This is a genomic window from Nitrospiraceae bacterium (genome assembly GCA_035623075.1).
Classification (GTDB): domain Bacteria; phylum Nitrospirota; class Nitrospiria; order Nitrospirales; family Nitrospiraceae; genus DASPUC01.
The window spans coordinates 1-56,530 of record DASPUC010000026.1; the positions used below are offsets into that span (position 1 = coordinate 1).

General features: G+C 55.0%; 62 protein-coding genes and 2 tRNA genes (1 of these 64 cut by a window edge). 23 read left to right on the forward strand and 41 right to left on the reverse strand.

What is annotated here, in order from left to right:
* From VEI50_08535 to VEI50_08570, 8 genes are all read left to right on the forward strand, one after another.
* The coding region (locus VEI50_08535) for an NfeD family protein (GenBank protein HXX75163.1) at positions 1–207 on the forward strand (207 nt) is incomplete at its 5' end.
* Positions 208–217: 10 nt separating this feature from the next.
* On the forward strand, positions 218–964 hold the full coding sequence (locus VEI50_08540) for a slipin family protein (GenBank protein HXX75164.1): 747 nt from the start codon (positions 218–220) through the stop codon (positions 962–964).
* Between the two features lie 307 nt (positions 965–1,271).
* Positions 1,272–2,528 carry a sigma-70 family RNA polymerase sigma factor gene (locus VEI50_08545; GenBank protein HXX75165.1) on the forward strand — a complete coding sequence of 419 codons (1,257 nt, stop codon included), beginning with the start codon at positions 1,272–1,274 and terminating at the stop codon, positions 2,526–2,528.
* 121 nt (positions 2,529–2,649) lie between these two features.
* The gene (locus tag VEI50_08550; protein HXX75166.1) at positions 2,650–3,720 is read left to right on the forward strand and encodes a trypsin-like peptidase domain-containing protein; all 1,071 of its coding nucleotides are present in this window, start codon (positions 2,650–2,652) and stop codon (positions 3,718–3,720) included.
* Complete coding sequence (gene lipB, locus VEI50_08555) at positions 3,717–4,493, forward strand: lipoyl(octanoyl) transferase LipB (GenBank protein HXX75167.1); 777 nt, start codon at positions 3,717–3,719, stop codon at positions 4,491–4,493. Before VEI50_08550 ends, lipB begins: the two co-directional genes overlap by 4 nt.
* Before the next feature lie 3 nt (positions 4,494–4,496).
* Complete coding sequence (locus VEI50_08560; GenBank protein ID HXX75168.1) at positions 4,497–5,753, forward strand: Glu/Leu/Phe/Val dehydrogenase; 1,257 nt, start codon at positions 4,497–4,499, stop codon at positions 5,751–5,753.
* A 140-nt stretch (positions 5,754–5,893) separates the two neighbouring features.
* Positions 5,894–6,202 (forward strand): hypothetical protein, encoded by a 309-nt coding sequence (locus VEI50_08565; GenBank protein HXX75169.1) that lies wholly within the window; start codon positions 5,894–5,896, stop codon positions 6,200–6,202.
* Positions 6,203–6,229: 27 nt separating this feature from the next.
* Complete coding sequence (locus VEI50_08570; GenBank protein ID HXX75170.1) at positions 6,230–6,523, forward strand: hypothetical protein; 294 nt, start codon at positions 6,230–6,232, stop codon at positions 6,521–6,523.
* Between the two features lie 52 nt (positions 6,524–6,575).
* On the opposite strand, the gene VEI50_08575 is transcribed toward VEI50_08570, so the two are convergent.
* Positions 6,576–6,944 (reverse strand): group 1 truncated hemoglobin, encoded by a 369-nt coding sequence (locus VEI50_08575; GenBank protein HXX75171.1) that lies wholly within the window; start codon positions 6,942–6,944, stop codon positions 6,576–6,578.
* A gap of 427 nt (positions 6,945–7,371) precedes the next feature.
* Here VEI50_08575 and VEI50_08580 point away from each other — a divergent pair, with 427 nt between their 5' ends.
* Positions 7,372–7,908, forward strand: a complete 537-nt coding sequence (locus VEI50_08580) for a hypothetical protein (protein HXX75172.1) — start codon at positions 7,372–7,374, stop codon at positions 7,906–7,908.
* Positions 7,909–8,066: 158 nt separating this feature from the next.
* Here the strand turns inward: VEI50_08580 and VEI50_08585 are convergent, their stop codons facing one another.
* From VEI50_08585 to VEI50_08600, 4 genes are read right to left on the reverse strand one after another with little or no spacing between them, the layout of a single operon-like run.
* The gene (locus VEI50_08585; protein HXX75173.1) at positions 8,067–8,972 is read right to left on the reverse strand and encodes a D-alanyl-D-alanine carboxypeptidase family protein; all 906 of its coding nucleotides are present in this window, start codon (positions 8,970–8,972) and stop codon (positions 8,067–8,069) included.
* Between the two features lie 22 nt (positions 8,973–8,994).
* Positions 8,995–9,183 carry a hypothetical protein gene (locus VEI50_08590; protein ID HXX75174.1) on the reverse strand — a complete coding sequence of 63 codons (189 nt, stop codon included), beginning with the start codon at positions 9,181–9,183 and terminating at the stop codon, positions 8,995–8,997.
* 24 nt (positions 9,184–9,207) lie between these two features.
* Entirely contained in the window at positions 9,208–9,480 is a 273-nt protein-coding gene (locus VEI50_08595; GenBank protein ID HXX75175.1) for a hypothetical protein, read from the reverse strand.
* Between the two features lie 53 nt (positions 9,481–9,533).
* Complete coding sequence (locus VEI50_08600) at positions 9,534–10,727, reverse strand: VCBS repeat-containing protein (GenBank protein HXX75176.1); 1,194 nt, start codon at positions 10,725–10,727, stop codon at positions 9,534–9,536.
* A 240-nt stretch (positions 10,728–10,967) separates the two neighbouring features.
* Here VEI50_08600 and VEI50_08605 point away from each other — a divergent pair, with 240 nt between their 5' ends.
* The gene (locus VEI50_08605; GenBank protein ID HXX75177.1) at positions 10,968–11,288 is read left to right on the forward strand and encodes a hypothetical protein; all 321 of its coding nucleotides are present in this window, start codon (positions 10,968–10,970) and stop codon (positions 11,286–11,288) included.
* Between the two features lie 170 nt (positions 11,289–11,458).
* On the opposite strand, the gene VEI50_08610 is transcribed toward VEI50_08605, so the two are convergent.
* The 24 genes from VEI50_08610 to VEI50_08725 all read right to left on the reverse strand — a co-directional run bounded on the left by VEI50_08610 (position 11,459) and on the right by VEI50_08725 (position 36,038).
* Positions 11,459–12,460: a PCP reductase family protein gene (locus VEI50_08610; protein ID HXX75178.1), complete on the reverse strand. Its 1,002-nt coding sequence runs from the start codon at positions 12,458–12,460 to the stop codon at positions 11,459–11,461.
* A gap of 17 nt (positions 12,461–12,477) precedes the next feature.
* Positions 12,478–12,756, reverse strand: a complete 279-nt coding sequence (locus tag VEI50_08615) for an HU family DNA-binding protein (GenBank protein HXX75179.1) — start codon at positions 12,754–12,756, stop codon at positions 12,478–12,480.
* A gap of 59 nt (positions 12,757–12,815) precedes the next feature.
* Positions 12,816–13,712 carry a signal peptide peptidase SppA gene (sppA, locus tag VEI50_08620; protein HXX75180.1) on the reverse strand — a complete coding sequence of 299 codons (897 nt, stop codon included), beginning with the start codon at positions 13,710–13,712 and terminating at the stop codon, positions 12,816–12,818.
* Between the two features lie 89 nt (positions 13,713–13,801).
* Positions 13,802–15,517, reverse strand: a complete 1,716-nt coding sequence (locus tag VEI50_08625) for a 30S ribosomal protein S1 (GenBank protein HXX75181.1) — start codon at positions 15,515–15,517, stop codon at positions 13,802–13,804.
* 54 nt (positions 15,518–15,571) lie between these two features.
* Positions 15,572–16,228, reverse strand: a complete 657-nt coding sequence (locus VEI50_08630) for a lysophospholipid acyltransferase family protein (GenBank protein HXX75182.1) — start codon at positions 16,226–16,228, stop codon at positions 15,572–15,574.
* A complete protein-coding gene (gene cmk, locus VEI50_08635; protein HXX75183.1) occupies positions 16,225–16,926 on the reverse strand; it encodes a (d)CMP kinase in 702 nt (233 codons plus the stop codon). The genes VEI50_08630 and cmk overlap by 4 nt, the downstream gene beginning before the upstream one ends.
* A gap of 25 nt (positions 16,927–16,951) precedes the next feature.
* Positions 16,952–18,274: a 3-phosphoshikimate 1-carboxyvinyltransferase gene (aroA, locus tag VEI50_08640; protein ID HXX75184.1), complete on the reverse strand. Its 1,323-nt coding sequence runs from the start codon at positions 18,272–18,274 to the stop codon at positions 16,952–16,954.
* A 6-nt stretch (positions 18,275–18,280) separates the two neighbouring features.
* Positions 18,281–19,174 carry a prephenate dehydrogenase/arogenate dehydrogenase family protein gene (locus VEI50_08645; protein HXX75185.1) on the reverse strand — a complete coding sequence of 298 codons (894 nt, stop codon included), beginning with the start codon at positions 19,172–19,174 and terminating at the stop codon, positions 18,281–18,283.
* A 53-nt stretch (positions 19,175–19,227) separates the two neighbouring features.
* Entirely contained in the window at positions 19,228–20,241 is a 1,014-nt protein-coding gene (gene aroF / locus VEI50_08650; GenBank protein ID HXX75186.1) for a 3-deoxy-7-phosphoheptulonate synthase, read from the reverse strand.
* Positions 20,242–20,263: 22 nt separating this feature from the next.
* Positions 20,264–21,343: a histidinol-phosphate transaminase gene (gene hisC, locus VEI50_08655; protein HXX75187.1), complete on the reverse strand. Its 1,080-nt coding sequence runs from the start codon at positions 21,341–21,343 to the stop codon at positions 20,264–20,266.
* A gap of 4 nt (positions 21,344–21,347) precedes the next feature.
* Entirely contained in the window at positions 21,348–22,424 is a 1,077-nt protein-coding gene (pheA, locus tag VEI50_08660; GenBank protein ID HXX75188.1) for a prephenate dehydratase, read from the reverse strand.
* Between the two features lie 199 nt (positions 22,425–22,623).
* A complete protein-coding gene (gene ruvB, locus VEI50_08665; GenBank protein HXX75189.1) occupies positions 22,624–23,637 on the reverse strand; it encodes a Holliday junction branch migration DNA helicase RuvB in 1,014 nt (337 codons plus the stop codon).
* Positions 23,638–23,640: 3 nt separating this feature from the next.
* A complete protein-coding gene (locus VEI50_08670; protein ID HXX75190.1) occupies positions 23,641–24,141 on the reverse strand; it encodes a hypothetical protein in 501 nt (166 codons plus the stop codon).
* A 3-nt stretch (positions 24,142–24,144) separates the two neighbouring features.
* Positions 24,145–24,756, reverse strand: coding sequence for a Holliday junction branch migration protein RuvA (ruvA, locus tag VEI50_08675; protein HXX75191.1), 612 nt, complete (start codon positions 24,754–24,756; stop codon positions 24,145–24,147).
* A gap of 53 nt (positions 24,757–24,809) precedes the next feature.
* Positions 24,810–25,568, reverse strand: a complete 759-nt coding sequence (locus VEI50_08680; GenBank protein ID HXX75192.1) for a YebC/PmpR family DNA-binding transcriptional regulator — start codon at positions 25,566–25,568, stop codon at positions 24,810–24,812.
* A 138-nt stretch (positions 25,569–25,706) separates the two neighbouring features.
* Positions 25,707–26,438: a hypothetical protein gene (locus tag VEI50_08685; GenBank protein HXX75193.1), complete on the reverse strand. Its 732-nt coding sequence runs from the start codon at positions 26,436–26,438 to the stop codon at positions 25,707–25,709.
* A gap of 117 nt (positions 26,439–26,555) precedes the next feature.
* Positions 26,556–27,311, reverse strand: coding sequence for a PCP reductase family protein (locus tag VEI50_08690; GenBank protein HXX75194.1), 756 nt, complete (start codon positions 27,309–27,311; stop codon positions 26,556–26,558).
* A 25-nt stretch (positions 27,312–27,336) separates the two neighbouring features.
* Entirely contained in the window at positions 27,337–28,257 is a 921-nt protein-coding gene (locus tag VEI50_08695) for an Mrp/NBP35 family ATP-binding protein (protein HXX75195.1), read from the reverse strand.
* 169 nt (positions 28,258–28,426) lie between these two features.
* Positions 28,427–30,271, reverse strand: coding sequence for a GTP-binding protein (locus tag VEI50_08700; GenBank protein ID HXX75196.1), 1,845 nt, complete (start codon positions 30,269–30,271; stop codon positions 28,427–28,429).
* Positions 30,272–30,323: 52 nt separating this feature from the next.
* Positions 30,324–31,121 carry a sulfate adenylyltransferase subunit CysD gene (gene cysD / locus VEI50_08705; protein HXX75197.1) on the reverse strand — a complete coding sequence of 266 codons (798 nt, stop codon included), beginning with the start codon at positions 31,119–31,121 and terminating at the stop codon, positions 30,324–30,326.
* A 21-nt stretch (positions 31,122–31,142) separates the two neighbouring features.
* Positions 31,143–32,198: an anthranilate phosphoribosyltransferase gene (gene trpD, locus VEI50_08710; GenBank protein HXX75198.1), complete on the reverse strand. Its 1,056-nt coding sequence runs from the start codon at positions 32,196–32,198 to the stop codon at positions 31,143–31,145.
* Positions 32,195–32,917, reverse strand: coding sequence for a phosphoadenylyl-sulfate reductase (locus VEI50_08715; protein ID HXX75199.1), 723 nt, complete (start codon positions 32,915–32,917; stop codon positions 32,195–32,197). The genes trpD and VEI50_08715 overlap by 4 nt, the downstream gene beginning before the upstream one ends.
* 168 nt (positions 32,918–33,085) lie before the next feature.
* A complete protein-coding gene (locus tag VEI50_08720) occupies positions 33,086–35,578 on the reverse strand; it encodes a sulfurtransferase TusA family protein (GenBank protein ID HXX75200.1) in 2,493 nt (830 codons plus the stop codon).
* Positions 35,579–35,588: 10 nt separating this feature from the next.
* Complete coding sequence (locus tag VEI50_08725; protein ID HXX75201.1) at positions 35,589–36,038, reverse strand: Rrf2 family transcriptional regulator; 450 nt, start codon at positions 36,036–36,038, stop codon at positions 35,589–35,591.
* A 434-nt stretch (positions 36,039–36,472) separates the two neighbouring features.
* Between VEI50_08725 and VEI50_08730 the strand changes: the two genes are divergently transcribed.
* The 7 genes from VEI50_08730 (at position 36,473) to rplT (ending at position 40,791) form a co-directional block, all read left to right on the forward strand.
* Entirely contained in the window at positions 36,473–37,063 is a 591-nt protein-coding gene (locus VEI50_08730) for a helix-turn-helix domain-containing protein (protein HXX75202.1), read from the forward strand.
* A 64-nt stretch (positions 37,064–37,127) separates the two neighbouring features.
* The gene (locus tag VEI50_08735; protein ID HXX75203.1) at positions 37,128–37,400 is read left to right on the forward strand and encodes an HU family DNA-binding protein; all 273 of its coding nucleotides are present in this window, start codon (positions 37,128–37,130) and stop codon (positions 37,398–37,400) included.
* 137 nt (positions 37,401–37,537) lie between these two features.
* A tRNA-Val gene (locus tag VEI50_08740) sits at positions 37,538–37,612 on the forward strand.
* A 78-nt stretch (positions 37,613–37,690) separates the two neighbouring features.
* Entirely contained in the window at positions 37,691–39,622 is a 1,932-nt protein-coding gene (gene thrS / locus VEI50_08745; GenBank protein ID HXX75204.1) for a threonine--tRNA ligase, read from the forward strand.
* Between the two features lie 28 nt (positions 39,623–39,650).
* On the forward strand, positions 39,651–40,142 hold the full coding sequence (infC, locus tag VEI50_08750; GenBank protein HXX75205.1) for a translation initiation factor IF-3: 492 nt from the start codon (positions 39,651–39,653) through the stop codon (positions 40,140–40,142).
* A gap of 41 nt (positions 40,143–40,183) precedes the next feature.
* Positions 40,184–40,375, forward strand: a complete 192-nt coding sequence (gene rpmI, locus VEI50_08755; protein ID HXX75206.1) for a 50S ribosomal protein L35 — start codon at positions 40,184–40,186, stop codon at positions 40,373–40,375.
* A 47-nt stretch (positions 40,376–40,422) separates the two neighbouring features.
* On the forward strand, positions 40,423–40,791 hold the full coding sequence (gene rplT, locus VEI50_08760; GenBank protein HXX75207.1) for a 50S ribosomal protein L20: 369 nt from the start codon (positions 40,423–40,425) through the stop codon (positions 40,789–40,791).
* 64 nt (positions 40,792–40,855) lie between these two features.
* Here rplT and pheT read toward each other — a convergent pair whose 3' ends face one another.
* From pheT to fmt, 5 genes are read right to left on the reverse strand one after another with little or no spacing between them, the layout of a single operon-like run.
* Positions 40,856–42,574: a phenylalanine--tRNA ligase subunit beta gene (pheT, locus tag VEI50_08765; GenBank protein HXX75208.1), complete on the reverse strand. Its 1,719-nt coding sequence runs from the start codon at positions 42,572–42,574 to the stop codon at positions 40,856–40,858.
* Positions 42,575–42,581: 7 nt separating this feature from the next.
* The gene (locus VEI50_08770) at positions 42,582–44,144 is read right to left on the reverse strand and encodes a phenylalanine--tRNA ligase subunit alpha (protein HXX75209.1); all 1,563 of its coding nucleotides are present in this window, start codon (positions 44,142–44,144) and stop codon (positions 42,582–42,584) included.
* 9 nt (positions 44,145–44,153) lie between these two features.
* Positions 44,154–44,858: a ribulose-phosphate 3-epimerase gene (gene rpe, locus VEI50_08775; protein ID HXX75210.1), complete on the reverse strand. Its 705-nt coding sequence runs from the start codon at positions 44,856–44,858 to the stop codon at positions 44,154–44,156.
* Entirely contained in the window at positions 44,855–46,264 is a 1,410-nt protein-coding gene (rsmB, locus tag VEI50_08780; protein HXX75211.1) for a 16S rRNA (cytosine(967)-C(5))-methyltransferase RsmB, read from the reverse strand. Before rsmB ends, rpe begins: the two co-directional genes overlap by 4 nt.
* A 35-nt stretch (positions 46,265–46,299) precedes the next feature.
* Entirely contained in the window at positions 46,300–47,244 is a 945-nt protein-coding gene (fmt, locus tag VEI50_08785; protein ID HXX75212.1) for a methionyl-tRNA formyltransferase, read from the reverse strand.
* A gap of 91 nt (positions 47,245–47,335) precedes the next feature.
* Between fmt and VEI50_08790 the strand changes: the two genes are divergently transcribed.
* A tRNA-Met gene (locus VEI50_08790) sits at positions 47,336–47,412 on the forward strand.
* Between the two features lie 20 nt (positions 47,413–47,432).
* Here VEI50_08790 and VEI50_08795 read toward each other — a convergent pair.
* Both VEI50_08795 and VEI50_08800 read right to left on the reverse strand, forming a co-directional pair.
* Entirely contained in the window at positions 47,433–48,530 is a 1,098-nt protein-coding gene (locus tag VEI50_08795; protein ID HXX75213.1) for a site-specific integrase, read from the reverse strand.
* Complete coding sequence (locus VEI50_08800) at positions 48,530–48,883, reverse strand: helix-turn-helix domain-containing protein (protein ID HXX75214.1); 354 nt, start codon at positions 48,881–48,883, stop codon at positions 48,530–48,532. The genes VEI50_08795 and VEI50_08800 overlap by 1 nt, the downstream gene beginning before the upstream one ends.
* A 92-nt stretch (positions 48,884–48,975) precedes the next feature.
* On the opposite strand from VEI50_08800, the gene VEI50_08805 reads away from it, so the two are divergent.
* From VEI50_08805 to VEI50_08825, 5 genes are all read left to right on the forward strand, one after another.
* Complete coding sequence (locus VEI50_08805; protein ID HXX75215.1) at positions 48,976–49,689, forward strand: hypothetical protein; 714 nt, start codon at positions 48,976–48,978, stop codon at positions 49,687–49,689.
* A gap of 165 nt (positions 49,690–49,854) precedes the next feature.
* Positions 49,855–50,286 carry a DeoR family transcriptional regulator gene (locus VEI50_08810; GenBank protein ID HXX75216.1) on the forward strand — a complete coding sequence of 144 codons (432 nt, stop codon included), beginning with the start codon at positions 49,855–49,857 and terminating at the stop codon, positions 50,284–50,286.
* Complete coding sequence (locus VEI50_08815) at positions 50,283–50,411, forward strand: hypothetical protein (GenBank protein ID HXX75217.1); 129 nt, start codon at positions 50,283–50,285, stop codon at positions 50,409–50,411. The genes VEI50_08810 and VEI50_08815 overlap by 4 nt, the downstream gene beginning before the upstream one ends.
* Before the next feature lie 390 nt (positions 50,412–50,801).
* Positions 50,802–51,206 (forward strand): avidin/streptavidin family protein, encoded by a 405-nt coding sequence (locus tag VEI50_08820; protein HXX75218.1) that lies wholly within the window; start codon positions 50,802–50,804, stop codon positions 51,204–51,206.
* 488 nt (positions 51,207–51,694) lie between these two features.
* Positions 51,695–52,756 (forward strand): acyltransferase family protein, encoded by a 1,062-nt coding sequence (locus tag VEI50_08825; GenBank protein HXX75219.1) that lies wholly within the window; start codon positions 51,695–51,697, stop codon positions 52,754–52,756.
* A gap of 465 nt (positions 52,757–53,221) precedes the next feature.
* Here the strand turns inward: VEI50_08825 and VEI50_08830 are convergent, their stop codons facing one another.
* The 5 genes from VEI50_08830 to VEI50_08850 form a co-directional block, all read right to left on the reverse strand.
* On the reverse strand, positions 53,222–53,449 hold the full coding sequence (locus VEI50_08830; protein HXX75220.1) for a hypothetical protein: 228 nt from the start codon (positions 53,447–53,449) through the stop codon (positions 53,222–53,224).
* A 189-nt stretch (positions 53,450–53,638) separates the two neighbouring features.
* Positions 53,639–54,262 (reverse strand): hypothetical protein, encoded by a 624-nt coding sequence (locus tag VEI50_08835; GenBank protein HXX75221.1) that lies wholly within the window; start codon positions 54,260–54,262, stop codon positions 53,639–53,641.
* Positions 54,263–54,383: 121 nt separating this feature from the next.
* Positions 54,384–55,028, reverse strand: a complete 645-nt coding sequence (locus VEI50_08840; protein ID HXX75222.1) for a hypothetical protein — start codon at positions 55,026–55,028, stop codon at positions 54,384–54,386.
* A gap of 268 nt (positions 55,029–55,296) precedes the next feature.
* Positions 55,297–55,938, reverse strand: coding sequence for a hypothetical protein (locus VEI50_08845; protein HXX75223.1), 642 nt, complete (start codon positions 55,936–55,938; stop codon positions 55,297–55,299).
* 463 nt (positions 55,939–56,401) lie between these two features.
* Positions 56,402–56,530: the 3' end of a hypothetical protein gene (locus VEI50_08850; GenBank protein HXX75224.1), read on the reverse strand. Its footprint extends 336 nt past the window's final position; 129 of the gene's 465 nt are visible here — the last part of the coding sequence; its start codon lies off the right edge, out of view; it ends in the stop codon at positions 56,402–56,404.

Sequence of the window (56,530 nt, forward strand, 5' to 3'; positions counted from 1 at the left end):
CGCCGCCCGGTGACGGGCATGGAGGGCATGATCGGCGCAATTGGAATCGCAACAACCGACCTGACGCCACATGGTCAGGTGACACTGCACGGAGAAATCTGGGACGCGGTCAGCCGAGAACCGATCAAGCGAGGAGAAGAAGCGGAGGTCAGATCCGTTCAAGGACTGACCCTCACTGTTGCACCACCACAGAGATCATCGCCGTGAGGAGATCACAATGCCACTGTTGATTCCGCTGTTCCTGTTCCTCCTACTGATCTACGTCAGCTTCAAGCGTGTCATGGAATACGAACGCTTGGTTGTATTCGTCCTCGGGAAATTTCACATAGTGAAAGGACCAGGGATCCGAATCGTCGTCCCGATCCTGCAGCAAATGGTCCGTGTGAATCTCCAAATCGTTACCATGGAGGTTCCCTCTCAGGACATCATCACACGCGACAACATTTCCGTCAAAGTGAGCGCGGTGATTTTTCTGCGCGTCGTAGATCCGCAACGCGCTGTTTTGGCCGTCCAAGACTATCTCTACTCCACTTCGCAAATCGCCCAGACAACGCTGCGGAGCATCCTCGGTCAGAGCCAGCTGGATGATTTGCTAGCCAAGCGCGAAGAGATTAACGCCGAGTTGCAACGCATCATCGACCAGCAAACCGAGCCCTGGGGCGTCAAAGTCAGCGCGGTAGAAGTCAAGAACGTCGACCTTCCGCAGGAAATGCAACGCGCCATTGCGCGGCAGGCTGAAGCGGAACGGGAGCGTCGTGCCAAGATCATCCATGCCGAGGGCGAGTTTCAGGCCGCTCAAAAACTGGCAGATGCGGCCGACGTCATCGGCCGGAATCCTGCGGCGCTGCAACTGCGCTACCTGCAAACGCTCGTGGAAATTGCTGCAGAAAAGAACTCCACAACGATCTTCCCCATTCCGATCGATACCATCGCTCCCTTCTTCAAATGGCTGGGCCAAAAGTAGCGTGCTGAATGGGCCATTCGCCCCGTAGCTAGATTTCCACACCTGCGGCAACGCTGCCCCATCAATACCTTGGCATTCCTCATTAAGCTTTTCTAATAGTCCTGAGTTTTCCGACTGATCGAGGGCTCCGGTTCTCATCATCCATCCAGCACAAGAATTGCTGCGTAGTAGAACGTAGAAACGACGAGTAGCCTTTGAATCTAATCAACCGCGAAGTGGCTCTTACGTTATAGCAGTCATGAAGTCATTTTCTGGGTTCCCCCAAAGCGGGGAGAGGGCGCGAGGCTGCGAGAGGAGGATTGTCACCATGGATGATGAGCTGATTTCCAACGGCGACACCGAAAATCAACATCAGGTTCCGAAAGATGTCGATGCGGATGATGCGGAGGCCAGTGACCTCCTCGATGTGATTGAACGCGATTCAGCCGAAGCGAAGAACGAGCAAGAACGCCTGTCCGCCAAGGCGAGCGACAGATCGTCGAATGGTCCGTTTCTTTTGGAATCATTGTACTTCCGATCATTCGGGGAACGGGCGCTTCTCACACGAGAGGAAGAAGTCGCGCTGGCGAAACAAATCGATTACGGTACCAGAACCATTCGTGCGACGTTACACCAGGCCTTGCGATTGCTTGGGAGAGTGAAACGATCCGACATGCTGCTCGATGCCCAGCGAACGCTCCAGGCAGTCCGTCGTTTGAGCGGGCTTTCCGCCACCGCGCTCGACCAGGCGGAACACAGCTTGCAACGTGTCATCACGTCAGGCCCTCAGCCGACCAAAGTTCCACGGATGCTCACCAAACAATTGACGGCATGCCTGGCTTCCCTGCGGTCATCGCGCGGGATTCTCGAGAAAGGCAAGGATGAATTGGTCCGGTGCAATCTCCGCCTCGTCGTTGATGTAGCCAAACGTTACACAGGTCGGGGACTGACATTGTTGGATCTGGTCCAAGAAGGAAATATCGGATTGATGAAGGCAGCCGAACGGTATCAGTACCGCAAAGGATTCAAATTCAGCACCTATGCGACCTGGTGGATTCGTCAAGGCATCACACGTGCACTGGCCGACCAATCTCGAACGATCCGAATCCCCGTCCACCAAACAGAAGCGTCACACCGCATTCTCCGCGTCACCAGACGGCTCGGACAACAGCTCGGTCGTCCGGCACGCCTGGAAGAGATCGCCCAAGTCCTACGGATGCGACCGGACCGGCTTCATGAAACTGTGCAGGCGTTTCAGGAACCGGTCGCGCTCGAACACCTGGTTGGAGGCGGTGACACGGAATTTGGAGAGTTGCTGCCTGACCTCCAGGCTGTATCGCCAGATGAATACGTTCATCGGACGGAACGGACTCACCAGCTCGACCGGATTCTCGAAACACTTACTCCGCGCGAACAAATGGTGATTCGTCTCCGCTTCGGAATTGGGCAGGATCAACCCAGGACGCTCGAACAAGTAGGACAGAGTCTTTCAGTGACGCGCGAACGAATCCGGCAGATCGAGGCGAAGGCGCTGAAGAAACTCAAGACGCCGGAAGTCAAAGAGATGTTTGCTGCAATCAGATAAGTCTGGTCTATCCGACCGCCGAGAGGGCGAGGACACTGAGTCCTCGCCCTTTTAATATTCTCGACTTTCCCCTCGCTAAAACTTATGAGAGAATGGGCTTGGCTCTATCGTCCAAGACCTGATGAAGAACGCAACCGCGAGGCAGGCATACCAGTCGAGTTCTTTTCTTTCGCTTCTTGCCCTTCTGTTCCTTTTCGCCGCATCACTAGACAGCCCCGTCGTTTGGGCCAATCCGGGTGTTCCGCTCCCACCGCAAGAGGGTAAGTCTCTCTCTGTTCCCGCGGTCGTGGAAAAAGTTCGTCCTTCCGTCGTGACAATCCTCACCCGGGGAGTACCTGCAACTCCCTCGCAAGGTCAATCCGGTTCGGGTTCTGGATTAATCATTGATGAGAACGGATATATTCTGACCAACAACCATCTCGTGGCAGGCGTCAAAAGTCTCGTGGTCGGCCTCTCGACGGGTCGTCTCACACCAGGACGTGTCGTGGCCCGTGACTTTCTGCTCGACCTTGCCCTCGTCAAAATCACTGCCCCGGACTTAGTCCCAGCCACGTTGAGCCCGGCTCCATCACTCAACATCGGGGAAGCCGTCGTGGCTATCGGCAATCCCCTCGCCATGAGAGGTGGGCCCACCGTCACCGTCGGTGTCGTCAGCGCTCTTGATCGTTCCGTCCTCACTCCAGACGGCGAATCCCTCTACGACCTGATTCAAACGGATGCAGCCATCAATCCTGGTAATAGTGGTGGCCCACTGGTTGATCTTTCAGGGCAAGTGATCGGGATCAATGTCATCATCGCCCCGTCTGCTCAGGCGATCAGCTACGCGATTTCGATGGAGGCCATCTACCCGCACATTCAGTCGATGATTGTGCGAGGCACTGTGCTCCGCCCGGAATTAGGGTTTACCCCTGTCACGCTCACTCCGAGCATCATGGCCAGTTTTGGTCTTGAAGGCGACCGGGGCGTCTTGGTCCTGAACGTTGACGGCACCAAACCTGCGGCGCTTGCGGGTCTACAACAGGGCGATATCATTACCGCGCTCGATCATCACCAGCTCTATAACGTGGGGGATTTCTGGAATGCACTGCGGCGCACGGGGGACCAGCCTACCATCCAGCTGACAATTCAGGGAAAGGCAGGTCAGTCAATCATCACAATCTCGAAGCCGACATTACCGAAGGCAACTTCGTGACTCAGACTCACCTGACCACCTCCATCGATGACCATCTCGAGAGAGTGATCACGCGCTCGCCTCACGATGCAACTCGGTCGGCGGCCATATGCGAGTTTACCGAGCCAGTTCCTTATGCTGATGCCTGGAAGCTTCAGAAGCAGCTGCATGAGGATCGGGTCGCTGATCGTCGGCCGGACACGCTGCTGCTTCTCGAACACTCGCCCGTATTTACCGCGGGTCGTACCTCCCAAGCTTCGCACTGGAGGTGTGGAGAGACAGACCTCCACGCCTCTGGTCCACAGATTCATCCGGTCGACCGTGGAGGCGCTCTGACTTACCATGGCCCAGGACAACTGGTTGGATATCCCATCCTCCGGCTTACTCACTATGCCTCAGGGCCACGACAATACGTGCGACTGCTCGAAGATGTGATCATCGACACGCTCCGATTCTGGAAGATTCACGGCTATCGCGTAGACAAGAAGCCAGGAGTGTGGGTGCAGCTCCCTGAACAAGAGGCCAAGATCGCGGCCATCGGAGTCCGGATTGAACGAGCCGTGACCCTCCACGGATTTGCCCTCAATGTCGACATGGACCTGTCTCCTTTTTCTCGAATCGTGCCCTGCGGGCTTGCAGGCTGTCGCGTGACCTCGATGGCGGAAGCAATCGGTTCGACGGTGCCGCTCGCTGCTGTACGGTCGGCGTTGCGACAGACCTTCTCACATGCGTTCAATTGTGAATGGACTTCGGGAATGAGTGGGCCGCTCGAAGAGATGGGACCAGCGAGGTGAAACATGAATGAACTCGACACGCCGACATTCCGACTTGCTGTGGCGCAATTCGACCGCGCGGCAGAAGCGATGAACCTCGATAAGAATCTGCGCGAGCGCCTGAAACTTCCCCAACGATCGTTGGTTGTCAGCCTCCCTGTTCGTATGGATGACGGACGTGTCGAGGTCTTTACCGGCTACCGTGTTCAGCACGACTCGTCGCGTGGCCCTTCAAAAGGCGGCATTCGTTACCATCCCGACGTGAATCTTGGAGAAGTTGCCGCCCTGGCCATGTGGATGACGTGGAAATGTGCGCTGGCTGATTTGCCGTACGGTGGGGCGAAAGGTGGCGTGAAAGTTTCGCCCAAACGGTTGTCTCGAGCAGAACTGCAACGGTTGACCCGCCGCTACGCCGCAGAGATTTTCCCTCTGATTGGACCGGAGAAAGATGTGCCGGCGCCTGATGTCGGCACCGACGCACAGGTGATGGCCTGGATCATGGACACCTATAGCCAGCAAGTCGGGTATGCAGTCCCTGGTGTTGTCACAGGCAAGCCGCTATCGATTGGGGGAAGCCTGGGGAGGGAAGAGGCGACTGGCCGCGGAGTGGTGTACATTACGCTTGAAGCTTTGCGTCACTTGAAGATTGATGTCCGGAATACCACGGTCGCGATTCAAGGATTCGGGAATGTCGGTTCGCACACGGCTCTGATCATGCGAGAGTGCGGGGCTCGTGTGATAGCGGTCAGTGACGTGACCGGAGGACTCTACAACCCGGCTGGGCTCAACATCCCGGAACTGCTCCGCCGATACAAGACAGCTGGGGAACCGCTCAAAGACACGAAACTGGGTGATGCGATTACCAATGAAGAATTGCTCCAACTCGATTGCACAGTCTTGGTGCCTGCTGCACTCTCCGAGCAAATCACCACACGTAATGCCGCACAGCTCCGCTGCCGCGTACTAGTGGAAGGAGCGAACGGTCCGACGACGCTGGAGGCTGATCAGATCCTTGCAGACAAGGGTGTTTTTATTCTTCCGGATGTTCTTGCCAACTCGGGTGGCGTGATCGTGTCCTACTTCGAGTGGGTCCAGGACGTTCAGCGTTTCTTCTGGAAGGCCAAAGACATTCAAGAGCGGCTTCAAGAGATACAGAGTTCAGCGTTTCACCGGACTCTCCAGTTTGCGACAACCCAAAAGACCTCGATGCGTATGGCTGCTTTGATGAGCGGTATCGACAAGGTCGCTCAGGCGCATCTGCAAAGAGGATTGTATCCGTGAAATCTGACTTCTCCTCACCCAGCGGGGCCCGCTCGGAAGACGAAAACTAACTGAATCTTGTGGGAGATTACGCCCTAGCCACGATTGCCGGCATCTGGTTCGCGGACGGATTACTCTTGCTCCTAGTTCCTCAATTCATTATGACACACCTTCGCCAGACCCTCGCGGAATCACCGACAATCTTGCGCTGGGAGTGGCTCGCCGTAATTGGTGGGGGAATCATCCTGACCGCGGGACATAATCTTCGTTACCAGCCGCTGTGGATAGTGACGGCGGGAGTCATGATCGTGAAAGGACTCTTTTTGGCGATAGGGCCTTCCGATTGGAGAGCCCGTGTCCTTGATTGGTGTCTCAGCCGTGATGATGTGGACTACCGTTTTGGGGGTCTTGGTCTCTGCACCCTTGCGACGTTGCTACTCCATGCGTTAGGGTGGATCAGCGGCTCATAGCAACGCCCCAGACTAGGAACAGATCAGATGACCCGAAACACGATCGTCTCGCTCTGGGAAGCCCACAAGCTAGAACGCTGGCCTCGCCTCAACAGCCACCAGGAAGGACCCTTGATGACTCTTGACACAGTGATCAGCGGATGTGTCGTGTACTATCTCGATAACCCCGAAGGACTTGATCCCCAACGCCGTACGATCGTTGGAGATTGCTTGGCAGACCTTGATACCCTTGCGGAAGAACTGGACGAAGCCTCTCAACAATACTTTCAACGTCTCCGACAATTAGGTTCTCTCCTGCTCGCCCCATCCGATCCCGGTTGATGCTCGATAAGGAGCGGAGTGGGCGAATTAGACCGTGCCCTGCTTCACAAGTTCAGGGAACTTCAACAATATCCTTCTTCATGGGCGCTAGAAGATCGAGCAATTCCTCCCTTTCATTTGCCGAAACTTTGAATCTATCCAGCGCTCTGGTCAGGTCTTCGACCAGCGCTCTAAAATCCGCGTTTGAAATCTTCATCCCGGCATGCGTGGTTCTCATGTCACGACCACTGTAGGTGCAGGGACCTCCCATCGCCATGCACACTTGATCGATCAGATGTCCTTTCAGCTTCGGAATGTCCGCAGTCGCAAACCGTGCGTTAATCCTTGTATCCGCCACCACATTCACAACGAATTGATCGATCACGGCGGATATGGCCGTCTTGCCTCCCAACCGATCATACAAAGATCTCCCAACTGGCATGGGCCCTGGTTCTGAGCAACAAATGAGAGCCAACAAGACTCCAGCTCCAACCAGCCTTGTCGATAGACGCAGGAATGACCTCACTCAAACATCTCCTCGATGAATAATAATCCGGATGAGTCCCCCCTTGCGAACCGATACCAAAGTCGTGCGACAAAGGAATTTGCTGCACGCTGTCGAACCGCGATGACACAGCTCATGACTATGACACAGTTCTCCTCATCTCGTCGGGGTCTGCGACGCGCCTGAGCGTCCCCTCTATGCACGTACATCACGCTGAGCGGGCCTGCTTCCCATTGCAGCCCCTATCACTTCCTTGCAAGTTGAATAGGCCTTCGTTAGAATGAGCGGCGTTGGATGGCCCGCCACAATCGCCAACACCCCTGAAGACTGATCCATCCATCGAAGCAGGAACCAGGAGGAATCAATGAGAATGATGATGGTGCGAGTGGTGATGTTGAGCAGCCTGATCGTAGCTGTTCTCGTCGGATGGGATGTGCCGGGCTATGGAGAAGCTTATGAGCTGAGTAAAAATGATGTGATGGACCCTAAAACAGTGAAGAGTTCTGAAATCGCCCTGTTTGGAGTAAAGCTGGGGGATCCCGAAGCCAAAGCCTTAGATATCCTCATCAACGAAAAGATTCCCGGCATCAAGGTCGAGCAAGAGGCTTTGTTTATCTTCTTACTCGATCAGCGAAAACCGACAGGCCCGATGGCCGGCGTCCGTATTCAAGATGGGAAAGTCGACCTGATCTTTATCAATAACCGCTTTGCCTATAAGACGCGTGGCATCTTCCGAAATGTGTTGAACAGCGAAAGCCCTGAGGACGTGCGGAAACTGCTAGGCCAGGAAGAATATGGGGACGAAAACGTAATGGGCGCCGTGTTGGCTTATGACAAACAGGGGTTTGTGGTCAACTATCTTGGGAAAGACGTGAACGTCGAATTCTCCATGCAGCGCTAAGATCGCTGTTTCTGGAGTCTGACCGACGCGGGCGCACAAAACTGGATTCCGACTCTCGGTTTAACGAATAACCCGACCGTACAGGTTTTTCCCCTCCGCGACTCTCTCCCGCAATTCCACTATTCCACGTTGATCGCGACAGAGGAACTGTCCGGGCATCAATGGATGAAGGAGTTCGCCTGAAGCCCGAAGTTGATAAGGTTCTTCGCTGTGTCCCAGCGACGGTTGGAGTTAAGGATGACCAGCAGGAGATCACTTCCATTCTGGGAAACTTTGGCAATGAGACATCGTCCTGCTTTGGAAGTAAAGCCGGTTTTGATCCCTTCAACCCCGGGAATGCGACCGAGGAGCCGGTTCGTGTTGTGAAGCACATAGGGCCGATAACCGTTGACCGGCACGATGATCGAACGTTCTTCGCGAACCAACTGGCGGAAGGTCGGCTGTTGAAGCGCGATTTGGCTCAATTGCGCTAAATCCTCCGCTGTAGAATAATGGTCGAGTCCGTCAAATCCGCATGCATTGCTGAAATGCGTATCTCCAAGGCCTAGGGCGGCGGCCTTGGCATTCATCAGCGCGACGAACTGGTCTTCATCACCACCAACATGCTCGACCGCGGCTAGACAGGCGTCGTTCGCCGACACGATCAGCATCGCTTTGAGGAGGTCCTCCAGACGGAACACTTGACCCGGCTTCAACCTCAAATGAGTCTTGTGTGCACGGGCCGCATTTTTACTGACCGTCACCTGATCGTCCAGCCGTCCTAGTTCAAGTATTACCAGGGCCGACATGATCTTGGTTAAGCTGGCGGGAGACAAACGCTTTCCCGCCTCGTGCTCATAAAGGATGCGCCCGCTATTCAATTCCTTGAGGAGAATGCTGTGAGCAGGAACTTTTCGCCATGGGAGAGGGCGCCCATCTGCGAACATGGGATGGGCCTGCGAAGCAGAAACCCGGTCCTTTTCTGCCAATGCCGTCGAGGGTGACAAGATTGTGACGCCCCACGACATAAGCAGGAGTAAGGCACCCAGAAAGAGTCGCAACAGGGCAGATATTGTCAGTGGCATCGCCGAGTCCCTAGCGTACAGTTTAGAGCGTGAACGATTCCCGCACCTTTGAACCTCGGAAACCGCTGTCGATGACCTTATGAAAGAAGCGAAGCAGATCAGCAAGATCAATCCAAAACCCACAATTCAAGCAGCGGGCATAAAGTCGGCGATTCATCAGCGTATAGTGACGCTCAACCATCATAAACCCTTTGCACTTAAGACAATCCATCCGTCCCCATTCGAGAATGACCAGTTATCGAATCCGATTCATGACCAATGCGACACAACCGGCCAGAAGTCCCCCGCCGAGGATTGTCGTTCCAAACGACAAGTACCCACCATGGGGATGTGTCCCATCAAAAAGGTCACGGACGCCACCCTGCACCATCAGCACAGAGAGAGTGAGCAGCGCTCCGATCGCAAACCACCACGTAAAGGATCTCACGAGCACCCACGCCGCAGGCCGTTGAGAGGCCTTGAACCCGCCCCTGACGGCCACTCTAGCCGAGGGTCTTAGGGCTGTCAAGCAGACGGCGGATTCGTTCCTCCATCGATCTGCGTGTGCCTGTCACCTGCTCGTCATCGAGCATCGGAAGCCGGAACACGCCCGGTTTTCAAGCCTCGATGGAGAAAAACGGAGACGGATCCGTTTCCATTGTCAGCTGTCACGAGACCAGGTTCTTCGGCTTCTTTCGTCGTCACCCGATAGACTGCCACAGCAAAAGGACCGGCCTTCGTTCGATAGTTTCTTGGGGGATATTCAAATGTCCCATCCCCTCGGCCAAATAGAATGGACAAATCGCTCGACTGCAGGTTCACGATCGCGACATCTGCGCGGCGATCGCCATTGAAGTCTCTGGCAAGCCCGAAGTTCGGCCCGGCATCGGCACCGGAATCGCGACCGGCTTGGAATGTGGCGTCACCTTTGCCTAAGAACGTCGTAAAGCTGTCCCGTTCACCATTGATGACCAGCATGTCTTGGACTCGATCATCGTTAAAGTCTCCGAAGCTCACCCCCAGCGGACGTTTCCCGCTCCGATAGTCCGTCGGACCTCGAAATGTTCCGTCTCCATTCCCGATCCAGATTGAGACTGCATTTGACATCGGTCCACCGTTGGTGACGGCGAGGTCCAGCTTCCCATCGCCGTTCAAATCGGCTAACGCCACCGATGTCGGCGTATCCCCATATTCGTATTGCGCTCCATGTTGAAATTCTCCTGCGCTTGTTCCCAAAAACACTTTCACCTTGTCGTTCCGGAGTGCCACGACGAGATCAGGGACTTGATCACCGTTGAGATCACCACTTGTAATGGCAACCGGCGTGCGATGCACTGGATACTGAGGACCTTCGTCCAATTTCCCATCAGCGCGCCCGAAAAGGACGGCGATTTCGTCGCTTCCGGAGCATGCGAGGACGACGTCCGGATACTGATCTCGATTGAATAAACTCACCGCCATTGAACGAGGCTCTCGGCACACGTGAAGCTGTATCTGATCACGAAAGGTCCCGTCCCCATTCCCTAACAAGATCGAGAGCGTATTGCTGCCGATATTCGTGGTGACGAGATCAGTGATGCCGTCTTGATTGAGATCTACAGGATTGACTGTTGTCGGATTTTTCCCAACTTTGTAACTGGCGAAGTAATAAAACAAATCCGGAGGAACATAGGGGTCTTGTTTCGAACATCCTCCCGTTAGCAGGTGGGAGAAAATCGACGCCACGATCAGCATCCTTGGAAGACGACTATCGCCTCTCTGCACTCTCGCCGTCATACTCAACTCCTCGCGCAAAAACCGAGTTGTTCACGGTTCCCCTCGTACGAGCGCGGCATCCCTTTCCAGTCACCGCCAAAAGAGTTTCGGCAGTATACAGACCACTCCTGGCCCTGGCAATCAACCGGCCGCCCAACCCGATTTCAGAACTACCCATTGCGAGTCTTTGAGCGCCTTCAGAGGCTTTGATACTTGCGAACCGTCTAGGGTAGAATGTCATTCTTTTGAAGGAGGATTGTCATGGGGAACATGGTCAAGGTACCGTTGACGATGTACGGAGTCGCTGAAGTCCTACACTGGTGCCACGATCGAAACAAAGGTCGTGTGCCTGGTGTGGACACCGCAGGTTTTGAGAAGATGAAGGCGCTCTTGGCCGAAAAACCGCAGGGAGCAGATTATTTTACGCTCGACCAATTTTGGAAGAAGAAAGTCACGCTCGAATTGACCGAGGAAGAAATTGCCACGATCGACCGGTGTCTCTACGATATTCCGAACTTCGACAACGAGCCACTTCCCCAGATCCGCCACAAATTCTGGCCACAGCAACCGGCTGCTCATTAATCTGAGGAAGGGGTTGAACCGTTTCAATCCCTTCCTTATCTTTCGGACATTCGACGATCCGACTCGGTCCTACAAAGGATCATGGTGCGTGAAACATATGCTTATTGTCGGAGTCGGTAGAGGCTCAAATCCGGAGGGTCAGTCTACCAGGAGGATAGGACGAGAAGATCTTAGAGCGTTCCTTCACCCTTAAGGTACCGACGAAACCGATTCATGAGTTCGGCCCCGAGGGTCCCGCCTTCCGGCTTTTTCGTATTCGGATCAGCGAAATGTCCACGAATCTCTTGGAGACGCTTCTCCGCCTGCTCATTGCCTTGAAGACGCTTGGTTTTTTCCATCGCCGTGTCAAACGCGTCAAACGTCAGCTCATTGTAGCCAAAGGAGCGGATGCGCTTGACAGCTTTCATCATCGCTTGATTTCGAAACGTGGTGAGATGGTCCGAGTCAATCTCTTTGAGACCGAGCTTGCGGGCTCGCCGTTCCGCCGCCTTTCGAATTCCGCTCCGCACAAAATCAGGCGATGTCTGCAACCGTTTCCACGCCTCATCCGTCCAGGCTACCCGTTCCTGCGGTGCCCCCCATAACGCCAGCAGCGTTGCTTCATCGATAAGCGTCATACCCTTTTCTCGGGCAAGATCCTCAGTGTCTCTCTTGAGCATGTCCGTCACAAACTCGATGGCGATCGGAGGAGACTGCTTAAGCTTGTCCTGAAGTCGAGCCAATGCTCCCTCCGTCCACTCGAGCGGCGGACCTTCCGCTTCTCGAAGATCGCCCAGCGCTTCGACCCGTTCGAACAGATCAACGTTTACTTCGAGATGCCCGCGTTCTCGTGCGATCTCCTCGGCTATCTGTTTAATCATGCCGCGCATGAACTCGGGAACCGTGGCGAGCCGCTCTTTTGCTGCCGCCGTCCACGGCAGATTTCCCTGCTCCATTTGGTCGGCTGCCGCCGCCATACCGGCTTCACCACCCATTCGACCCATCATTTGACTCTTGAATTGGTCGAGGGTCTCTTCGGTGATTTCGGTATAACCTAGTTCGCGTGCTTTTTTCTCGGCAAGACGACGAACCATTCCGCGCAGAAACGCTGGAGCGCGCTCCATACGTTTTAATGCCCCATCAGTCCACCGTACGTCGGTTGCGACTGCTTCGTTCGGTTCGGAAGAACTCATGATTCCGATGTCCTTCGCTATGAATTCAGCAACTCTTTCAATTCCTTGCCGGCTTTGAAGAAGGGAACCTTCTTGGCCGGGACCGCCACCGTGGCCCCGGTCTTGGGGTTCCGTCCTTCTTTCATCCGACGCGCCCGCAGACGAAAGCTGCCGAAGCCCCGGATCTCCGTCTTGTCGCCGTTCTTCAATGAATCTCGGACACAATCAAAAATCGTATTGACCACGACCTCCGCCTGACGTTTCGTCAACGTGGCGACTTGTTCCGAGACTCGCTCGATAATCTGCGCCTTGGTCATATCGAATTCCCTCCTCTCATCAATTTGGCCATCGATGATCAACTGCTCGAGACCAACATCTAGTACGCCATGAGATACTTCAGACTGACACCCGAGTGAAAATCCAACTGGGGGAACAACGTGGGTAACCGCGACTCCAACAACTCCCTGATAGAAAATCTTCGGCGAGGCTCCACGACTTTCGGTTCCCCTTCGATCCCAGAGAGGTCCGCGGCAAGCTGAATCGCGTCTTCGAGATTACCCAACTCATCGACCAGTTTCGCATCTTTGGCTTGTCGGCCGGTGAAAATCCTCCCGTCGGCAAGCGCTTTGACGTCGGCCACTTCGAGAGATCGGCCGGCGGCGACCGCTTCGATAAACTGTTTGTGGACATCGTCCATGACAGATTGCAGCAAAGCCTGTTCCTCGTCGCTCATTTTCCTGAGGGGTGAGCCGACATCTTTGTAGCGCCCGCTCTTTATTACTACTCCTTCAACTCCGATTTTCTTCAGGAGGCCTTCGATATTGGCCATCTCCATAATGACACCAATACTTCCGGTCAACGTCCCGGGGTTGGCCAGGATTCGATCGGTGGCGGCAGCAATATAATAACCGCCTGACGCGGCAACCGTCCCCATCGATGCGATAACAGCTTTATTGCTCTTATTCCGGACACGCTGCACAGCATCGTAGATTTCCTGCGACGGCACGACGCCGCCACCGGGACTGTCGATACGCAAGACGATCGCTTTGATCGAAGGGTTCTCTCCGAACCGTTTCAACTCTCCAACGGTCGTTTGGGAATCGAGGATGACCCCTTCGATGCGCACGAGTGCGATCCGGTCCTCGGTCGATAAATCCAAATCCGGGAAGAAGAGATTGATGAGCACGAGCAGAAGAATCCCGCCGCCGAGCACCCAACGCACGATACGCCAAGCGCTCCATTTGGTCTTTTTGCCCGAATGTTCTTCACTCATGTGTCACTCGCGAGCATGAGTCCGATACGTTGAGCCATCAGGCCACAACCCTCGCTCACAAATGTTCGAGCGAGGCTGCGTTGCCTTGACTATTTCTCGTCCTCAGCCTGCCCGCGTTTACGGCTCTGTTTCGCCGCACGTCCCAAGCTCTGATCCAACGCGCCTTGCGCAGCGTGGTACTCGTCGACCTGCTGGCGCTCCGAATCGAGTTGTAGGTCACGCAGACTGAGTGCGATCTTCCGTTCCTCGCGATCCACTTTGATAATTTTGGCTGCCACGTCGTCCTGCAATTTAAATTTCTCTTCGAGCTTGACGTGATGGTCAAGACCGATTTCACTGACATGAATCAGCCCTTCAACCCCACCCCCCAATTCGACGAAAATTCCGAAGTCCGCTACCTTGCTGACCTTACCATTGACCGCATCACCGACTCGGTAGCGGCTCGGAATCTCATCATCCCAGGGGTCACGCGTCAACTGCTTGAACCCTAGAGACAGCCGTTCCTTCTCCTTATCAAGGCGTAGCACAACGGCCTCGACTTTCTGCCCCTTCTTAAAGAGCTCGGATGGATGTTTGACGTGCTTGGTCCACGACATGTCGGAAATATGGATCAAGCCGTCGATCCCCTCCTCCAAACCAATGAATGCGCCGAAATCGGTGAGGCTCTTCACTTTGCCTTCAATCCTGGTTCCAACGGGATATTTCTCTTCCACCATATTCCAGGGATTGGGGGCGGTTTGCTTCATGCCCAGAGAGATCTTGCGGCTGGCAGGGTCCACGTTCAACACGGCTGCCTCGACCTGGTCACCAATTGATACCACGCGGGACGGATGGCGGACTTCGTGTGTCCAAGACATCTCGGACACATGCACCAGGCCCTCCACGCCCGGTTCGATTTCCACGAAAGCTCCGTAATCCGTCAGGCTGACTACGCGTCCTTTGATACGAGTGCCGATCGGATATTTGTTCGCTACGTTGGTCCATGGATCCGCGGTTTTCTGCTTGAGACCCAGCGAAATCCTGCCTGTCTCCCGATCATACTTGAGAACCGTCACCTCAACCCGGTCACCGACGGTAAACATTTCGGAGGGATGACCGACTCGTCCCCACGACATATCGGTGATGTGGAGCAGGCCGTCGATGCCGCCGAGATCGATGAAGGCCCCGTAGTCCGTGATGTTCTTGACGGTCCCGTGAATCAACTGCCCTTCTTTCAACGTCGACAAGGTTGTCTGCCGCTTCTTGTCGCGAGTCTCCTCCAAGAGAACCCGGCGCGACACCACCACATTGCCGCGGCGATGATTGATCTTGATGATCTTGAGCGGCACGACGCGACCGACGAGACCATCCAGATCGCGTACCGGATGTAAATCGATCTGCGAACCCGGGAGAAACGCTTTGACGCCGATGTCCACCATCATGCCGCCTTTGATTCGGGAAATAATCTTGCCTTCAATACTCTTTTCTTCCTTGTGCAGCTTCTCCAGTTCCTCCCAAATCTTCATTTTATCGGCTTTTTCTTTGGAGAGAACTAGATTACCCTCCGCGTCTTCGCATTCTTCGATATACACTTGAAGACGATCGCCGACCTTAATCTGTTGGAGCTCTTCGGCGGAAAATTGATCGCTCGGGATCATGCCTTCGGATTTATATCCGATGTCCACAACTACCTTGTCTTTGGTCAAGGCCACAACGCGGCCTTCCGTGATGGTGCCCTCCTCGAGGTTACGGAATGTTTCCTCATAGAGGGCCGCCAATGCGGCACGATCCAACTGTTGGTCACTCTGGTTCGAAACCGTACTCATGGGGTCTTCCTACTCTTCCGAACAAGTCGGGTGCTGATAGTAAAAAACCGGAACTCACTCAGCGCTGCGGGTTCCGGCTGTGTCGTGACGGGTCGGCGGCTCGACTCCTCCGAGCGCGGCGATTCGATCCATCACTGTCTGACTGACCTCCTGATAAAACTTTTTCCCCTCGCCATTTTCTCGCGCAGGAACAAATGCAATCGGATCTCCGTATGTCACTGTCACCGAACGGAACCGCGGCCACTTTGCTCGGACCGGCAATACCTCATGGGTTCCCTTCAAGTACGCGGGAATGACCGGGCACCCTGTTTGCGCCACAATCATCCCGATCCCTGCTTTAGCCGGTTGCAATTGCCCATCATCGGTGCGGGTGCCTTCTGGAAAGATGACGACGACCTTGCCTTCCCTGATTAAGCTGACAGCCTTCCCGAATGCATCCCGATCCAAGCGCCCAAGCCGCAACGGAATCCATCCGAGCCATTGCAACACTTGGTTCACTCCCCGGACAGGAAACAAATCACTTCGTCCCAAATACCACGCCCGCCGTCGCATCCCGCATCCTAAGAGCGGGATATCGAGATAACTGGCGTGATTTGCCGCGACGATGAAGCCGCCGGTCTTCGGCACTTGCCCGACAACTTGAAATCGAAAACATAACCGTGCAACCGTCCTGACCAGAATCCAGAGAACTCCATAGGTCACTGAACTCACAATTTGGCCGCGATCGCAGCCATCATACGATCGACCACCGCCTCCACCGTCAAGGTCGACGTATCAATGTGCAGCGCATCCTCAGCCGCCACGAGGGGCGCGATTGCCCGTGTCCGATCCCTGGTGTCACGCCCGATCAAGTCGGCATTGGTCTGTTCGAGGGCCCCGGTATGTCCAGCCGCGACCAATTCTCGATGCCGCCGATGTGTCCGGACATCGGCGTCGGCCTCGAGAAAAAACTTTACACCTGCTTGAGGGAATACCTTTGTCCCGATGTCACGGCCTTCGGCAACCACCGCGCCAGCACTCCCAATTTGACGCTGAACCGGCAGCAGCCAGGCCCGCACCGCTGGAATAGCCGAGACGATCGAAGCAGCAGCCGACACTGCTGGTGTGCGAAGTTCGTCCGTCACGTTCTTCCCGTTCACCAAGACCTTGACCGATCCATTCTGGAACAGCATCTGAACCGATGTTTCAGGAAGCAGCGATTCGACCGCCTCGGACTCGGCCGGGTCCACACCATGGTGAAGGACACTCCAGGCAACTGCTCGATACAGCCCCCCCGTATCTAGATAGAGATATCCCAGTCGTGCAGCCAGCAATTTTGCAACGGTGCTCTTCCCAACGCCGGCTGGACCATCGATCGCAACAATCATCCGGTTGAGTTTTCCACTTTTCGCTTTAGCTTTCTCCCCCACGCGAAACCCTCATAATTATTCGCCTTTAATCATCTTTAGTCAATAATTCCAATAGCTTGGATTGAAAGCCTGGGAATGATGTCTCAATGCAGGCAGTATCATCAATTACGCTATTCGTGACAGCGGTCAGGCCGGCAATGGCCAGGGACATCGCGACACGGTGATCCCCGTGACTCTGGCAGACGGCCGCGGTCAACCGACCGTTTTCCTTTGGCCGTCCTGTCCCTAGGACTATCATCCCGTCTGGCCGTTCTTCAACGCGCGCGCCCATCTTTCTCAGTTCAACTGCCATTGTAGCGATGCGATCGCTTTCCTTAACCCGGAGCTCTTCTGCTCCGGAAATCACCGTCTGACCCTCAGCGACCGCAGCAGCCACACAGAGAATGGGGAATTCGTCGATCGTCTGGGGAATGAGATCGGCTCCAACGGTCACCCCGTGGAGTGCTGCCGACTTCACTCGGAGGTCTGCAACTGGTTCTCCCGCCTCCTCCCGACGATTCAGGAGTTGAATGTCCGCGCCCATCCTTGTCAGGATTTCAAGCAGGCCCGTTCTCGTGGAATTAACCCCTACCCCTTTGATCGTGACATCCGATCCGGGCACAATGCTGGCTCCGACGAGAAAGAACGCTGCAGCTGATAAGTCACCTGGGACGATCAATTCAGAAGCGGCATTCCAACCGACTGTGGGGCGTCCATCCAGCGAAATCGTCAGTCCTTCACGACGAAGCGGAATCCCGAAGTGCTGAAACATGCGCTCCGTATGGTCTCGGGAGAGGCGGGGTTCCGTGATTCGAGTCGTGCCTTGAGCGAATAATGCCGCGAGTAAGAGAGACGACTTGACTTGGGCACTCGCGACCGGTGACGTATACGAGATCGCCCGGAGCTTACTCCCTGTGACGGCCAACGGAGCAAGCTCGCCACCCTTACGTCCCGCAATCACAGCGCCCATTTCCCGAAGAGGCTTCACGACCCGACCCATCGGGCGACGACGGATCGAGTCATCACCCGTGAGGACGGTAAAGAAGTCCTGTCCGGCTAAAAGACCCGTGAGAAGTCGGATCCCCGTGCCGGAATTGCCGCAATCAATCGGAGCTACCGGCTCACTCAATCCCCAGAGGCCCTTCCCATGAACCCGCAACGTGTCCGGGGACACCTCAATCCGCACGCCAAGCACCTGACAGGCTCGTATCGTGTTGAGACAGTCCTCGCCACGGCAATACTTCGAGACCGTACTAACACCATCGGCCAACGCCGTCAGGAGGACCGCCCGATGGGTGATGGATTTGTCACCCGGGACCGAGATCGTCCCTTTCAGCGAGCGTCCTGGTGTAATAGTTAGCGATGCCATTGGTTCCTATGTGTTCGAGGGAGGCTGGGCTGCGAACTTCTCCCGCTCCTGTTTCGCGCGTTCCAATTCTTTTTCTATTCCGGCGACATCACCCGATTTGATCAATTGCTTCAGCCGGGCCAGCGACTGTTCGTAGGCTTCGATACACGCGACAATGTTGTCGCGATTCCAAAGAAAAATGTCCCGCCACATTTCCGGGGAGCTGGCAGCAATCCTCGTGGTATCGCGCAACCCGCCACCCGAGTGTCCCTCCAGGTCGAGCGACGGAATCAGATGCTCCCGCAGATCGATGAGTGCATTGATTAATGCGAAGGCTGCCACGTGAGGCAGATGGCTGACTGCTCCGAGAATTTTGTCGTGCTCGTATGGATCCATCTCCAGCACCTTGGAGCCCGTCTCCCGCCACAAGGCTCGCACCCGCGCCAGCGCCTCCGGATCCGTTGCGTTCGTCGGTGTGATGATGCAGCGTGCGCCCGAAAATAACTGAGGCGTCCCAGCGGCCACGCCGGTTTTTTCCTTCCCGGCGATCGGGTGGGCTCCCACAAAATGCACGCCGCGAGGCAGGGCCCCCTCGGCACGTTCCACCAATCGTCCTTTCACGCTCCCGACGTCTGTCACGATGGCACCGGCTTTGAGACAGGAGGCCCATTCTTTCAGATGGCGTTCATAGGTATCCACGGGCGTTGCCAGCACGACAAGTTCCGCCTCTCGTACCCCTTCTGCGGAATCCACGACATAGCGATCGATCGCGCCCAGCTCGACCGCTTTCTTAAGGTTTTCGACTCGACGCCCGACACCGACGACCCGATCCGCCAACCCTTTTCGCTTGAGAATCATACCGAGCGAGCCGCCGATAAGACCGACGCCGACAATGGTGACCTGAGTGAAATGAACGGTCATGAAATGTTACTGTCTGGAAGGACAAGATGGGGTTCGAAAGCCGGGGCGGCGGCTTACACCTCTCGTCCCACCGCCTCCCCAATCTTCCGCAATTCCTGCATGAGTTCTTTGAATTTGTTCGGCCTGATGGATTCTTCACCATCGCACAGGGCACACTCCGGGTTCGAATGAACCTCAATCAACAACCCATCCGCGCCGGCTGCCACAGCCGCCTTCGACATCGGAGCCACGAGATCCCAACGACCTGTCGCGTGGCTTGGATCGACGATCACGGGCAGATGAGACAATTCTTTCAAAGTAGGAATCGCCGCGAGATCGAGCGTGTTCCGGTATTGAGTTTCAAAGGTCCGGATACCCCGCTCGCACAACATGACATTCCGATTTCCACGCGACATGATGTACTCCGCCGACAGAAGAAACTCCTTGATCGTAGCGGATAACCCTCGCTTGAGTAGGACGGGCTTGTCGTAGGCCCCAACCTCCTTCAGCAATTCGAAGTTTTGCATGTTCCGCGCGCCGATCTGAATGATGTCGGCTTTTTCCAAGAACAGTTCGATGTCGCGGGTGTCCAGAATTTCGCTCACCACCGGCAATCCCGTCTGCTTCTTCGCCTCGATCAGGTAATCGAGTCCTTCGCGCCCCAATCCCTGGAATGAATAGGGCGATGTGCGAGGTTTGTACGCTCCGCCGCGTAAGATTGTCGCTCCGGCTGCTTTGACGTCATGTGCGATTCCGACCGTCAATTCCAAGCGTTCCACGGCGCAAGGACCCGCCATGATTGCCAGCTTCTTCCCTCCGATCTTGACGCCTCCGACATCGATGATCGTTGCCTCACGCTTGAACTCGCGGCTGACCAACTTCCACGGAGCGAGGATGGGCAACACGCTTTCGACCCCTGGCAATGCGGTCAGCGGCTGGTTCTGCAATATCCGATCATCACCGATAACCCCGATGATGGTCCTCTCCTGGCCGGTCGAGAGCTGCGACTTCAGACCCAACTCGCGCAACCGATCGATGATGTGATCAACTTCTCGTTCCGTCGCTTCTGGTTTCAACACGATGATCATGGTCCCCTCATGTCTCTCTTCTTCACTTCTTGAGTACGCGCTTCAACGCCTCCAAGAAGGCCTGGTTTTCTTCTTCTAGGCCGATCGTGACCCGCAACATGGGGCCTTCGATATGGCGAACGATGACGCCTTCTCGCAGCAACGCTTCAAAGACTGCACGTCCGTCCCGACCCACGTCGAAAAACAGGAAGTTCGCCTCGCTCGGCACGACCTCGAACCCGAGCGTCTTCAGCCCCACGGCCATCTGTCCCATCCCGGCGCCATTCACGGACCGGCTTCTTGCCACGTGCTCGTCGTCACCTAGAGCAGCCAATGCCGCGCGCTGGGCTAGAGAATTCGCATTGAACGGGGGCCGCACGCGATTCAAGAAATTTGTGATCTCGGGCGTTGTGATCCCATAGCCAATCCGCAATCCGGCAAGACCGTAAATTTTTGAAAACGTGCGAAGCACGATCACATTCCGACCCTGCTCGACGTAGGCCATCGACTCCGGAAATTGTGTACTCCGGACATACTCATAGTAGGCCTCGTCGAAGACGACAATGACGTGGGACGGGACCCGCTCCATGAGTCGCGCGACATCCGTACCAGTGACCATTGTTCCCGTGGGATTGTTGGGGTTACATACGAACAGAAGCTTCGTCCGATCGGTCATCGCCTCTGCCATCGCCGCCAGATCGTGACGCCACTGTGTCAGCGGGATCACCGTAGCCCTTCCATGAGCGGCCGTCACTTCCATCTTGTAGATGACGAAGGTCTGGTCCGCCATTATGGCTTCGTCCCCCGGGGATAAGAAGGTCCGTGCGAGCAAGCCGAGAATTTCATCTGACCCATTTCCGAGAATGACGTGGTCGGGCGTCACTTTCCACCGATCCGCCAGCGCCTCACGAAGGCGGTACGCCCCGCCATCGGGATAGCGATGAAGCGTAGCGGCGCTTTCCGCCAGCACGGCGAGCGCTTTCGGGGAGGGGCCCAAGGGATTTTCGTTGGAGGCCAACTTGATCACGCGCGCCAGCCCCAGTTCCCGTTGCAATTCCTCAATCGGTTTCCCCGGCACGTAAGGACTGAGCGATGCGATGTCTGGGTGAACTCTGAGTGTCATGACGTTAGTTGTAGGACGGATACGAACCGAGCACTTTCATGAAGAGGCAGCGACTCTTGATTTCCTCTATCGCTTTCTTCACACGTTCTTCTTCCATGTGCCCTTCGACATCCACGAAGAAAATGTATTCCCAGGCCTTCCGACGGGAGGGACGCGACTCGATCTTCGTCATGTTCAGCCCGTGAGAAGCGAACGGTCGAAGCAAGTCATACAGGGCCCCGACCTTGTCCTTTACGGACAACATCAGTGACGTCTTGTCCTTCCCGGTTCGTTCGGGCGGTTTTTGCGAGAGGACAAGAAACCGCGTAAAGTTGTTCATGTTGTCTTCGATTCGGCTCTTGATAACCTTCAAGCCGTATAGTTGTGCCGCCAGTTCGGACGCAATTGCTCCCGCTGTAGGATCGTCTACACAGATCTCCGCGGCCCGTGCGGTGCTGGCCACCTCAGAGACGGGAACGTGCGGAAGATTCGTCTCCAGCCAGTTGCGGCATTGGGCGATCGCGTGCGGATGCGAATAGATCTTCTTCACTTCGTCGACTACGCCCGACTTTGACAAGAGATGATGAGACACCTCCTGCAACACTTCCCCGTAGATCAACAGATTCGAATCGATGAACATGTCCAGTGTGTGGTTGACCACACCTTCCGTCGTATTTTCGATCGGCACGACGCCGAAATGCGCTCGCCCGCGCTCGACTTCGCTAAAGACGTCTTTTATACTGTTCACGGGAATATATTGCGCGGAGGAGCCGAACTTTTGCATACAGGCCATATGTGTGAATGTAGCGCGCGGCCCAAGGTACGCTACCTTCTGCGGCCCCTCGAGCGAAAGAGAGGCGGACATGATTTCTCGGTACACCGAACGGATCGCCTCAGTCGGGAACGGTCCTTGGCTCTGGCGCGTGAGCCGGTCAATGATTGCGGCTTCTCTGGCAGGGGTATGGAGGTTGGCGCCGGCGTCCTTTTGCTTCTTCAGCTTGCCAATCTCGATGACACTCTTCGACCGTTCGTTGAGAAGACGAAGAATCTCGTCATCGATCCGATCGATTTCTTTCCGGTAGTCGGAAAGGTCTCCGGCCATGCGCGGACCCCTTCCACCCGCACCTCATGAGTTGGACGATCGTCCAGAGGGTAGACAGGTGTAGGAAAAACAAGAAATCATACAAGAACCACCGTCGGAAATGCAAGGAGATCCTCAGTGTTTCAGGAACTTGCGCGATCGAGGCCGATCGGTTCTTCGCCCTTCCTGAATACATCTCGAGCCCAATGACACGGATTCCCTATGAGAAGAGAAGCGAGGTCGGAACTTTGAAATGGTCGTGCGCTAGTTTGGTGACTTGTCGACCACGGCCGGTCCGTTCGAGAAATCCTGCCTGAATCAAATAAGGCTCATACACATCTTCCAGCGTTCCTTTATCCTCTTGAACTGCTGCGGCAAGAGACTCGACTCCCACCGGCCCTCCACCGAATTTTTCAATGATCGTAACGAGAATTTTTCGGTCCATCTCATCGAACCCAGCTGTATCCACGCCGAGCCATACGAGCGCTTCTTGAGCTACCATCTTCGTGATGCGTCCCTCCGCTTTCACTTGAGCATAGTCGCGAACGCGTTTGATCAATCGATTGACGATCCGAGGCGTCCCCCTGGCGCGGCGCGCAATCTCCGCCGCCCCGTCATGCTCAATAGGAATTCCGAGGAGACCGGCGGAGCGAGTCACAATGGTGCAGAGTTCGTCAGACGAGTAAAATTCCAACCGATGAACGAGACCGAAGCGGTCACGGAGGGGAGACGTTAAGGCCCCGGCTCTGGTGGTAGCTCCTACCAAGGTAAAGCGGGGCAAGTCGAGCTTGACGGTCCGTGCGGCAGGCCCTTGTCCTACGACCAGGTCGAGCTGAAAGTCTTCCATTGCCGGATACAGGGCTTCCTCGACGGACGCGGGAAGGCGATGAATTTCGTCGATGAAGAGGACATCGTGCTCTTGGAGATTCATCAGGACAGCGGCGAGATCGCCGGCATGGGCCAGCACGAGACCAGAGGTCGACCGAAGTGAAGCACCCATTTCTTTGGCGATGATGTGGGCGATGGTCGTCTTACCCAGACCGGGCGGGCCATAGAAAATCGCGTGATCGAGTGCCTCCCCACGCTGTTTCGCCGCTTCGACACAAATACGAAGGGACTCTTTCATCCGCTCCTGGCCGACATACTCCGCCAAACTCTGCGGTCGGAGCACGTTCTCCATATTCCGCTCCTCATCACTTAACTGCGTGCTCACCATGCGGTCGGCCATAGTCATCTTTCACTGTTGTGATTCTTGTTTTTCAGGAGTCGGAAGAAATCGGGGGGGAGGCGGAAGCGCACCCTGTCCCGGCGTCTGCGTGCTGCCGCAATCAGGCGGACACACTTTGCCTCCTTGGGTGGGATCTGGCAGATTCAGCTCCATTTTCTGGAGCTGGCACTGAGACAGGCGCCCGCCATCCTGCTTCCCGCAGCGAGCCGGCACGGAGGAGCTACCGATTTCGACATACCCGGTCGGGCAGGATCCGCACACGGGCAAAATGTTGGCACCCAGCGGTACACACTGAACCAACGTCGGATCTCCATCTTTGCAAATGCCCGGTGCTTCTGTGACTCCGGTCAACGCAAATCCATCAGGGCACTTCCCGCAGGTCTTATGCGTGGCTTTAGGGGGTTCGGGTTCCTCCGCCCCTGCGAATCCCCACAGGCCCGAGCCGACGCTGAGCATCAACCCCATTACGACTCGAAGGATAAGATGGCTGTGTGTGACGTGCGTGGTCATGCGCTACCCCCTGGCTAACTCTTTCAAGGTGTCACGTATCAAATCTTTCAAGACCAACGAATCAGGCTTCATCTTCTTCACCTGCTGCAGCGCACCTTTCGCATCCTGTGGTCGATAGCCGAGGTTGATCAGGGCGGAGAGTGCGTCGTCGAATGTCGAATCCTGCCTTTCTCCCCCTGACAACCGACTCGAGACCACCGGACTGGATTCCAGCTTGGCCAGCTTATCCTTCAGTTCAAGTGCGATCCGACCGGCGGATTTCTTTCCGATTCCCGGAACCGTCGCCAGCTTTTCAAGATCGGCTGTCCGAACAGCGGACACCACATCGGAGACGGAAAGGGAAGACAGGACGCTCAGCGCCAGTTTCGGTCCGATCCCAGAGACCGATGTCAAGAGCACGAATATGTCCTTTTCCTGTAACGTCAGAAATCCGAACAACTGGATGGCGTCTTCGCGAACGTGGGTATGAATGTTCAGCGAGGCCATCTCGTTGAGGTTGGGAAGTCCGTAGTACGTACTGAGAGGAATAAACACTTCGTACCCGACTCCCTGAACGTCGAGAGCCAGGTGCGTCGGCGCCTTGAAGGCCAAGCGGCCTGTCAATAGGGCGATCATGTGGCCGGTGTCGTAGGACTCACGGTGTTACCGAGCGAGGCTGCCGCCCGTTCTCATCCCGCCGCAGCCGCCGCCACCTTTTCCATGACCTCGTCCGAAATATCGAAATTCGCGTGGACCTTCTGGACATCGTCATGTTCGTCCAGGATCTCCATCAGCTTTAACATCTGCTCCGCCGCTTTTTCTTCAAGCCGGATTGTGTTCTGAGGAATAAACGTGATCTCAGCAAGAGCGATTTCGATTTTTGCGTCAGTTAGGGCCTTCTTCACGCCTTCGAAATCATGGGCGTCGGTGACGACTTCGAAACTCTTTCCGCTGGTTTTGACATCTTCCGCTCCGGCATCCAGGGCGAGTGACAACAAGGCATCCTCATCGACTTTGCCCTTCTCAATGGTAAGCAGCCCCTTCTTCTGAAACTGCCATGCCACTGCCCCGGCCTCCGCCATATTACCGTGATTTTTCGTGAACAGGCTCCGAATCTCCGCGACCGTGCGATTCCGGTTGTCGCTCGTGATCTCAAGGAGCAGTGCGGTCCCCCCCGGGCCATACCCTTCAAGAGTAAACTCTTCATACGTCACACCAGGCAATTCCCCCGTGCCGCGCTGAATCGCCTTTTTCATCGTGTCGCCAGGCATGTTGGCTTCTTTGGCTTTGGCAATGGCCAAGCGAAGACGGGGATTGGCGTCCGGGTCTCCCCCGCCACGGGCGGCAATGGTCAGCTCGCGGATGATACGCGTGAAGATCTTGCCGCGTTTGGCATCTTGTGCGGATTTATGCCGTTTGATCGTAGCCCAGTGACTATGGCCGCCCATGAGAACCTCCTCGTCGCTCGCGCTGTTCTGCACACCACGATCATGCTGCAACTCGTACCAAAATTGGAATTTTACACTCGTAGCACAGGGGTCGGAAAGGTGTCAATTGCCGACCGACGGGGTTAGGAGAGCGGAATGCTATTCTGAATACCAGAGGAGGAGGATCCCCAGTCCAAAAACCAGCCCTCCCCAGATCCATTCCCACGTGACGTGCGGCGAACGAGATGATGGATGGAACCAGCCCGAGAGAAATTTCGATGACCCGGCCACGAGAGCCACAGTGCCCATCATTGCATGATGAACGGCAATCTTCTGCGCAGATGGATGCAGTCCGTGCGAATGGCCGAATAGCATCGCCCCCGCGACAGTGGCCAGAAGCGGTAACGGGACTGTCCAAACGAAGTGGGTAAGCCGCCCGTACCGGCGCAGGAGTTCCACAGTGCCCACCACTAATAACAGAACCCCGAACGTCTTATGCTGGAGAATCTCGTGATCCTCACCGAAATAGGTCTGACTGAAACTGAGCGAGCCGATCGGCCACGCTTCGTGGTCACTCCAGATTAAGAGAAAAAGGCCGGCAATGAGCATCGACAGGGGAAGGAGGAGTTTGAGCCATCCAAGAGACGGCAGTCGACTCGCTTGAGCGAGCTCGGCGAGGCCCATCAACAGAACAAGAACGCCAGACAAATGATGATTGAATTCCGAGTAGGCAATCCCTTCCGCCGACCCCTCCCAAGCCGTAGCGCCGGGACTTCCTGCGTGGGAAGCATGACCTGAGGCCGTCGTTTCATGGATGGGATTATGTTCTTCGTCACCATGTTGAGCGAAAACAGGAGTGGTCGACCAAAGAACGGCACCGATGAGTACCATCCTCCAAACACCCGCCCGCCAGTTTCCTAGACCCATCTCGTTGTAACGTCCTTCAATAGAAAGGCCCATCCGATGAGTCGGATGGGCCTTCACCCTCATGCAGCGATCGTTACCCGCCTACATGAATTTCATGAACTTTTCCTTCGCTTCATCCATCACTTGAGCCGTAATGGTTGCGACGCCGCGTTCTTTTGCGACCCGTTCAATTTCTTTCCGCGCCATAGGACGAATGAAATCAGGGATATTCTCCAGCCGCTGCTCCGCTTCGCGCGACCACGTGACGCCGTTCGACGAATCATTCTTTGAATCATCCATCACTTGGAGCGTAATGGTTTTATACCCCTGCTTGCGAGCATAGGCCTCTACGCTGCTCTGCACCATCGGCTTCACAAACGCCGGGAGCCGATCCAGTTTTTCCTTCGCGTCCGCACTCCAAGTAAACTCTGGTGTTCCCGTTGTGCCGCTGGTGGACTTCCCCCCCGTCGTGAGCCCCATCTCTGCGACCATGGCGGAGAACGGACAGCCACTACCGCTTTTCTCCCCCGCCTTACCGGACGTGGGCGCCGGAGATGCTGCCACCGTTTGTCCACCATGAATCTTTTCATTTAGATATGCCGCCATTTGCCCGGACCCGGCGAGCGCTTCGTCCTTCAGTGTTCCGCGCGTCATCTCGAACGGTTCTGCCGCAGCGGTTCGTCCACCCAGTTTCACCCCCAGGGAACTGACCATTTGAGTTTCACCTGGGTTGGTCACCATCGAGAACTTCGCTCCGCAAGAAGGGCACCCAAAGAAGACACCGAGCGATCCTTCCCCAGGCTTCTCGACTTTCTCGAAGTTCATGTAGGTTTCGCAGTTGAGACAGACGAATTTCATAGTCGCTCCTCTCGCCTCGATCCCGTCACAGCTTATCCGCCAGGACCTTCTTATAGTCCAGCAAGGTACGGATACGCCCGGCAATGTCCTGATATCGCTGAATGGTCGGGTAGCTCTCGTCGAGCAAGGGGGCTCCCTTGTCGAATGTGCGGGCCAACTTCCGGTCAAACGGAATGCGTCCAAGGAGCGGAAGGTCCAAGACCTCGCACATAGCTTCGGTATTGCCCTCAAACAATTCATTCTGCTCACCGCAGGACGGGCAACGATACTCACTCATATTTTCCACGATTCCCAACACCTTGATCCCCATGTCACGCGCATACGTCACGGACTTTTGAACGACATCTGAAGCCACTTCCGACGGTGTCGTGACGACAATCGCACCAGCTAGGTCAGGGATGAAACCCGCGATCACCGGTGGCTTGTCGGCGGCTGCACCAGGAGGCAGGTCGGCGAGCAGCACGTCCAACTCACCCCAGACCACATCGGCTAAGAACTCTCGGATGACGTTCATTTCCATGAGTCCCAGCCATACCGGGCTGACATCCATCGGGCCCTTCCAACGAACCGGCGATGCTTCGTCGAGGAAGAAATCCATCGAGGCGACCTTTATACCAAGCGGACCGATTGGAGGGATGGCTCCTTCAGGAGTCATCTGGAGTGATTGACCGTGCAGCCCCAGCATGCGGGGAACACAGGGACCGTTCAGGTCCACATCGAGGAGTCCAACTTTGGCCCCCTGACGGGCAAAAGCCAGCGCCAGATTGACGGTCGTCATGCTCTTGCCGACTCCGCCCTTGCCGCTCATCACGACCAGCTTGTGCTTAATGCCGGCCATCCGGGCATGAACATTCTTCGTCTGCTCGGTAATCTGTTGGACCACCTTCGCGTCGTCGGAGTACCGCAATTTCCCGAGAATTTCCTTCAAGTCCTTTTCAGGAGCCATTGGTTCTAAGTCTCTCCAAAACAAGCGGTTTCTAAACGAAGGTACGGTAACACAAGGATTTCCGGAGAGTCAAACCAACGATCTACGGAAATTCTTTAGCTAGCAGCTCACTGTCCGGACATTCGATTCGTTCCAGCTTACAGTTGAGTGCGAGAGGCCGACAGCTTCGCTAGATCGAATACTGAAAGGTCGGCTTCGCTCCGATGGCCTGCGCCAACACACCTCGACGCTTGAGTTCGTCCAAGATTTGACGCGTCGCCGCGTCGAAGTCAGTCGGACCGGAGAGAGCGATATCAGTCCCAGGGGGAGGCTCTTCCGGTACTTTGCTCATGTGAACCGCAATGACTGGCGCCGGGTGAACGAGGGTACGAATGGCTTGCGCCGCCTCCGAGTAGGCTAAGCCGAATGGATTCGTGGTCGATACGACGATCAGCCCTGTATCGATCAAGAGTCTTGCCACCTCACCGTACCGCCGAGCCATTTCCGTGGTTTGGCTTCGCTCCGTTTCGGACAAGTCGGCATCCAGCCCGCGCCGGAGGTTTTCTCCGTCCAGAAGGTAGGCATGGCGACCGTCTGCAACGAGCCTGGCCTCTAGCTTTTTGGCCAAGAACGACTTGCCGGTATGGCGACCTCCCGTGACGAGCACAATCGCAGCCCTATGGCCGAATTGCTGTGCTCGTTCTTCGACCCCCACCTCGCCTTTGACCCACGCAAAATCCCGGCGGCGAGCTTCTTCCCGCAGAAACTCCTGATCATCACGGACCATTTCCGTGACGATTCCTCCACCGGCAATATCGTACTCATCGACCAACACGAAACGACCAGTGGTCTCAAACGAGGACGAGAGATCAAACGCCACAGGAGCCTTGGTTCTAAGCGTCAGCTCTGCCACTTGATTCCTGCCGACCGACGCTCCGCCCTGCTGTTGATTCAAGTCCGTCGTGTCAATTATCCGATGAATCGTCGCCACTTCGCAGTCGACCTCCTTGGTGGCGACTCGGAGGATATATTTTCGTCCGTGTTCCAATGGCCGACGTCCCAGCCAAAACAGATTGGCGCGAAAGGCCGTCGAGACCGGAGGCAACTCACCCTGGTGTGAGGCGATCTCACCTCGCTCCACAAAGATCTGCTCATCGAGCGTAATACCGACTGACTGCCCCGCATGGGCCTCAGTGGGAAAAGGCTCGATATTGAAGGCCTCGACCGATTTGATGTTCGCGCGTTTGTTCGATGGAGAAAAGACAAGCTGGTCGCCGACTTTCAACCGCCCTGCCGCAATCCGACCGGCGATGATCCGGCGAGCATCGAACTTATAGACATCTTGGATGGGCAGGCGTAGTGGCTGTTCGGATCGAGCCCTCTCTTTCTGAAACAGGCTGAGCGTCTCCAGAACCGTCGGCCCGCTGTACCAAGGCATGGTCTCGCTGCGACTGACAATGTTGTCGCCCAGCTTGGCGCTCACGGGAATAATCCGCTCTGGCACCGCCTTGAACTGACCGAGGAACTCCCGATATTCCTTTTCAATGCCCTCGAAGACATCCTGTCGATAGCCGACAAGATCCATTTTGTTGACGACGACGGCAAACTGTCGGACTCCCAACAAAGAGAGCAGATACCCGTGTTTTTTGGATTGCTCCTTGACCCCTTCCAAGGCATCGATGAGAAGCAGCGCCGCTTCAGCACGCGCTGCACCGGAAATCATGTTCTTCAGAAACTCTTTGTGACCCGGCGCGTCGATAATGATGTATTGCCGGCCCTTCCATGTGAAGAATGTTCTTGCTGTATCGATCGTGATGCCCTGTTCCTGCTCCTCTAAGAAAGCATCGAACAGGAATGCGTACTCGAATTCCTTCCCCTGCTGCCGGCAAATGGCTTGCACCTTTTCCAGTTTTCCATCCGGCAACGACCCCGTGTCAGCATAGAGACGCCCCAACAAAGTGGATTTGCCGTGATCGACGTGGCCGACGATAACGATATTCAAAGTCTCGGATGGTTTGGTTTCTGTGTGCTTCATCTCACTTCATTTCTAGCCGTTGAATGAGAACGTGGAATCGCCTTCCGCTCACTCACATATACCCGTCCTTCCTCAACAACTCCATCCCCCGCCCCTCGTCCTGCGCACGGCCCGATCGCTCCGCCACGGTCGTGTGCCGGAGTTCGTTAATGATGTCGTCTACGTTCTTGGCCGTAGATTTGATGGGAAACGTACAGGGGGCGCAGCCGAGGCTTCGATACCGGGTTCCGTCCCCCTTGTCGAGATAAAGATCGATGAATGGAATATTCTCCAACTTGATGTATTCCCAGATGTTGATCTCGGTCCAATCCAGCAACGGATGGATTCGGATATGGGTGCCCGGCGGGAAGGTCGTCTTGAACTGATTCCACAGCTCAGGCGGTTGATCGCGAAAGTCCCAATCCCCGTGCTTGTCGCGAGGTGAGAAATAACGTTCCTTGGCTCGCGTCCCTTCTTCATCCGCCCGAACGCCAAGAATAATCCCCGTGTAGCCTTTATTTTCGATAAGCTGTTTGAGCCCGTTGGTTTTGAGCGCTGTACAACAGGTCACCCGTCCCATCGTGTGATTCATCCCGGCGGCAAGCGCCTCCTTGTTTTGCCCCACCACCAAGTTCAACCGCCACTCGCGGGCCAATCGGTCTCGATATTCGATCATCGCTGGAATCTTATAGCTGGTATCGACGTGCAAGAGCGGGAAAGGTATGTGCCCGAAGAAGGCTTTGCGTGCCAACCACAAAAGCACGGTCGAGTCTTTGCCCATCGACCACAGCATGCCGAGATGATCGAAGTGCTTGTAGGCCTCGCGCAAGATGTAGACACTTTGATCTTCCAATTGGCGAAGGTGATCCACCGGATTATTCCTCTCGTTCCATCAGAGCCTACGACCGATGCCAGCCGGTTCTTGAACCAGTTCTTCAAGCTTCCTCGCCGCGAGACCGTCTTCGAGCGTCCGCCGTGCGATCGGCACACAAGCGGCCATCGACGTGCCTCTGCCAGCTGCGTACAGCAGCATCGCCGCGTTGAGCAACACCCATTCCCGCGGGCCACCATGAATCTGGTTCTGCAGAATCCGTTTGAGCAGTTCAGCCTCCTTCTCCTGTTGATCAGGCGGAAAGCCGGCCATCTCGCGCGAGGCGCCCATCGTTAACCCGACATCCTTCGGGGCCAGCGTCAGCGGGGTGATGCGTTCGTCTTGGAGCTCTAGGACTTTCGTTACTGAGGCCAACGACAATTCCGGATCGCCTTCGACCCCTCGAATAACGAGCGCGCGAGGACAACCCAGCATCCTTAACACTTCGGCCGTTTTCTCAAAATAGGGTGGGTGGGAGAGCCCTACGAGTTGCGAGGTTGCTCTCGCCGGGTTGAGCAGTCGTGCGATCGGATGAAAGACGTTCCGGACACCGAGTTCTCGCCGCATTTCCAGAAACCGATAGACGGGTGGGTGATACAATCCAATGTCGAGGTAGGCGAACCCCTTCTTTGCAATTTCATCTCCGATCCGTTTCGGCTCAAGATCAATAGGAATGCCCAGCCCCTTGAGTATTCCCGCAGTCCCGAGTCGTCCAGGGATCCCGTCGTACCCATGCATCAAAATCGTCGCCCCGGCTGCGGTCGCCACGATTGCGGCGCCTACAAGGGCATGGAAGGTTTCCTGTTTTCCTGCATAGGTTGGGACGTCAACCACACCTAGCTCTCGTGGGACCGGAACCGGCGCTACATACGAGCGGGCTGTGGCAGTAAACGACGCCAATTCCGTGACCGATTCCATTTTGATCCGCATGGCCAACAGAAAGGCGCCGACCTGCGCCTGCGTCGCATCGCCTTCGATGAGAGTCTTCATGGCCTGCTTGGCTTCGTCCCAGGTGAGATCCTTGGCTGCCTTGGGCCCCTTCCCGATTTTTGCGATGAACTCCTGCATGGTCGTCATGACGCCTTGTGCAACCCGCACTCGGTCTTCCCGAAATTTTTCCAGCGTCCTGCACGAAGATCTTCTCCCGGCATGACGGGAGCCGTACAGTGAGTACAGCCGATGCTGGGATAATTACGATCATGCAACTCGTTGTAAGGCACTTCGTACAGATGAATGTAGGTCCAGACGTCGTCCCACGTCCACTTCGCGAGTGGATTAACTTTGGCCAGTTGAAACCTGTCATCCCATTCAATCACACCGGCGTTGACTCTAGTCGGTGACTGGTCTCGTCTGATTCCGGTGATCCAGGCTGCGTAGTGTTTCAACACACGAGTCAGCGGTTCGACCTTTCGCAGGTTGCAGCAACGGTCCGGCCCTTTTTCTCGAGGCTCTTGAGCCCACAAGCGTTCGCCATATTGTTGCGCCTGGGCTTCCGGAGTGAGGAGGGACTTCATCTGAATGACTTGTTCGGGCTTTAATCCGTACCGTTGGACGATGCGGTCACGGACCGCGTAGGTTTCGGGAAACAGAAAATCCGTATCCAGATAAAACAGTGGAACGGTCGGATTGATACGGTGGATCATGTCCACCAGGACGACATCCTCTGCTCCGAAACTACAGGCCAGCACAATCTCAGGCGCATATCGGTCGATTACCGCCGCCAAGATCTCCTGCGGTTGCTTCGCCTCCAACGATTCTCCCCAGGCCTTCAATTCTTCTGATGACAGTTTCGTCATCTGATCCCTACTTCTTTCCGCCATAACATTTGGCATAGGAATACCCCCCCCCCGACTGCGCGCATCCAACGAGGGCTTTTACTCACCGACCGCCCTCGCGGCGCCGAAGCGCCCGCGTCCTCCCATAAGCCGCGCATCGCGCAAGCAAGGGAATGTCCCTATGCCGCGTCACTCCACTTTCTCGACCAACACCCGATAATGTGCCGCTTCCGGTTCAAGCGCCTCCTGCAGGAGGATCTTGTGCCCGTCATTTTTTAGGCTCATCGGCACATTCTTGATCGGTTCTCCTGCATCCAGCCAGACTTCCAGTTGTTCACCCGCATCCATCATTTCGAGTTTCAACTTGGTCTTCACATAGTTAAGCGGGCACGCTACGCCACGAAGATCGTACACTGCCGCACCGCCTGATGCAGAAGTCACAGAAGCAACAACTGGCTTTACAGCTGGAGCAGCGAGTTTGGAGACAGGGGATGTCTCGGCCTCTCCCGCAAACTTCAAATCTTTCCCCATCCGTTCCGTCGCAACACGGCAGGCGTCGACGAAGCCCTTGGCAAACGCCATCTTGGCTTGAGCAAACTCCGCAGTAGTCTCCTTCGGTCCCAAGTCTGCTACGAGTTTCCCAAGCTCGCGATACATGGCTGGCACGACGCCCTTGGGCGCCAGTCGCTGTTCGAATTCCCGCAAGGTTTCTGCATCGGTCGCCGGATCGATCCCTTCTGTCACCAACAACGCCTTCGTTGCGGCCAAAACTGCCCGATAAGACTTATTCACGGAAACCGAGTACTGATGTTTCTCGACTAAGAGCCTTGTCTGATACAGTTCTTGATCTGCTTCGAGAATGCCGTTCTCAATCATCTCGAGTGCTCCGCCGGCACATTCGCCCGGCCCCAGGTCTTCGAGTACGAATTCATTGTCTCCTTCCCAGTCATAGTAGAAGGTTGGGTCTTCGTCATGTGACGGTACTATCGTGTAGAGGATCAACTCGTCCTTCAATTTGTGTTTGCCCATCCGGTCGATAAAGGCCGGCAATCCCTCTCCCGGCTGACGGTCCCGTCGGTAAACCTCGATCAAATGGGTAATGGCCGCAGGAACGCTCTTCGCCGGTAACTTGACCGTCATGTGACCGATCTTGGCCGTGCCGTTCACCTTCCCGCCGAGATGTAATTCATAGTGAGGTGCAACATGGTCGCCGAGACGTTTTCCCACGCCGTGTAACCCGATCGTGGCGATATGATGTTGGGCGCAAGAGTTGTGACAGCCGCTGATCTTCACGGAGACGCCTGCAAGATCCTTCGCCACTCGTCCGGCTGGAAAGACTTCCGCAAGCGCTCGTGCCATGCCCTTTGACGACGTGATGCCCAGTCCGCAGGTATCGGTACCGGGGCAGGCGATGATGTCTTCCACGAGTTCCGCCCCGGGGTCAGCAAGATTTTGCGATACAAGGTCCTGGTAGAAGTCGGCCAGCCTCTCTTCTGGAACCCACCGGATGACCATGTTTTGATTGATCGTCGTCCGAATGTTGCCGTTGGAATAGCGCTCTGCCAGATCGGCGACAAAGAGCATCTGATCGGATGTGAGGTCCCCCATGAAAAGCTTAACCGCTGCGGTGGCGTAGCCATTCTGCTTCTGCCTGACGACGTTGGTCCTCTTCCACATTTCAAACGGCGTCTCATGTTGATGTCCGTTGGGGTCGCCGTTGCTTGAGAGGGCGGCATACGTTGCCCTGTTGGACGTCGGCATGATAAGCGGCACTGGCTGATCGGCATGCTCCAATAGTCTGATAGGCTCATGATTCGGTCGAGCGTAACCCATGTCCGTATACGCTTGTTCCCACCCGCGTTTGAATTCTCCAAAGCCCAGTTTCTCGATCACGAATTTCATCCGTGCCTTATTCCGGTTCTTGCGATTCCCTAACGTATCGAAAACCTTGATCACCGCTTCGATGCTCGGAATGAGCTCATCGATCGGCGTAAACTCTCGGAGCACTTGTGCAATGCGAGGAGCAGCCCCTAACCCGCCGCCGGCAACCATGCGGAATCCGACTGTGCCGTCCTCTTGTCGAAGAGCCAGCAACCCGATGTCGTGGATAGGCGTGAGTGCGCAGTCGTGCTTGCACCCGGAAAACGCGATCTTGAACTTGCGAGGCAAGCTTTGGTTCAACGGATTGCGGAGCAAGTGCAGCGCGACTGTCTTGGCGTAGGGCGTGACATCAAAGACCTCTCCCTGACAGACGCCGGCAAGATGACATGCGGTCACGTTCCGCACCGTATTGGCGCACGCTTCTCTCGTGGTGAGCCCCACTTCAGCAAGGCCGCGCATAATCGTGGGAACATTCTTCAATTCGACGAAATGCAGTTGGATATCCTGGCGGGTGGTCACATGGCCGACACCGGTGGCGTACCGTTCCGCCAGCTCGGCCAGCCGGCGAAGCTGATTGGACGTCAGGCCTCCGAAAGGAATCTTGATGCGGACCATCTGCACACCCGCCTGGCGTTGGCCATAGATGCCATACTGCAGACGGAACGGCTTGAACAGATCGTTCGCGATTTCTCCCGCTATCATCCGCTTTGCTTCAGCCTCAAACGTTTCAATCTCCTCGACAATCGCCGTTGGAATCGGCTGAATCTGAATGGGGATCGTGCTCGTCAATGTACGGCTCATGGGACTCACCTCAAATGTGGTACATCAAGGACCGTTGTTGTTCGAGGATACGTTGTTGTTCGGCAAGCTCTTCGACCGTGATTGCCTCCAGCACTTGACGTTCTGCTTGGTGGACCTGCTCCCAGATTCTGCCCAGGAGGAGTTCGGGTTTGCTCAACCGTCTGGAAGCTGCCTGGCCGTTCATACCTGCCGATGGTAAGAGCGGGCCATCGAGAGCTTCGAGGATTTCAGCAATGGACAAGTCGGCAGGCCTTTTGGTCAGCACATATCCACCCTGGGCTCCACGGAGGCTTGTGACGAGGCCAGCTTTTTTCATGGCGTGCAACACCTGCTCTAGAAAACGCGCAGGAATGGCTTGTCGACGTGCGATAGACCTGGCTTGGATCGGCGTCGTACCTGTTCCCATCGCAAGATCTACCGCTGCCATAATTCCGTAGGTGGCCCTTAGAGATACCTTCATACCCTAGTATTCCGGTCGGAATTAGGAACACGTCATTCATAGCCTGCTTCCCGTTCATTTGTCAAGGGTCCTCTACCAGCATGCGGGAGCAGCATTTCGACCAACCGTTGAATCATTGCTGTTGTCATTGGTAATGAATGTACGGCGCGACCAATCGGATGGTGCACAAACTTCAAGCGGCCCAGAGACCTATCAACCCATTTCAAAGGCAAGACTAGAATCCAGCACCACGACTAAACGCTGGTCTTCCTATTCAACCGCAGAGTGCCCGATTCAACATTCGCCTTCAGTGTAGGGGAATCATCTTTGTTGAGTGACATTGATCAGTGTACGCGGCTGTGTGTTTTCAATGTATGTCCTGTTCGTAAATTTCCTGATTGACATCAAATCGGCTCTGGGCAATAATCCGGCCCTCTTCTTCACGTGGTGCCTTCATGTCGCTCTCTTCATCCGTGTTTAGTGTCCTGTTGCTGACAAGCGATCCGGAAATTCAAGCCCAGTACAAACAAGTGTTTAAGGATGCGTCGATCACGATTGTGAAAGACCTCACCGGCATGCCGAAGGACGCGGCAAGACGAAATTTTGATGCCGTGATTGTCGAATCAAAGCCTGGCTCATCGGTCGGCACAGCCGTGTTCCCTAGCAATATGGACTTATCCCATTGCCTCGTAATTACTGGATCGCGCAGCGCGCTGAAGCGCGCATCAAAATTCATGCAGGTGATGGGAAAACACAGGACTCCAGTGGTAAATGGAGCGGGAGCCCTCTCGCTTGAGGATTACCTGGAAGAGAAGATGGGAGATTTCGTCAAGGGGATGCGGAACGGATCAGCACGTAACCTCCATCCGATGTTGATCACGGCGATGGAACGCCCCCTCATCACACTGGCGCTCCAGGAAACCAAGGGTAATCAGATTCAGGCGGCGGAATTATTGGGACTCAATCGCAATACGTTGCGAAAGAAGATTCATGATCTGCATATTCCAGTGAAACGTGGTCGAGCCGTACACAGTCGCAGCGCATAGCCTTGGGTTAGCAGGTAGGGATAGTCATCGGTCACAAACCTTTAACTATAACGGGAGGGATAGAATGACCAAAGAAGAACTGATTGCAAAGATGGCGGCATCTGCCGGGATCACCAAAGTAGCCGCAGGAACGGCACTCCAAGCCTTCACCGGTGCGGTCACCACCTCATTGAAAAAGGGGCACCGCGTCACCCTGGTCAACTTCGGGACATTTACCGTCGCGAAGCGGAAAGCTCGCTTGGGTCGTAATCCTCGCACAGGAGAAACCATCAAGATTGCGGCGGCGAGGGTTCCGAAGTTCTCTGCGGGATTGGAACTGAAGAAAGCGGTGAGATAAAAATCCCTCCCGCACGAGATCGCTCGTCCGAGACACAAAAGAGAAGGCGGCGTGCTCCACGAGGAAGCATGTCTCCTTCTCTTTTGCATTTCTTGACACTTCAGTTGAGCCTATATTAGCATGCGCCCTTGGACGATAGGCGCGTAGCTCAGGGGGAGAGCGCTACCTTGACACGGTAGAGGTCGACGGTTCAAGACCGTCCGCGCCTACCATTCCGCCGAGGGCATCTGACCGTCTCGAGCGGTCGGGGTGCCTTTCGTGTTTTTGGGTCTGCCTGATCGTCGTAACTTATGAAGATAACGTTGAAAGATGGAACTTCTCGGGATGTGCCGGCAGGACAGACAGTCGGCAAATCCCTCTCGATCGCCGGTGTGGTCCTTGGTCCAGACGTCATTGCCGCGAAAGTCAACGGCGCGATTGTCGACCTCTCACGGGAACTTAACGAAGACGCCCTGGTTGAACCGCTTCGTTTTGACTCCCCCGACGGCCGAGAGATCTACCGACATACCAGTACACATATCATGGCCCAGGCGGTGAAGGAGCTATTCCCGACTGCGCAGCTCACCATTGGCCCGGCCTTGGAGGACGGTTTTTATTACGACTTCGCCCACGACCGTCCGTTTACTCCAGAAGATCTTGAAAAAATTGAAGCCCGAGCTAAAGAAATTATTAAACGCAATCTTTCGATCAAGAGAACTGAGTTTTCTAAGCAACAGGCGATCGAATTCTTCAAGGCGCGCGATGAAGCATATAAGGTCGAATTGATTGAAGGGTTTCCGGACAACGAACCTATATCTGCCTATACCCAAGGTGCCTTTGTCGATCTCTGCCGCGGTCCGCACCTTCCAGCCACCGGTCACGTGGGAGCCTTCAAACTTCTGAATACAGCCGGTGCATACTGGCGCGGAGACGAACGCAATCCCATGTTGCAACGTATCTATGGGACGTCGTTTCCCTCGCAAGCCGAACTTGACGCTCATCTCGCCAGGCTGGAGGAGATCAAGCGCCGAGACCATCGGAAGGTCGGCAAGGACCTAGATCTCATCACGATCCAAGATGAGATCGGACCTGGCCTGGTACTTTGGCACCCCAAGGGTGCTCTGATTCGCTTGTTGATCGAAAACTTTTGGCGCGAACAGCATCTCAGGAACGGATACGACCTGGTCTATTCCCCCCATGTGGCCCGCTTGGACCTCTGGAAAACCAGCGGTCATGTCGACTATTACCGCGACAACATGTTTACCCCCATGAAAGTTGAAGCCAGTGAGTATCAGCTCAAACCTATGAACTGTCCCTTCCATATCATGATCTATAAGTCCCACCTCCGCAGCTATCGTGACTTGCCGATTCGTTACGGCGAGCTGGGCACCGTGTATCGGTACGAGCGGACAGGTGTCCTCCATGGATTATTACGGGTGCGTGGCTTTACTCAAGATGACGCCCATCTGTTTTGTCGCCCGGACCAAATCGAAAGCGAGGTCAGCCGCGTCTTGGATTTCACATTTTTCATTCTTCGAACCTTTGGGTTTAGCGAATTCGAGGTCTACTTATCGACCAGGCCGGAAAAGGCGGTCGGCTCAGAAGAGCGATGGGCGCAAGCGACGACTGCGCTCGAATCAGCCCTCAAGGGACGCGGCGTAGCCTACGAGGTTGATCCGGGAGAAGGTGTGTTCTACGGACCGAAGATCGACATCAAAATCAAGGACGCGTTGGGCCGCTCTTGGCAATGTTCCACGATCCAAGTCGACTTCAATAATCCTGAACGGTTTGAGTTGGGATACATCGGGGAAGACGGGAAGTCTCATCAGCCGATCATGATTCACCGCGCCCTTATGGGGTCGATCGAACGCTTTTTCGGGATCTTAATCGAGCATTTCGGCGGAGCTTTCCCAACCTGGCTCGCTCCTGTTCAGGCCGCCGTCCTCTCGATCACGGATAACCAGAGGGATTATGTCGCCGGAGTTGTGGCACAATTGAAGGCTGCGGGATTCCGGGCAGAGGCCGACTTGCGTAATGAAAAGATCGGATTCAAAATCCGTGAAGCTGAGAAGGCTAAAGTGCCATTCATGCTGGTGGCCGGCGACCGGGAAGTCCAGGGCGGGACCGTGTCCGTGCGCGGACGCAGTGGAAACAACTTGGGCACCATGAGCGTGTCGGGGTTCATCGAACACCTCGGCCAAGAAGTCAGGCGACAAACCCAAGATCTTCAACCCACAAATTGAGAGGTGGCCTATCGTTCCCAAACTGCGAGTGAATCGTGAGATCAGGGTGCGCGAAGTTCGGGTGATCGGTCCTGAGGGAGAACAGCTTGGCATTCTTCCCACGCAGGAGGCATTCAGGCAGGCTCAGGAAACGGGATATGATCTAGTTGAGGTGGCGCCGACGTCGGTTCCTCCCGTCTGTCGCATCATGGACTACGGGAAATATAAGTATGAGCTCAGCAAGAAGGACCACCAAAGTCGGAGGCATCAGAAATCGACGCAGGTAAAGGAAATTAAGCTCCGCCCCCGGACCGACAAACACGATCTCGAGATTAAGATCAGGCAGATCAAGGGATTCCTCGAGGAAGGAAACAAGACGAAGGTGACACTGACCTACCGGGGTCGCGAGATGGCCAATCAGGAGATGGGACGCACGGTCATGAATTCGGTTATCGAACAATTAGCCGAGACAGGAACCATCGAGTACGCACCGCGTATGGAAGGACGGAGTCTGATCATGATCGTCGCACCGAAGAGTTAGATCAGCAATTTGAATCATTTCAACCAAAGGATTTACGCATTATGAAGATAAAAACCCACAGTGGAGCGGCGAAACGATTTTCGAGAACGGGTAGCGGGAAAATCGTCCGCCGAAAGGCAGGGAAACGGCACATCCTGACCAGCAAAAGACGGAATCGCAAGCGACGGCTCAGCGGGACCGTCGAGGTCGATGCAACGAAGACCCTCGCACTGAGGCGATTGCTGCCCTCCTGATGAAGCACGACATATTGATCACGCTATTAGAAAAGGAGTACTGAGTCATGCCTCGCGTCAAAGGTGGTTCAAAAACTCGGCAACGACGGAAGAAGCGGCTGAAGCTAGCGAAGGGACAGTATGGAGGGAAAAGCCGGCTGTTCCGCACCGCCACGGAATCCGTGGACAAGGGTCAAACCTATGCTTACACTGGCAGGAAAAATCGTAAGCGGGACTTCCGCCAGCTCTGGATTGCCCGCATCAGCGCCGGCGTTCGCGCGCATGGGCTCACGTATAGTCGGTTCATCAATGCGTTGAAGAAAGCGAATGTGCTGTTGGACAGAAAAGTGCTGTCAGACATGGCAATCAAGGACTCGACCGGGTTCGAGCGACTGATCGATCTCGCCAAGCAGCAGCTCGTTCCTACCGGCGCCTAACGTTTACTGCTAACTGTGTGGTGAGCTTTGATCGGGTCTGAGGATGTCGAGCCCCTTGCTCTCCTCAGATCCGTTCGCTGAGCTGCGTGACGTTCACTTCGAATGCCACTGCCGGCACTGTAATCTGCCAGCGTTCGAGCACTTCTGGGTGAAGCTCCCCGATCAATCCGACGTATTTCCCCTGCGATACAATACGGCCCGCTCGTCCTTCTAAGAACGAGGGATGTTGAAGCGGTTCAAGCTGATACGACTGGTTTAAATAGTAAAACAGCGTGTCCACACACGAATGGATCTCCGAGAAATGAGCCGTCGCGTGGACGAGAAGCGCCCCCAGTGTCACGACGGTTTGCGAGCCCAGTTCGTGAGTGGCATCGGGCCTTGCCACTTCACCAACTTCAAATAAGCGATGCGGATAGAACGCTCGGCCCGACGCGGTTTCAACTCGTAGCAGCGAGGGAAGAATCCATTGGCGAAGCACCGAGTAACTCTGTGACATGACATTGTCGACTTCGACCAACTGTCCCCATTCCGTTCCGTTCAATCGCATCGCTTCGCAGTATACTTGAGAAGACCCTAAAATATTGGAGATGACCTCTTGGAACCCCATCCCGACCATGAGATCTCTCGCTCGATCGGACGTCGCTTCAACCTGTGAGAGTCCACCGACGGTGAACTGGGAGGGCATAATCGGTTGGAAGTGTCCATACCCGCGACTAATGGCCACATCCTCCACGACATCCATGGCATGCATAAGATCCTGGCGGTATGGCGGCAGTGTAACGGTAATCGTATCGCGCGCAGTCTTGACTTCATAGCCGTAGTACTCCAACGCCTGCTTAATCGGTTGAACACCCATGGTCTGTCCCAGTGCCTGCTCAATCGTGGCAATCGGGAGAGTGCGGCTCTTGGCCAGGTCCAACGGCGTCACAATCTTCTTTCCGTGTTCGGTCTTGTAGGGATACACGACTTCGATCGGTTCGATAGTGGCCCCTCGATCGGCAAGATTCATTGCGAAGATATTCAGCGTAAGGATGACCATGGCCAGATCAGTTCCGGTTACTTCGACGAAGAGCGCGTCGTCGCCGACTCGCACCTCACCGGTGTCTCGACTATTGATAATCGGCGGGAATGACAACGCCTGATGCTTTGCATCGCGAAGCAGCGGAAGACGCGCTTGCCCCGCAAGGATATTTCCATACTCGAGACCCTTCGGATGAATGAGCAAGATTTCGCCCAACGTCATTGCAGTATCCAGCCCGAGCGGTGTGAATTTCGCTTCATCGGGTTTCACTAAGTCATAGGTCACAGGAAATTCTATCTGCGAAAGCCGATAGAGCCCGATTGATACGCTGCGTCGCTTCCGGCCGAAAATGTCCGCCAGCTTCTCTTGTGCTTGAATGAGTTGGGTCAATCCTTGTGGTGTCACACGATAGCCAGTCGCCGCACAAGCTGCCACATAGGGGCGAACTGATTCCAAACCAGGCGCAACGGTCAGTTGTTTCCGTGAGCGAGCACGCGGTTTCAGGAAAGGGTAGGGGCTGAGCTTCCCTTGTTGTGTCACGCGAATCTGACGAGCAATCCCTTCGCAGCACCAGAGGTCTGGACGGTTACTGTCTTGCAATTCGATTCGCAATTCGCCAGTCTCGGGAGTTTGACCTTTCAATTCCCCCTTCACTAAAGGTAACCACTCTTCGAGCTGTTCTATCGTAATCGACCGGTGCGCATCACCTGGCTTCGACAGAAGCGCTTCCAGTTCCTGTTTGAAAATAGAGATCGTCGGCATGACAGCCCTAGACGCTCCCTCGCATGGAACGAATCAGCTCGAGATTATCGGTGAACAGCTCACGAATGTCATGAATGCCGAGAGCGACCATTGCCATCCGATCAAGCCCTAACCCCCACGCGATCACCGGAACCTTGACCCCCAATGGCAAGGTCACTTCCTGCCGGAACAATCCGGCTCCCCCAAGCTCCATCCACCCCAAGCGCGGGTGGCGCACATGCATCTCGACCGACGGCTCAGTGAAGGGGAAATACGCCGGTAGAAATTTCACTTCTCTGGCCTGCGCTACCTCTCGCGCAAATAGGTTCAAGAGCCCTAGCAGAGTTCTAAAGTTAATATCTTCACCGAGCACGATGCCCTCGACCTGAAAAAAGTCTGTAGCATGGGTCGCATCGACTTGGTCGTAGCGAAAGCACCGGGCAATGGAAAAATACTTTCCCGGGATGGAGGGCCTTGATGCGAGCGTGTGAGCTGACACGGCCGTGCCTTGGCTCCGAAGCATCAATCGACGAGCCTGCTTGAGATCGAATCGATACCCCCATCCGGCTGATCCTGTGTCACCACCATCCTGATGGGTTTGGGCCACGCGGGAGAGAAACGGTTCGGCTATCGCATTGGCCAGTTTGGGCTCTTTAACGAAGTAGACATCATGGATATCCCGAGCCGGATGGAATTGGGGCATAAAGAGAGCATCCATGTTCCAGAACTCGGTTTCGACAAGGGATCCTCGCATTTCTTGGAACCCCATGCTCACGAGCTTTGTCTTCACCGCATCAAGGAATTCACGATAGGGATGTCGCTTGCCCGGAGCCATTCTTGGCGCCCTCAGACTGATGGTGTACTTGCGGAACCGCTTCGTGCGCCAACTCCCGTCCTTGAGTAGTTCAGGGCTCAACTGGGAAACCTCTTCCGCCATCTCTTGTCGCGAGAGCTGTCGAGTCGTTTCAACGCCTGACGGAGATAGCTTGAATGACCGAGTACCCCTTTCATCGATCCGGAACGGCTCTCGAGCGTTGCCCCGCTTCACGGCATGGTCTTGAATGACTTGCCGATAGAGCTCAGGGAACGCCTGGAGTTCGCGGGATGTCCCACGCAACTGGAGGAGTACCGCTCGGATGGCCTCTGCGGTCGCACTCGGACGGCCGGTCGCTTCGATACACCCACCCTGAATAATCAACAACGCTCCTTCCTTCTTGAGGCGGCCGATGGCTCCACTGACGTCAGCTGGTTCCAACCCTTCGCGCGATTGAATGTCCCGAATCGTGAGTCGCCTGCCGGTCTTGGCCGCATCGCGCGCTGCGGAGAGCACGCGCTCGATGGGGGAATACTTCTCAAAATACAGTTCCCCAATCTTGGTCAGCGAGACGACCGGCGTGGTGTGTTCTGATTCGACCGTGAGGAGCCCCTTGGCCAGGAGCCATTCGACAGCCATGCTCAGCTGAGACGGCTCCAGCCCAGTCGCCTGTGTCAGTTGCTCGGTGCTGAGCACACCGTTGGCCTGTAGACCAAACGTGGCGAGCACTTTCGTTTCAAGTGGGTGAAGGCTGTCGATGACGGAAGAAATATCCAACTGCGTGGCCTATCGGTGAGCGGAAGCGTGCTTTGCCGAGGCGGAGGAGGCGCGTACGGCTGTTCGCAAGGCAGCAATCGTGGCGGCATAGTCCTGGCTCTCAAAAATCGCAGACCCGGCCACGAGGATGTCGGCCCCTGCATCAAGAACTTGAGCGGCATTATCGACCTTGACCCCGCCATCGACTTCCAACAGAGCGCGGCTCTGCGTGCGATCAATCAACTGACGGGCAGACGTGATTTTCTTGAGCGACGAAGGAATGAACTTCTGTCCTCCAAAACCGGGGTTCACCGACATGATCAGCACAAGATCAACATCGGCAACGATCTCTTCTAGCGTGGTAAGAGAGGTCGCTGGGTTGAGCGTCACCCCGGCCTTCACGCCTCGCTCTTTAATGGATTGGACGGTACGATGCAAATGGGGGCACACCTCCACATGGACGGTCAAGTAATCTGCACCAGCCGCGGCAAACTCGCCGATGAAGGCGTCGGCGTTCGTGATCATGAGATGCACGTCGAGGGGGAGCTTTGTGACTTTTTTGAGCGCCTCGACAATGGGAGGGCCCACGGTCAAGTTCGGAACGAAATGGCCGTCCATGACGTCGATATGAAGAAAATCCGCACCGGCCCGCTCAACAGCCCCCACCTCATCAGCCAACCGAGCGAAGTCAGCGGATAAAATCGACGGCGCTATGTACGTCGGCTTAGCCATCATGAGACCTTGATGAGTCGTGCCGCGTAGAACCCGTCCATTGAGCAGCGATTACCCATCGTCGACAGTGCTCCCTTCTCGGTCAGAAATGCACGGGCGGCGGGCGGTAACCACGGCGCGACAGATTCAGGACGGAACTCCGCGTTGGACTGGCAAAACTGTTCGATGACGTTCTCGTTCTCTTCTGGCTCCGTCGAGCAGGTACTATAGACCAGCACCCCGCCGGCTCGCAAGCGCGCGGCGACCGAGTTGAGGATCTGAAGTTGAAGGGTTCGATGTCGAAGGAACGCCTGACCGTCCTTCCGCCATTTCGCTTCCGGGTGCCGGCGTAATACGCCCAGTCCGCTGCAAGGCGCATCGACAAGGATCCGATCGAAGCAGCCATCCTGTGTTTCAGCAACGTCAGACCATGTACCCGGTTGTTTGATATCACCCACGATGGGTTTTGCGATCGTAACTCCGAGCCGGCGGCAATTGACACGAAGGAACTCCAACCGTTCGGGCTTGCGATCGACCGCGTAGATCGTGCCCTTATTTTGCATCAACATGGCAAGATGGGTCGTTTTCCCACCTGGTGCCGCACAGGCGTCGAGTATTGTTTCTCCTGGCTGAGGATCAAGCAACGGAGGAATCAATTGCGCGGCTTCGTCTTCGACGTAAAACGCACCTTCCTGAAACCCCGGCAATGACAAAATCAATCCCCCGTCTTCTAAGACGACACCACAAGGGCTCACGTCCGTCGCCCGAGCCTTGAGTCCGGTTTCCTGCAACGTTTCGAGCAATGCTTCGCGCGCGATCTTCAATTGATTAATCCGCAGTGTGACCGGTGGAACTGCACTCGCTCCTGCGCAGGCCGCTTCAGCTCCAGCAACACCGAGGCGGTCGATCCATCGTCGACTCAACCACTCGGGAATCGAGTGGCGAACCGAAAGCGCTCGCGCTGGATCGGCTTCTACAGTCGGCCAGGGCGGAACCGGGCTGCGCAGCAATGAGCGCAATACCGCGTTCACGAACCCACTCCAGTCCCGACCCAATGGCTTCGCCCACCTCTTCGTCAATTGGACCGATTCATTGACTGCAGCGGAATGGGGAATGCGATCCAAATACAAGAGTTGATAGGCTCCGAGTCGGACGATCATCTGTATGGCAAGAGGAAGACGTGGGAGCGGTTTGTCCACAACAGAGGCAAGTCGCCAATCAATCGTTGCGAGTCGCCGCAAGACACCATACGTGAGTTCCATCGCCAGGGCTCGGTCTCGACTGTCACAACGATTCTGAGTCAACGCGCGGTCCAGCAGGAGATCAGCTCCTTCGTCAGATTTCACGGATTCAACTAAGACCGAGACGGCGACCGTTCGAGCGGAAGGCGAATAGGCGGATGAACGTGGTGATAGTAAACTGGATGTCATGAAAGATGCTTCGACCGAGCCTGCACAGGTACCGGTTATGGATGAGAGGATCGTCCCAGTATACTCCCCACGGAAATAGGATGGCCAGCCAGATATTGGGAAACCGTCATTCGGCGACGGTTCGCTGGCTGTAATTCTGCGAGCATGAGTACACCGTCTCCAGTGGCTACATGAACAGCATCCTTCGTCACGTGCATCACCGTTCCCGGCAACTCCGTGACCTGTTTTGTCATCGCCGCTGCTCGCCAAATGGTCCAGCGGTCTTCTCCTGCGAAGGTATAGGCACTGGGCCAAGGAGTGAGGCCCCGTATGCGGTTCGCGATAGCTGTGGCGCTTATGGTCCAATCGATCATTCCATCTTCCTTCTTCAGCAGCGGAGCCATCGTGGCCCGGGCATGATCTTGTTGGTGTGACACCAATGTCCCAGCCTTGAGTTGCGCGAGCGTCTTGATGAGCAGCCGTCCGCCCAACTCAGCCAAGCGAGGCGACAACGTCCCCGCCGTATCCTCCGGAGCAATGGCGAGACGCTCTTGGAGCAGGATCGCACCGGTATCCATCCCCTCATCCATCAGCATCGTGGTAATGCCCGTTTCTGTCTCACCATTGATAATCGCCCATTGGATCGGGCCGGCTCCTCGATACTTTGGCAGGAGAGAGCCATGCACGTTGATACAACCTCTTGGCGGAAGATTCAGAATTGCTAGGGGGAGGATGCGGCCAAACGCCGCCACTGTCATGACATCCGGTTTCCAAGCCGTGAGCGCGTCAAGAAACATCGGGTCCTTCATCTTGGTCGGTTGCAGGATCGGGAGTCTTTCACGTTCAGCGATGAGCTTGATCGGCGACGAGGTCAGTGATTGCCCTCGGCCCTTGGGGCGATCGGGTTGTGTGACTATGCCGACGACTTGATCATCTGATTTCAATAGAGTCTCGAGAGACGGAACTGCGAACTCCGGTGTGCCCATGAAGACGATTCGCATGAACACCTTTTACCTGCCACTTCCCGTGAAAGCAACCGACAGCGAGGCACCTTACCTTGACTAAGCTTCGATCGCTTTGTTAGCATCCGCGCGCGGGGTGGAGCAGCCTGGTAGCTCGTTGGGCTCATAACCCAAAGGTCGAAGGTTCAAATCCTTCCCCCGCAACCAACCAATTCACTTTTCTCTCATCAACTTACAACGGATTCGCTTCCGGCACCGACCACAGGGTGAGTGGTCGATTGTGCTAAAACTGTGCTAACTCCTGCCGGAACACGATCCAAAATCTCCACTCCCGCGCGGAGACTTTCCGGATGATGATGCGCATATCGCATGACCATCGAGATGGTTTTCCATCGTCCGAGGTTTTGCACGGTGTAGATGTCCACACCGGCTTGTACCAATCGAGTTGCGAAGGTATGGCGCAGATCGTGAAACCGAAACCGTTTCACGTCCGCTTTCCTCATCGCGGGATAAAACGCCCGCAAGAGATCCCTGGCATCCATCCGGTTCCCGGCCCCGTTGAAGAAGACATAATCCGTTTTCAACGATCGGACTTTGGCCCTGGCTTTTAGTACGTCCAGCGCTTTCGCACTCACCGGAAGCGTGTCTCTGCCTCCGTTCTTCTGTTCCAGCAGCGTAATCGTCCTCCGGAAGAGGTCCACCTGACCCCATTGGAGGTTGAGGATCTCGCTCTGCCGGAGTCCCGTGTTGACTGCGAAGACGATGATCTCCTGCAGCCAAATAGGAGAGGCCGCTAAAAGACGCTGTTCTTCTTCTGCCGCGAGCCATCGTTCGATCAGATTATGCACTTTCTCCTTTGAGACCCGTTGCACCGGATTGTCGGCCACCCATTCCCATTCCTTCATTGCGAGCTGAAAGGCATGACCCAAGAGCGTCAGCTCATTGTTGATCGTCTTGGCCGCTGCGCCGTCCGCTCGCCGCTTCGACTTGTGCGCTGCGATGAGAGAGGGGCGGATTTCCTTCAAGGTCAGATCCCCGAATGCCCGGATGAGATGCTGCACACGAGACAGATCACAGAGGTGTGTCTTGGGAGCTTTATTCGGTTTGGAGTGGTCTCGTAGGTACCGTTCCAAGAGTTCCTTCACCGTTTTATCGGCCCCCGCTTCGGGCGGATACCACTTGCCCTCCGCAATTTGGACCATTACCTTGTGATAAATCTTCTCCGCGAGCCTCTTGTCCGTGACTTCCGTGGATCTCCTCACCTGCTTTCCGAGGTAGGAAAATCTCATCCACCAGACGCGGCCTCGCCGAAACAGTGCCATCATTAACCTCCTTGTTTGGCCCTGTCTTCGTCCGGTTTCTCGCAGCGAGCAGTATAGATGGCGTGGATGGCACTCGCAATCAGTTGGTCGACGCCAGAGCTGCCTCTCCTTCGTGCATTGGCCTTCGCAGGCGAGAGCAGACGAGTAATAAACGAATCCAGCCATCGCTCTATTTCACTAGGATTAAAGCGCACAAGACCATAAACCTTCCGGCATGGAATCTTCCCCTGCGCCGCCCAGGCATAGAGCGTGGAGGGTTTGATCTGGAGCCGGTAGGCCAGTTCTTTCACCGTCCACAACAGAGGGTCTTCACGCCGACACTGACTGACGAGTCCTGACTCCGCCTCGTGATCCATGCATGTGGTATATCGTGTCCAGATGGAGGAATCTAAAACCCGACATGACAGCGGGAGGATGATGTCGGGTTTTTGCAGTGGGGAGGGAGACCTTGCAGAATCACGCTGAAGAATGGCGCACCCGTCTACTGGGATGCGAGATCGATCCAGAGGCCTTCTTGACCATGGCGAAGCTCATGACACAGACGGTGGAGATCGCGGGGCGCGGCCTGGCCCAGGCAGGACGCGAGAAGCTTGCGACGCAGGCTCCCTCCGTGGACTGGGAGCACATCTACAACACTACTCCGAACGTGCTCACCCAACTCATGCAGTGTCTCGATCCGGCCTTCGGGAGCAATCCTCCACGGGATGAGCACGAACTCAGACCCTGGGTCCGCACCACCATGGGGCAGATTACCCAACTACTGAAGAAGACCGATCGCTTCACTGATCCGAAGACCGGACTGTATACGGAGGCGGGGCTCCAGCAAAAAGACGTGAAGGCGGTCGTAGCCATGGCGGAAGCGAAGCTCACCGGGATGCTGGTGGAATTCCAGGCCGCCCTGGATTCGATCGTGGCTCAATTGATCTGGGGGACCCCGATGTCGGCGGTCTTGACGCAGGCCTTGGCAGGCGAGGAGACTGCCCTCTTCGACGTCCTCTCGCTCAATCCACACCTGATCTATCACCCGACGATCACGAACCAGATCCAAGACCTGATTGCCCACCAAGGGTCCGGGGTGGTGCGCGGCCTGGCCACTGCCCTGGAGCGCCGCCCGCAGCTCCGGGGAAATGCTACGATCGGCTTCATTCTCTTGGTGTTATGAGAGGCAGGTTTAAAGAAACTGACCTCCAACCAATTGCGGGGTTTCCTAAAAGCGGTGGGCATCCAAAACGTCCCGTCGCATCAGGCATTAGAGCGATACTGGGAACGGCTGGGGCTCAAGAAATATGTCGTGGAGTAGTCCGCACCTCTTCACCACCAGACTCGCATGAAGACGAACAAGCATTACACGTTGCGCCTCGTGCAGAGTCAGGGCGCGGTCCGGGCGCAAGACCTTGTTGACCAATTTGGCTACTCCCCGGCCACGGCTCGCTCCTATCTCTCCTACCTAAAACGGCAGGACCTGTTAGAACGGGCGAGCGCGGGGCACACTTTGACGACCAAAGGGACCATGCGTCTGCACCACTTTGATGCGGCTGGCTGTCCCCATCCCGACTGTCCAGTGTGCGAGGGCAAGGCGGGCTCGTTGACCTGCCCACGCTGTGGGTATTACATGCCCGCCAAGGAGGCCCGCATTCTGTCAGAAAAGGATTTTCTCGTGGTCCTGCGTCATGCCGGGGTCTATTGCCCCTGGTGTCTAAAGCTGATCTTCTCGGAATCACAAGCTCTGCTGTTGAACATCCCGAAGGAGGGTCGATGAAACCAGTCGGGTGGGAAATTCGCCCGTTAGGGTGGCTGCTGCTCGTCGTGCTGGTCGCACTTCTGGTCTATCTCATCTACAGACGGCTGCAGCCACCATCCGCTCAGCCGGAAGGCAACTCTTGATCGCTCTGCTCTACGCGTCTCGCGATTAAACAGACAACTTCTTATTTCATGTCTCCACCGGCATTCGGTTACTCTGCTGGTCAAACCGGTTCTCACATCGGTTACATGAGGATAGATTCCGCACAAAACTCGATTGCCATTAGACAAGCTAGCTTACACGCCTTATGCGTCTTTACTCACCTTTACTCACGGTGCTAGCTTACTCACGCCAAAAGACTAACAACACATGAAGCAGATTACCGTCCAGTTCTAGGAGGTGATTCAAAAACCTTACTGAGGCTCAAGGTGTATGTCGTGGAAATACCAAGGGGACACGGTTTCAAATGACTAGGGCCAAAAACAAATGTTTATTATTCAACGGCACGATCGCTTCTCAACTTGGAGGCTCGTATGTTTCAGCACTTCAGCAAATACCTCCAGCGAAAGCCAGGAGGGCCAGCCGTCGATTTTTCCGGGATCTGGGTGAATGAGTTGAGCTCCGAGATGGACCTCACGGTTCATGAAGGCCGGGTGAGCGGCACATATCGCACCGCGGTCGGACGAGCGAATCCGACCGAGCGATTCGAGCTTGTGGGGTTCGTTTCAGGGGATCGGATCGTCTTTTGTGTCAACTTTGGGGCCTACGGGACTCTGGCCGCGTGGGCTGGCCTGCATAGTGAGGACAAAGGGGTGGAGGAAATTTATTCCTTATGGCATCTCCCTCGGGAGATTCAAGACGACGAAGAGGCCAAGGAGTACCGCTGGTCAGCGATTTTGACAGGGGTCAACACGTTCAAGCGAAAACGAGCCTCATAAACGCGGTCAGCGTCGAGCAGGCTGCTTCCCTCACGTTCAACCGCTCAGGCATATGATCAAAAACAGTTGATTGTGAAACAGGAGTTACACTGCAAATTTCACCTTTGTTCCCTTGAATTAGGAGGCCTTCCGTTAGAGGTTTTTGACCCCAGTTGGCTTGTGACCACCATGCATTAGCAAAGGTGTCACGATTCAACAGGAGCAGGAGAAAGGGAAACAGATAATTCCTGCCTGCCGGGAGTGAGCCACCCAATGAGTCTCAATCGCCTAGTTGTAGTCCAGCACCAAACACCCCTGCGTTCCGAAGCTCAATAACGTGCCGAAAGTCTTCTGGAGGCTGGCCGAAAAGCCCATCGAGTCATGAGCAGAACAATTTCGCTGCCATACTGCGGAGTGTTTGCTCTATCCGAATTCGTTGCCCCTTCCTTGTGACAGACCAGAAACAACGCTAAAATCCGGCGCGGCATAACATTTGTGCATTGAGAGAGGTGACCAGTTTGCCTAAAATCAAACCAACCGCTCCGACGAGAAAAGTGTACATCGACTACCTCAGGGTAGCGGCAGTACTTGCGGTCATCGTCATTCACGTAACCGTGAAGCTCTATAATAAATTCGGTGAAATAGACCAGATAAGTTGGTGGCTCTCAAACTTCCTTAATTCCGCGTCTCGCTTTGCAGTGCCTCTCTTCGTGATGATCTCAGGTGCGGTGCTTCTGGGGAAACCCATGAGTACAGCGGATTTCTATCGCAAGCGAGCAGTTCGCTTGTTGCCAGCTATTGTATTTTGGACGATTGTTTACACTCTCCTTCAGATTTATCTGGGAATGGACGTCGATGGCTTCATACGGTTCTTAAAGGTGGACCTATTGGCAGAAGGTGGTGCCTATGTACATCTATGGTACCTATCGATGTACGCCTGCCTCATGCCCTTCGTTCCGTTCATCAACAAATTCGTCATTGGAGAAGCGCCTTCGTCAGGCGATCTGGCGGTTTTTGTGGCGATCATTGGGATATTCTTTTCTCTCAATACGGTTTCTTATTTCACAAGCGAGCTCGGCGGAATATTCATGGTTTGGTTCATATTATTTCCTTGGTATATGGGCTACTTAGTTATTGGCTACAGCATCGACAAATACGGAACATTCATTGGCGCAAGAAATTGCACAGTTGCCGCATCAATAGTCCTTCTTGCCATCATCGGTTCGTGGTTGAATTATTATGCGGCCGACAGTCTTGGTATTGTGAACGATCATTTTGTCCTCAGTAATACAGGAATCTTGGTTTTCATCAGTTCGCTTTGTATATTCTTTCTTGGGAAAAACAGCGAATCAGTCCTCAAAGAGAACAAAATAGTAGCCAAGATATCGGAAGCATCCTTCGGAATGTATCTGATTCATCCATTGTTTCTGACCTTCATCGCTCCAATTTATAAGAATTATGCCTTGCCTGGGTACGCCTATATCCCTTTGGCTCTGATGGCTACCTCTTTGTTCTCCTATTTTTCAGTAAGAGCCATGAGGAGCAGTAAATACCTCAGACAGGTGTGTTAACAATGCGCTGCATTGGTGGCTCCGCCGTTTTGGACCAATCTGAAGTAGGATTTCCGGCATCATTCATCCCTGAATAGAACACGCCCCTCGCCGATCTATTCCGCCACCAGGGATCGCCAAGTAGATAGACAGAGGCCACTATCGAGAGAAATCGGGTGGGTCCGCGCAAATTGTGCTCATTTTGTGCTCAACTCCACCTCACTCCAGCTCATTCCAGCCTACTCCAGCCAAAGCTCGAGTTTTGCCTAAATCTTGGTTGGAGTGGGCCTGAGTGAGCCTGAGTAGGCTGGAGGAGGGTCAGGGAAACGGTTTCCTAAACCGCGTCTCCCTAGGAGGAACCTGCGCGAGCTTGCGGCAATTCCCCAGCAAAAGGGGAGGATTCATTATGGTTCAGATCATGGTGTGTCAGCGTCTTTTGGCACCAGCTTGGCACCAAATTCTGACCCCGCATTAAGTTCCGGTAGATCACTTTGCGTCCCTGAGGGCACGCACCGGGAGCCCCTTCCGCTCCATGCACAGCTCAAACTGAAATCGTTCCTGCGGCAGCCCGGGATATTTGACGACTTGCCCGTCCGTTACGGCTTGAAATCGGCTGCCGGGCAGCACTTGCCGTACCACGTTCTGGCAATATGCAACAACGTTCGCAACCGTTTGTTTGTCTACCTGGACTCCAGCCTGAGCAATGGAACACATAAACAAAGTTTGAGTAATTACTATGCTGCAGACAGAAAGAATCAATACACTGCCCCTTCCAATAGCCGTCCGACCCATATTCATTCTCCTCCTGATCTTTATGGCGGTGGAACCGTGATTCAGACTACACTTCCTAAAACATAGCAGAACTGTGTTAGTGAAGAGTCTGCTTCCGGCACTGGCCCGTGACTACTTGACGCTCACCGCAGGGTAATAGCCGACAAGCTCGGCAGCCTGTTTATTCCGTATCCTCCCGTCACGTGTGGTTTGTTCTTCCATGCGAACTAATCTATTGACGACTGGCGCATACCAGCTTTTATGAGCCGTTCTATTGATCGCAGCTTCCGCATCCGTTCCACGGCATTCGATTTCGTCTTCCAACCGCAATGCATCGAAGGTCCCGGCTGGTACCGTAACTTTCTCCCATCCGACATATTGCCCGCTAACGCGGCACGCTGCGAAGGTACCTGTTTTGAGGTTTTTTACCCGATATTCTTTTTTCATCACTTTCCCGATGATGGCCGGAAAGCTGTTAATCCCGTTGGAGGGTTCATATTTGAAGCTCCCATCATCAATCACATTCCAAAACGGATCATACGCAATGATGACTACCGCCTCCTTGCCTTTGGTTTCTTGCCGGATTGTAATTTCGGAGTCGGAGACGGCAACCACACGCCGCGCATATTCATGCAACACCTCATTCGTAAACCCGTCTATGCGGTTGTACTTCCACACATCGCCAACGTGTATCGTCGGCTGGTTCACAACATCGGCAGCTTGCGCGAAATTGCCCATGCCAAAGAGCAATAACATCAGTACACAGATAGGTGTCCGCACATCATTGTTTTGAGCAAAGATTGAACTCATCGCATTCTGACAAAGCAACCAATACCAGGCCTGAGCCTTCCTCAATTTATGTGACGAGAGGTGGTGCTCAATGTGCCAATGAATACTCGACAAGCTCGGTGCTGATCCTTTCCCGTACTCGTCCGTCCTTCACGTTTTGGCTTGTTGTGCGTACCCACCTGTTAACGCCTGGCGCGTACCATGCTGTCTGAAGGGATCTAATGATCGTGGCACTGGCATTCGTCATTCGACACTCCTCTTCGGCTTCAAGGCGAACGGTATCAAAGGTTCCTGCCGGCACTGTGGCAGTCTCCTTCACAACGTATTTGCCTAATTTCGTGCACACGGCAGACGCACCTGTCTTCAGAACCGTCCCTGTGTATTCTTTTCTCAGCGTCCTTCCGATGGGTATGGGAAAAGTCTGAATCCCGCCAGGCGGTTCAAATTTAAGCGTACCGTCATCGACGATATTCCAAAATCGATCAAACACCTTGAGCCTGTCGATGTTATGGCTCTTGATCGTTTCCTTGACAAGAATTTCGGAACTAGAAATATCCACCACTCGATGCACAAATTCGAACTTGATCTCGCCAGTAAAGTCGTCGACCTGGCGGTACTTCCACACATCGCCGACATGAACTGGCGGGGCATCCGCGAGGTCCGCTGCACCAGCAGTAACTCCAGCCAATACACTCAGGACGATGCCCGTCAATACAGACACAAGACCTCTCATTGCTTCACTCCGGTCTGATCGTGGTCACGTCATCTTGTGGCTGATCCGTGCTCTTGAGGTCAGGCCCTAATAGGGATGAGTCAGGCGAGTGGGATCGTTCCTGATGCACGGGGGGGCGGAGGGCTCCGAAGCTGTCGAGACAACAGGTGGGGTCCTTAGGCGGTTCCAAACTCACGGGAGGAGGCTCTTGACGATCCGACCACATGGAGCACGCCGTCGCAAGCACTGCGATCACAACGATCAGAGAAGGACGCATAAGAAGTCTGGTTCAGCGTAAGCTGTATTCAACTAACTCGAAGATATCTTGGCTTCTGATCCGCCCATCTCGACTGAAGGTGTTATCAACCTTCACATCATTTTTGACAAGGGGGGCATACCAGTGGATTTCTTTGGTTTGTCCGACTCGAATGTCCTCATCCGTACTCACAGCATCCATCGTCAGTACGATCTTGTACGCATCGAAGGTGCCCGCCGGAACGGAGACTTTTTCGAACGACGCCACTTCGCCTTTAATGACAAATTTGCCATGCTTACCATTGGCAAAGAGCATCTTATCGGCGGTACTCTGCCAGGCCTTCCCTACCTGACAAGGGAACTCAAATCGCTTTAAGTAGGGGTCGTACTGGGCAGTGACCATGTCAACCTGATTCCAGTCACGCGTATAGGCCGCAACAGCGCTATTGGGTTGGCCTTTGGTGCGGAGACGGGTTCGGATTTCGGTCTCTGTCACTTCAATGACATCTTCAATTTTCGTCGTGTCCTTTTCCTTAGCTAACCCATTCACATGCTGCCAGGCCCACCGATCGCCGACATGAGGCTCTGGTCTCTCAGCGTTCTCGGCAAAGGCTAGGGTCGTAAAGCAGCTCACACCACAGACAATAGCGACCTGTAAGAAGCGATGACCAATCATGTGCCGATCTCCTCCTCTCGATGTGGACGGCTGGGATCAGTCCGCCCTCCCACCCAGTAATCCAAATGCATTCCTAAATACTCCTTGGGAAAGAATAGCTTGCATCAAGGAATTCGTCAAAAACGGTGTTTAAACCACAGTCCGCGGGGTTACGGTCCCCAATGAGGGGGAATTTCGCCACGGGGTTAGTAAGACGGTGAATTGCAGAACCTATGAAATTAGGCGCTGATGATCAAAAACCCTGCAAGTTGCTTGGTTGCGACTATCCTGATTTCATTAGTGTTGAAGGCTGGCTCTTATGGCGGAGCAAAAACAACTAGTTTTGGCTGCCCTTCCTGGACGAGTTTCGCAACTGCTATTGCGGGGAGGAGGTGTCACAAGCTACGACTCCAACGCTGGGGTCCATCTATCTTAAGTGCGTCGGCCCGGCAGGATGATCACGGATATATCGCTGCCCCAGATCCTAGAACCGCTGTTCAGCAAACACTGTCTTTGTATTCCTGCTGTGGAACACCCAGAAGCAATACGCGCCCCACAAGGTCCCAAGCGGAAACAGAAATAGCGAGAAAATGCTGAAGATTCTCACCGTAGT

Excerpts from the sequence above, each read along its gene's own strand:
- VEI50_08540 (HXX75164.1), top strand. The coding sequence starts at position 218 with ATGCCACTGTTGATTCCGCTGTTCCTGTTCCTCCTACTGATCTACGTC.
- VEI50_08545 (HXX75165.1), top strand. The coding sequence starts at position 1,272 with ATGGATGATGAGCTGATTTCCAACGGCGACACCGAAAATCAACATCAG.
- VEI50_08550 (HXX75166.1), top strand. The coding sequence starts at position 2,650 with ATGAAGAACGCAACCGCGAGGCAGGCATACCAGTCGAGTTCTTTTCTT.
- VEI50_08560 (HXX75168.1), top strand. The coding sequence starts at position 4,497 with ATGAATGAACTCGACACGCCGACATTCCGACTTGCTGTGGCGCAATTC.
- VEI50_08565 (HXX75169.1), top strand. The coding sequence starts at position 5,894 with ATGACACACCTTCGCCAGACCCTCGCGGAATCACCGACAATCTTGCGC.
- VEI50_08570 (HXX75170.1), top strand. The coding sequence starts at position 6,230 with ATGACCCGAAACACGATCGTCTCGCTCTGGGAAGCCCACAAGCTAGAA.
- VEI50_08575 (HXX75171.1), bottom strand. The coding sequence starts at position 6,944 with ATGCCAGTTGGGAGATCTTTGTATGATCGGTTGGGAGGCAAGACGGCC.
- VEI50_08580 (HXX75172.1), top strand. The coding sequence starts at position 7,372 with ATGAGAATGATGATGGTGCGAGTGGTGATGTTGAGCAGCCTGATCGTA.
- VEI50_08585 (HXX75173.1), bottom strand. The coding sequence starts at position 8,972 with ATGCCACTGACAATATCTGCCCTGTTGCGACTCTTTCTGGGTGCCTTA.
- VEI50_08590 (HXX75174.1), bottom strand. The coding sequence starts at position 9,183 with ATGGATTGTCTTAAGTGCAAAGGGTTTATGATGGTTGAGCGTCACTAT.
- VEI50_08600 (HXX75176.1), bottom strand. The coding sequence starts at position 10,727 with ATGACGGCGAGAGTGCAGAGAGGCGATAGTCGTCTTCCAAGGATGCTG.
- VEI50_08605 (HXX75177.1), top strand. The coding sequence starts at position 10,968 with ATGGGGAACATGGTCAAGGTACCGTTGACGATGTACGGAGTCGCTGAA.
- VEI50_08610 (HXX75178.1), bottom strand. The coding sequence starts at position 12,460 with ATGAGTTCTTCCGAACCGAACGAAGCAGTCGCAACCGACGTACGGTGG.
- VEI50_08615 (HXX75179.1), bottom strand. The coding sequence starts at position 12,756 with ATGACCAAGGCGCAGATTATCGAGCGAGTCTCGGAACAAGTCGCCACG.
- sppA (HXX75180.1), bottom strand. The coding sequence starts at position 13,712 with ATGAGTGAAGAACATTCGGGCAAAAAGACCAAATGGAGCGCTTGGCGT.
- VEI50_08625 (HXX75181.1), bottom strand. The coding sequence starts at position 15,517 with ATGAGTACGGTTTCGAACCAGAGTGACCAACAGTTGGATCGTGCCGCA.
- aroA (HXX75184.1), bottom strand. The coding sequence starts at position 18,274 with ATGGCATCGCTAACTATTACACCAGGACGCTCGCTGAAAGGGACGATC.
- VEI50_08645 (HXX75185.1), bottom strand. The coding sequence starts at position 19,174 with ATGACCGTTCATTTCACTCAGGTCACCATTGTCGGCGTCGGTCTTATC.
- aroF (HXX75186.1), bottom strand. The coding sequence starts at position 20,241 with ATGATCATCGTGTTGAAACCAGAAGCGACGGAACGAGAAGTTGATCAC.
- hisC (HXX75187.1), bottom strand. The coding sequence starts at position 21,343 with ATGACACTCAGAGTTCACCCAGACATCGCATCGCTCAGTCCTTACGTG.
- pheA (HXX75188.1), bottom strand. The coding sequence starts at position 22,424 with ATGGCCGGAGACCTTTCCGACTACCGGAAAGAAATCGATCGGATCGAT.
- ruvB (HXX75189.1), bottom strand. The coding sequence starts at position 23,637 with ATGACTATGGCCGACCGCATGGTGAGCACGCAGTTAAGTGATGAGGAG.
- VEI50_08670 (HXX75190.1), bottom strand. The coding sequence starts at position 24,141 with ATGACCACGCACGTCACACACAGCCATCTTATCCTTCGAGTCGTAATG.
- ruvA (HXX75191.1), bottom strand. The coding sequence starts at position 24,756 with ATGATCGCCCTATTGACAGGCCGCTTGGCCTTCAAGGCGCCGACGCAC.
- VEI50_08680 (HXX75192.1), bottom strand. The coding sequence starts at position 25,568 with ATGGGCGGCCATAGTCACTGGGCTACGATCAAACGGCATAAATCCGCA.
- VEI50_08685 (HXX75193.1), bottom strand. The coding sequence starts at position 26,438 with ATGGTACTCATCGGTGCCGTTCTTTGGTCGACCACTCCTGTTTTCGCT.
- VEI50_08690 (HXX75194.1), bottom strand. The coding sequence starts at position 27,311 with ATGAAATTCGTCTGTCTCAACTGCGAAACCTACATGAACTTCGAGAAA.
- VEI50_08695 (HXX75195.1), bottom strand. The coding sequence starts at position 28,257 with ATGGCTCCTGAAAAGGACTTGAAGGAAATTCTCGGGAAATTGCGGTAC.
- VEI50_08700 (HXX75196.1), bottom strand. The coding sequence starts at position 30,271 with ATGAAGCACACAGAAACCAAACCATCCGAGACTTTGAATATCGTTATC.
- trpD (HXX75198.1), bottom strand. The coding sequence starts at position 32,198 with ATGACGACCATGCAGGAGTTCATCGCAAAAATCGGGAAGGGGCCCAAG.
- VEI50_08715 (HXX75199.1), bottom strand. The coding sequence starts at position 32,917 with ATGACGAAACTGTCATCAGAAGAATTGAAGGCCTGGGGAGAATCGTTG.
- VEI50_08720 (HXX75200.1), bottom strand. The coding sequence starts at position 35,578 with ATGAGCCGTACATTGACGAGCACGATCCCCATTCAGATTCAGCCGATT.
- VEI50_08725 (HXX75201.1), bottom strand. The coding sequence starts at position 36,038 with ATGAAGGTATCTCTAAGGGCCACCTACGGAATTATGGCAGCGGTAGAT.
- VEI50_08730 (HXX75202.1), top strand. The coding sequence starts at position 36,473 with ATGTCGCTCTCTTCATCCGTGTTTAGTGTCCTGTTGCTGACAAGCGAT.
- VEI50_08735 (HXX75203.1), top strand. The coding sequence starts at position 37,128 with ATGACCAAAGAAGAACTGATTGCAAAGATGGCGGCATCTGCCGGGATC.
- thrS (HXX75204.1), top strand. The coding sequence starts at position 37,691 with ATGAAGATAACGTTGAAAGATGGAACTTCTCGGGATGTGCCGGCAGGA.
- rpmI (HXX75206.1), top strand. The coding sequence starts at position 40,184 with ATGAAGATAAAAACCCACAGTGGAGCGGCGAAACGATTTTCGAGAACG.
- rplT (HXX75207.1), top strand. The coding sequence starts at position 40,423 with ATGCCTCGCGTCAAAGGTGGTTCAAAAACTCGGCAACGACGGAAGAAG.
- pheT (HXX75208.1), bottom strand. The coding sequence starts at position 42,574 with ATGCCGACGATCTCTATTTTCAAACAGGAACTGGAAGCGCTTCTGTCG.
- rpe (HXX75210.1), bottom strand. The coding sequence starts at position 44,858 with ATGATGGCTAAGCCGACGTACATAGCGCCGTCGATTTTATCCGCTGAC.
- rsmB (HXX75211.1), bottom strand. The coding sequence starts at position 46,264 with ATGACATCCAGTTTACTATCACCACGTTCATCCGCCTATTCGCCTTCC.
- fmt (HXX75212.1), bottom strand. The coding sequence starts at position 47,244 with ATGCGAATCGTCTTCATGGGCACACCGGAGTTCGCAGTTCCGTCTCTC.
- VEI50_08795 (HXX75213.1), bottom strand. The coding sequence starts at position 48,530 with ATGATGGCACTGTTTCGGCGAGGCCGCGTCTGGTGGATGAGATTTTCC.
- VEI50_08800 (HXX75214.1), bottom strand. The coding sequence starts at position 48,883 with ATGGATCACGAGGCGGAGTCAGGACTCGTCAGTCAGTGTCGGCGTGAA.
- VEI50_08810 (HXX75216.1), top strand. The coding sequence starts at position 49,855 with ATGAAGACGAACAAGCATTACACGTTGCGCCTCGTGCAGAGTCAGGGC.
- VEI50_08815 (HXX75217.1), top strand. The coding sequence starts at position 50,283 with ATGAAACCAGTCGGGTGGGAAATTCGCCCGTTAGGGTGGCTGCTGCTC.
- VEI50_08820 (HXX75218.1), top strand. The coding sequence starts at position 50,802 with ATGTTTCAGCACTTCAGCAAATACCTCCAGCGAAAGCCAGGAGGGCCA.
- VEI50_08830 (HXX75220.1), bottom strand. The coding sequence starts at position 53,449 with ATGTGTTCCATTGCTCAGGCTGGAGTCCAGGTAGACAAACAAACGGTT.
- VEI50_08835 (HXX75221.1), bottom strand. The coding sequence starts at position 54,262 with ATGTTATTGCTCTTTGGCATGGGCAATTTCGCGCAAGCTGCCGATGTT.
- VEI50_08840 (HXX75222.1), bottom strand. The coding sequence starts at position 55,028 with ATGAGAGGTCTTGTGTCTGTATTGACGGGCATCGTCCTGAGTGTATTG.
- VEI50_08845 (HXX75223.1), bottom strand. The coding sequence starts at position 55,938 with ATGATTGGTCATCGCTTCTTACAGGTCGCTATTGTCTGTGGTGTGAGC.